Below are 49,265 nucleotides of genomic sequence, written 5' to 3'. Positions count from 1 at the left end.
TGAAAAAGGGCCGGGCGCGCAAACGCCCGGCCCTTGTCGCGTCAAGCGTAGGTCAGTGCGTGCCGCCGGCCCAGTTGTTCGCGCCGTTATTGTTGTTGCGGTCGTTCTCGAGCGCCTGCTTGTCGGCGACGGTCACGTTGTCCGCTGCGCCCTTCGACGCCTTGCGCGGGATGAGGGTCCCGGTCGGGGTGTAGCTCGCGTCGAGGTATTTGTCGGCCGGCTGCTGTTGCTGCGATTGCGTGGCGTCGGCCGCGCAGCCGGACAGCAGGGCGATGGCGGCCGCGGCCAGCGCGGACGGGACGATGCGATTCATTGTGCTTCTCTCCTTGATTTGGAATGGTTGGTGGTTATTTGATGCAGACGGCACGCACCATCTTGATGTCGGTGATGCCGTCCAGGATCTTCTCGATGCCGTCCATTTTCAGGGTCAGCATCCCGTCCTCGAGCGCGGCCGCCAGCAGCTCGGCCACGCGCGCGTGCTCGGTCAGCAGGCGCTTGACGCGCTCGCTGCCCAGCATCAATTCATGCAGGCCGACGCGCCCGCGATAGCCCTTCGTGCACTCGGTGCAGCCCACTGCGCGGTACAACGTCAGGCGGCCGTCGGCACCGCCGTGGCGTGCGCGCCAGCCGGCCAGCACGGCGGCGCGCGCGGCGGCCGGGTCCGCGACGTAGGCCGCCTGGCCCCGCAATTCCTCGCAATACTCGTCGAGCAGCGCCTCCACCTCGGCGTCGTCCGGGTGGTACGGTTGGCGGCACGCCGTGCACAGTCGGCGCGCCAGGCGCTGCGCGAGGATGCCCAGCAGCGCGTCGGCAAAATTGAACGGGTCCATGCCCATGTCGAGCAGGCGCACGACGGATTCCGGCGCGCTGTTCGTGTGCAGGGTGGAAAACACGAGGTGGCCCGTCAGCGACGCCTCGATGCCCGTGCTGACGGTCTCGCGGTCGCGCATTTCGCCCACCATGATCACGTCCGGATCGGCACGCAGGAACGCGCGCATGACGGATGCGAAGTCGAGGCCCGCCTTGCGATTCACCTGCACCTGGCGCAGGCCTTTCTGCGTGATCTCGACGGGGTCTTCCGCCGTCCAGATCTTCGTCTCCGGCGTGTTCAGGTGCGCGAGGATCGAGTGCAAGGTGGTCGTCTTGCCGGAGCCCGTCGGGCCGCACACGAAGAACAGGCCGTAGGGCTTGGCGACCGTCGCCTTCAGCCGGTCGAGGTTGTGCGGCAGGACGCCCAGCTTGTCGAGCGGGATCGGCTCGCCGGCCTGCAGGATGCGCATGACGATGTCCTCGACGCCGCCGCTCGACGGTATCGTCGCCACGCGCAGCTCGATGTCGAGGGGCCCGTACTTGCGGAAGCGGATCTTGCCGTCCTGCGGCTTGCGCCGCTCGGAGATGTCGAGGTCGCACATGATCTTCACGCGCGCGACGAGGGCGTTGCGGTAGCTGGACGGGATCTCGATGTACGGCACCAGCACGCCGTCCTTGCGGAAGCGGACGCCCGTCTTGCCGCGGCCCGGCTGCGGCTCGATGTGGATGTCGGACGCGCCCTGGCGGTAGGCGTCGACGATGATCCGGTTCAGGAGCTTGACCAGTTCGTTCTCGACGGCGGCCGAGACTTCGGCACCGGCGTTGTCGCCTTCCGCATCGGGGTCGACGTCCTCGTCGAGGTGCGACAGCAGCTCGCCCACGCTCGTGTCCTCGGCGACGGTACCACCGAAGAACTGGGCGACCGTCAGGCGCAGGTCGTGGCGCGTCGTCACGCGCCAGGCGATGCGCGGCCGGCCGAACACCTCGGCGGCGATGCGGCTGGCGGCCACGCGTTCCGGGTCCAGCGCCATCAGCACGAGGCCGTCGGGGCCGTCCTCCAGCGGCAGCCAGCCCTGTTCCAGGGCGTACTGCGGCTTCAGGTTGCGCAGCAGCTCGATGGGTTTCACGCGCTCGGCGCGGAACGGTTCGTACGGTACGCCGGCATGGTCGGACAGCGCCTGCCCGAGCTGGGCCGGCTTCAGGTGGAAGTCGCCCAGCAGCACGTCCTCGATGTCGGCGTCGCGCTCGCGCGCGAGGCGCGTGGCCTGTTCCAGCTCCTGCTGCGTGAGGAGGTTGCGCGTGACGAGGGCGTCGTAGCGGCCGCGCGGCAGCGGCGCGCGCAGGCGCTGGCCCAGCGCGACGGCCAGGGTCTCGCACAGCTGCTTCAGGCCTTCCATGTACGCGGCCGGGAACGGGCCGCCGGCGCGGTGGTTGATGAACTGGATGACGCCCAGCAGCGCGCCCTCCGCGTCGATCAGCGGCGCGACGAGCATCTCGCGCGTGCGGTAGCCCGTGCGCTGGTCGACGCCGCGCTGGAAGCGCACGTTGGAGCCCAGGCGGCGCAGCTCGGCCTCGTCGTACACGTCGGCGATGTTGACGGTCTGGCGCGACAGCGCGACGAAGCCGGCGATCGAGCCGGGTCCGATCGGCAGCTGCAGATGGCGGATCGAGGTGAGGCCCGTCTTGACCTTGGCGACGAGGGCGTCCTGCTCGGGCGTCACGGCGTACAAGGTGAAGCGGTCGCTGTCGAACAGCTCGCAGAAGTCGCGGCCCAGGTCGAGCATGATCTGGTCCAGGTTGCGGGTGGCGTGGATCCGCGTCGTGATGGCCTGCACGCGGCGCTGGACGTCCAGGCGCCGCCCCGTCTCGTCATGCTGGCGCCGGTCGCCCTGGCGCCGTTCCACGAAATCGGCGCTCATCGGAGTTCGACTTCCAGGCCTTCGTAGGCCAGCGCCACGGCGAGGCCGCCCAGCCGGCCCTGCCAGCGCGCCAGCGCCTGGCCGAACACGGCTTCCAGGTCGGCGTCGGAACGGGTGGGCTCGTGGTGGGTGCAGTACAGGCTGCGCACACCCGTCTTCAGCGCCAGCGCGATCGCGGCGTCGAACGTGCCGTGGCCCCAGCCCTGCTTGGACGGGTATTCCTCCACCGTGTACGAGCAATCGGCGACGAGCGCGTCGACGCCTTCCACCGCCTGCTCGATCTCGCGCTCGCGCCGCGCGATCTCGCGCTGCGCGGCCGCGTGCTCCGCGCTGCCGGGCGCGTGCGGATTGAAGAACGGTTCGTGGTCGCCCGTGAAGAACAGCGCGTGGCCGCCGCATTCGACGCGGTAGCCGAAGTTGGCCACCGGGTGGTTCATCGTGACGTTGTGCACGACGATGTCGCCGACGGCATGCGGCACGCCGGCTTCCAGCGTGCGGTATTCGATCGTGGCGTTCATGCGTTCCTCGCTGACGGGGAAGTAGCTGTCCTGCAGCTGCACACCCATCACGTGCTCGATGCCGCGGCCCGTCGCGTCGTCGCGCGCGCCGTGCAGGCACACGCGCGTACCGCTCACGAACAGCGGCGTGAACAGGGGCAGGCCGTGGATGTGGTCCCAGTGGCTGTGCGTGATGAAGATGTTGGCGTCCACCTCCGCGCCGTCTTGCGCGCGCCGGCGCATCAAGTCCTGGGCGAGCGCGTAGATGCCGGTGCCGGCGTCGAGCACGACGAGTGTGCCGTCGTCGCCGCGCACTTCGATGCACGTGGTGTTGCCGCCGTAGCGCACGGTCTGCGGCCCGGGGGACGGGATCGATCCGCGTACGCCCCAGAATCTGAATTTCATGACATCGCTCCTTGCTGCGCAGCCTCGTCGTCTGCTCGTGTTGTACGCTACGGTTGCGCCCGCACCGTTGCAATATATGTCAGATCATAGCGGCAATCTGTAACCGATTATCTGAATTTTGCATTTTCGCCTCAGCGTGTGTACAGCGCGGCGTAACACGGCTACACTGTTAAAAATTTCGATCCGGCAATCCTTGTTTCTTTACAAACATACCCGGACCCGCGGACAATGATCATGCAAGAGCTCACCCAGACCGACATCGTGGAGCGCCTCGACCTGCTCACGGAGGTCAGCGTCGCCCTGGGCGACGGCCACGACGACATCGACATCTTCCTCGACCGCATCCTGAGGGTCGCGAAGAGCATGACGAACGCCGACGGCGGCACGCTGTACCGGCCCAGCGCGGACGGGCGCAGCCTGTGCTTCCACATCTGGTTGAACGACACGCTGGGTATCTGCCAGGGCGGCACGAGCGGCAATCCCATCGACCTGCCGCCCATTCCCCTGGTCGACGACGCCGGCGAGAAGAACCTCGCGTCCGTGGCGGCGTATGCGGCCAACTTCCACCGGTCGGTGAACATCGCGGACGTGTACCGCGCAGACGTCTTCAATTTTTCCGGCATGCTGACGTTCGACGAGACGTTCGGCTACCGCTCGCAATCGAACCTGACGGTGCCGATGACGGACCACGAGGGAGAGCTCGTCGGCGTGCTCCAGTTGATCAACGCGCGCGACCGCGAGACGGGCGCCATCCGCCCGTTCTCCGACACGGACCAGCGCTTCATCGAAGCGCTGGCGGCGCAGGCGGCCGTCGCACTCACGAACCAGCAGCTCGTCGTGCAGATGGAGCGGCTGCTGGAAGCCCTCGTCAACCTGATCAACATCGGCATCGACGAGAAATCGCCGTACACGGGCCGCCACTGCCAGTTCGTGCCCGAGCTGACGATGCTGCTGGCCGAGGCCGTGCACGAGACGGAGCGCGGCCCGATGGCGGACTTCCGCATGACGGACGCCGACCGCCGCGAACTGTGGCTGGCCGGGCTGCTGCACGACTGCGGCAAGATCACGACGCCCGTGCACGTCGTCGACAAGGCGACCAAGCTGCAGACGATCTTCGACCGCATCCACATGATCGACACGCGCTTCGAGGTGCTGCTGCGCGACGCCGAGATCCGCGCGCTGCGGGCGCAGTGCGCTGAGGGCGCGGACCGCGCCGCGATCGCCGCCGCGCTTGCCGCCGAGCAGGCGCGCCTGCGCGCGGACCGCGATTTTCTGCGCAGCGCGAACGTCGGCAGCGAAGGCATGTCGGAGGCCGACCAGGACCGCGTGCGCCGCATCGCCGCGTACCGCTGGACGGGGCCGGACGGCGTGGAATGCGACTTCCTCGACGAGGACGAGGTGCGCAACCTCACGGTGCGCTTCGGTACGCTCAACGACGACGAACGCAAGATCATCAACAACCACATCGTCGTGACGATCCGCATGCTCGAATCGCTGCCGTGGCCGAAGCACCTGAAGAACATCCCCGAATATGCGGGCGGCCACCACGAGCGTATGGACGGCAAGGGCTATCCGCGCGGCCTCGTGCGCGAGCAGATGTCCGTGCAGGCGCGCGTGATGGCCATCGCCGACATCTTCGAAGCGCTGACGGCGCGCGACCGCCCGTACAAGAAAGGCAAGACGTTGTCGGAGTCGCTGCACATCCTCGGCAAGTTCGCTCTCAACGGCCACATCGACCCGGACCTGTTCGACATCTTCGTGCGCCAGAAGGTCTACCTGAAGTTCGCTTGCAAGAACCTCGATCCGGCGCAGATCGACGCCGTCGACGAGGCGGCGATTCCAGGCTACCGGCCGTAGCATGGGCCGGCTGCGCAAGATGGCAGGCCGTTACGGCGCGCGCTGGGCACTGGGCGTCGTGCTCACGCTTGCCGCGGCGCTGTACACGAACGGCACGTGGCACAGCCACGCCATCGAGCGCCAGGACACGCTCGTCGCCGACCTGCGCATGCGCCTGGAAGGGCCGGCGCCCGACCCGCGCATCGTCATCGTCGACATCGACCCGAAGAGCCTCGCCGCCGTCGGGCGCTTCCCGTGGAGCCGCGACGTGATGGCGCATCTCGTCGACCAGCTGGCCGGGCACTACGGTGCGCGCGCGATCGGCTTCGACGTCTCGTTCCCCGAGCCGGACACGAGTTCCGGCTACGCCGTGCTGGAACGGCTCGCGCGGCGCGAGTTGAATAGTGTCCCGGGTATCGAAGCGAAGGTGGCGGCGCTGCGCCCGCAGCTCGATTACGACGGCCGCTTCGCGCAGGCGCTGGCCGGGCGGCCCGTGGTGCTGGGCTATAACGTGTCGCCGATCCTCGCCAAGGGCGTGCTGCCGCCGCCCGCGTTCACCGTCGCGGACCTGGGCGGGCGCCAGCTCGACGCCTACCGCGCGCCCGGCTACGAAGCGAACATCGCGCGGCTGCAGGCGGCGGCGCGCGGCGCCGGCAGCTTCACCGTCGAGCCGGACGCGGACGGCGTCGTGCGCACCGTGCCGCTGCTGCAGCGGATCGGCGCCGGCTACTATCCGTCGCTGGGCTTGGCCACGGCCGCCGTCTACCTGGGCGCAACGACGATCCGCCCGGACTTCGGCGCTGGACAGGATGACGCGGCCGGTGCCGACGCCATCGTCCTCACGTTGCCGCACGAACGCCGCGCCATTCCAGTGGGCGACGGCCTGACGACGGTCGTGCAATTCCGCGGCCCGGGCGGCCCGCAGGGCGGCACGTTCCGCTACGTGTCCGCCGTCGACGTGCTCGAGGGCAGGGTGCCCGCGCCCGTGCTGAAGGATGCCATCGTCCTCGTCGGCACGACGGCGCCGGGCCTGCAGGACCTGCGCTCGACGCCCGTCAATGGCGACTATCCCGGCGTGGAAGTGCATGCCAACGTCATCAAGTCGATCCTGGACGGGCGCTTCAAGTCGCGGCCCGACTATGCGACGGCGCTCGAATTCTTCCAGGTGCTCGTGGCCGGCACGCTGCTCGCGCTGCTGCTGCCGGCGCTGGCGCCGCTGCCCGCCGTGCTGGTTTCCGGTGCCGTGTTCGCAGCCGTCGTCGGCTTCAACGGCTTCCTGTACCGCGAGATGGACTGGGCGGTCGACATGGTGATCTGCCTGATGCTCGTCGCGCTGCTGTTCGTCGTGAACGTCGCGTGGGGCTATCTGTTCGAGTACCGCAAGGGGCGCGCGCTCGTCTCGCGCTTCGGCGAATACGTGGCGCCGGAACTGGTCGCGCAGATGGCCGAGAATCCACAGGCCTACACGATGGAAGGCGAGAGCCGCGAGCTGTCCGTCATGTTCGTCGACGTGCGCGGCTTCACGACGATCTCGGAAGGCCTCGCGCCGAAGGCGCTGCGCGAGTACATCAACCGCTATCTGACGGCGATGTCGGAAGACATCCGCGCCAGCCACCAGGGCACGCTCGACAAATACATCGGCGACGCCGTGATGGCGTTCTGGGGCGCGCCCGTCGCGTTTGCCGACCACGCCAGCCGCGCCGTCGCGACGGCCTTGCTGATGCAGGCCAGCGCGGCCCGGCTGGACGCCGAGTTCCGCCAGCGCGGCTGGCCGCCGCTCGCCATCGGCATCGGCATCAATTCCGGGCTGATGCACGTGGGCGACATGGGGTCCGCGATCCGCCGCGCGTACACGGTGATGGGCGATGCCGTGAACCTCGCGTCGCGCCTGGAAGGCATCACGAAGGTCTACGGCGTGGGCATCGTCGTGGGCGAGGCGACGCGGCTGGCGGCGCCGGAATTCGCCTACCGCGAGCTGGACCTCGTGCGCGTGAAGGGCAAGCATGCGCCGGTCGCCATCTACGAACCGCTGGGCCGCCCGGCCGACCTGTCCTCCGCCATGCTCGAGGAGCTGGCCGCATGGGACGCGGCACTCGCCCGCGTGCGCGCGCAGGACTGGGACGGCGCGGAACACGCCGTCGCCGCGCTGCGGGCGGCGCACCCAGGGCGGGCCCTGTACCTGCTCTACCTCGAGCGCATCGCACGCTGGCGCGACGCCCCGCCCGGCGCCGGGTGGGACGGGGTGACGACGTTCGACACGAAGTGACGCTGTGTCGGGCACGCAACGTCCCTTGTCGGGGTGTTAACGATCCCGTCGCGCAGGCGGCGAATTCGTAACAATTTTTCTGTGGGGCAATGAAAAATGAGTACACTCGCGAAAGACGAGTCATGGCGCACGCCCTGGCTTCCCTGGGCAGAACAATAACGAGTTGTCATGCAAAACATGAGATTGACCTTAACGCGCCTGGCACGCCTGGTCGCGGCCGCCACGCTGGCCGCCGCTGCGGGCGCCGCCTGGGCGGACGATCCGATCCGGTTCGAGATCAGCCGCTTCGACGTGAACGGCAACACGGTGCTGCCGGCCGCCGACGTGCAGGCCGCCGTCGCGCCGTACACGGGCGCCGGACGCGATTTCGGCGACGTCCAGCGCGCGCTGGAAGCGCTCGAGGCGCTGTACCGTGCGCGCGGCTACGAGATGGTCACCGTGCAGCTGCCGGAACAGGAGCTGAACGGCGGCGCCGTGCGCCTGAACGTCGTGCAGACGACCGTGCGCCAGGTCGAGGTGACGGGCAACCGCTGGTTCTCGGAAGCGAACGTGCGCGCCAGCCTGCCGACGGTGGTGCCCGGCGCGACGCCGAACCTGGCGGCCGTGTCGCGCAACCTCAAGCTCGTCAACGAGAACCCCGCGAAGAAGGTCAAGCTCACGTTGGCCGGCGCGGACGCCGAGGGCGGCCAGGAGGCCGTCGATGCGCGGGTCGAGGTCACGGACGAACGGCCGTGGAAGGTCATGCTCAACGTCGACAACACGGGCACCGAGTCCACGGGCAAGACCCACGCGGGCGTGCTGCTGCAGCATGCCGACCTGTGGGGCCGCGACCACGTGGGCACCTTGCAATACACGACGACGGCCGAGCGCCCGGACCGCGTGGCCGTGTGGGCCGCCGGCTACCACGTGCCGCTATACGCCTTGGGCGATTCGCTGGACCTGTTCGCGAGCTATTCGGACGTCGATTCGGGCGCCATCAACGCGGGCCTGTTCAACCTCGCCGTGAGCGGCAAGGGCACGATCTACGGCGCCCGCTACAACCAGGTGCTGGCCAAGCGGGGCGACCTGGAGGGCCGGGTCGTGTACGGCATCGACGTCAAGGCCTACCGCAACAGCGTCATGTTCGGCACCGAGGACTTCGGCAACGACATCACCGTGCGCCCCGTAAGTATCGGCTACACGGGCAGCCGCGCGACGGCGGACGGCCAGACCGATTTCACTGTCGCGCTGCTGCAGAACGTGGCGGGCGGTTCGCGTGGCGGCTCCGACGACTTCGCGCGCACGCGCGCTGGCGCGAAGGCCGGCTATCGCATGGTGCGCTTCGCGGCGTCGTTCGCCAACGTGGTGCAGGGCGACTGGCAGACGCGCGTCCTCCTGAACGGCCAGTGGACGCACGACGCGCTCGTGCCGGGCGAGCAGTTCGGCGCGGGCGGCGCGACGACCGTGCGCGGCTTCGGTGAACGTGACCTCGCGACGGACACGGGCGTCGTGGCGAACGTGGAACTGTACACGCCCGACCTGTGCGGCCGCGCAGGCTGGCAATGCCGGCTGCTCGGCTTCTACGACACCGCATGGGGCGAGCGCAACCACGCGCTGCCGGGCGAGCTGCACCACGCCGCGATCTCCAGCACGGGCCTCGGCCTGCGCGTCGCCGTGGGCAGCTCGGCCAGCGTGCAGCTCGACTACGGCCACGGCATGCACGCGGGCGACGTGAACGCGACCAGCAGGAACAAGCTCCACGTGCGCGTGGCGCTGGCGTATTGAGGACCACTCCATGACTTCATCGACACTCGTTTCGACCCGGCGCCGCCTCGGCGCGCTGCTGGTGGCCGCATGCTATTGCGGCGCGGCCGGCGCCGTGCCCACCTCGCCCAAGGTGGCGGCGGGCCAGGCGACCTTTTCGCAGCAGGGCACCGTGTTCACCATCACGAACACGCCAGGCACCATCATCAACTGGCAGACCTTTTCGATCGACGCCGGCGAGACCACCCAGTTCATCCAGCAGAGCGCCGACAGCGCGGTGCTGAACCGCGTGCTGGGCCAGGACCCGACGAAGATCCTCGGCGCGCTGCAAAGCAACGGCAAGGTCTTCCTGATCAATCCGAACGGCATCCTGTTCGGCCAAGGATCGCGCGTGGACGTGAACGGCCTCGTGGCCTCGTCGCTGAACATCACCGATGCCGATTTCCTCGCCGGGAACAAGACCTTCCAGGCCGGTGCGGTCGCCGGTACCGTGCGCAACGAAGGCTCGATCACGACACCGAAGGGCGGCCAGGTCTTCCTGATCGCGCCGGACGTGGAAAACGCGGGTGTCATCACGACGCCGAAGGGCGACGTGGTCCTCGCGGCCGGCAACAGCGTCCAGCTGGTGGACTCTTCCGATCCCGACCTGCGCGTCGAGATCTCGGCCCCCGCGGAGCAGGCGCTGAACCTGGGCCAGGTGATCGCCAAGGGCGGCCGCATCGGGATCTATGGCGCGCTCGTCAGCCAGCGCGGCACCGCGAACGCGGATAGCGCCGCGGTGGGCGAAAACGGCCGCATCGTCCTCAAGGCCAGCGGCGCCGTCACCCTCGATGCCGCCAGCGTGACCAGCGCGGGCGGCGGCGATACGGCGGACGGCGGCACGGTCAAGGTGCTGGGCGAACAGGTGGCCGTCGTCAAGGGAGCGGGCATCGACGCCAGCGGCCGCAATGGCGGCACGGTGCTCGTCGGCGACGATGGACAGCCCAACGGCAAGCATGCGCAGACCACGAGCGTCGAATCCGGCTCGTCCATCCATGCCGACGGCAAGGCCGGCAACGGCGGCAAGGTGGCACTCGCGGCCGACAGCGAAACGAAGGCCCACGGCACCGTGTCCGCGAAGGGTACCGCCCAGGGCGGCTCGGTGGGCACGTCGGGCTACGCCGTCGACGTCGACGGCATCGCGGTCGACGCGTCCGGCGACAAGGGCAAGAATGGCACGTGGCAGCTCGCGCCTTACGACATCGAAGTCGTCGCGGGCGGCACGGCCGGCGCGGGCGACGTCGTCGCGGGCGCGCAGGCCGCAGCGGGGAGTGTCACCCGCGTCGCGCCGGGCACGCTGACGGCGGCCGGCACGGACGTCCTGTTGCAGGCGCAGCACGACCTCACCGTCACGGACGCGCTGGACGCGGCCGGCAGCGTGCGCGCGCAGGCGGGCAACAGCATCTACATCAATGCGCAGGTGAGCGCCGGCGGCGACCTCGATTTCCGCGCCGGGAACGTGTTCCTGCTCGGCGCCGGCGGTACGCTCAAGACCGGGAACAACATCGGTATCGGCGCGAACCAGATCACCCTCGCGGGCAATATCGTGGGCAACGGCCAGCTGCCGACCTTGTCGCTGCTGTCGGCCGACCCGTACCGCGCGATCAGCATCGGCGCGGCCAACGAGAGCGCGAATACCCTCGTGCTCGACGCGGCCGCGCTGCAGCGCCTGAGCCCGAACCTCGCCGCCATCAAGGTGGGCGATGGCGGCCACCAGGCTGCCGTGACGGTCGACGGCGCGCTGAGCGCCGCGTCGGACGTCGTGCTGGCGAACGCCGGCGACATCCGCGTGCGCGCCCCTGTGGACCTGTCGGCGAATGCGGCCAGCCAGCTCACCGTCAACCAATATGCCGTCGGCGGGATCGTCGACATCGAAGCGCCGGTGACGGCATCGAAGTCCGTGCTGCTGCAGGGCGACCGCCTGACCGTGGCCGCGGCCGTGACGGCGCCCGCCGTGAGCCTGATGCCGAACAGCCTGGCCGCGCACGTCAGTCTCGGTGGCGGCGACGGCTTCGTGCTCGACCAGGCCGCGCTGGACTACGTCAAGGCGACGGACATCACCGTCGGCGGCCTGGCCGGCAACACGGCCGGCATCGACGTCGTCGGCCCCATCGCGCTCGCGGGCGTGGGCACGCCCATGACGCTGCGGCTCGACGCGGGCGCCGGCGCATTGAACGTGAAGGCGCCGCTGACCACGTCGGGCACGCTGGCACTGGGCTCCACGGCCGGCATCTACGAGACGGGCGACGGCATGGTCGGCGCGAACGCCGTCGTCGTGCGCGGCGGCCAGGTCGTCCTCACGGGCGCCAACAAGATCGGCACGCTCGCGGGCACCACGGACGCGGACCTGTTCCACGTGACGACGGCGGGCGACCTGCGCATCGGCATGGTCGACGGCCTGTCCGGTGTCATGGCACCGAACGCCGGCATGCAATTCATCAGCGGCGGCGCCGTGACGTTCGACGCGGGCCTCGGCGGCGCCATCGCCACGGTGGACGCGGCCGGCATCTACGGCAACGGCCTGCTGCGTGTCGGTACCTTGTCGCTGACGTCCAGCGCCGGCATCGGCACGGGCGACAATCCACTGAAGACGCAAGCCGGCACGCTTCTGGCGTACAACCACGGTGCGGGCGGGCAGCCGATCAACGTCGCCAACATGGGGCCCCTGACGGTTGTGCGCGCCGTGCAGGATGGCGTCGGCAACACGGGCGCGATCGCGATCGACAGCGTCGGCGGCATGACGGTGCCGGTGTACGAGAGCGGCGACGCCGTGAAGCCCGCCAGCGGCGAAGTGCGCACGGTTAGCGGCGACATCAGCCTGACGACGCACAGCCCCCTCACCATCAACGGACAGGTGACGACGACGAGCGGCAATGTACGCCTGCTCGCGGACAATGGCGGCGCATTGACGATCACGCCCGGTGCGCGCGTGGCGACGGCCAGCGGCAGCGTCAGCATGACGGCCGGCTCGACGCAGATCGCGCCCGACAGCGTGGCCGTGTCCAGCCCGGACAAGGCGCTGGTGAACGGCGCGCCGTTGACGCCGCCGACGCTGGACGTCTGCCTCGCCAACCGCGCGGCGCCTGGCTGCGCGCCTGTGCTGGCGGCCGCCGTCCAGGCGTGCGTGACGGATCCGGCCGGTCCGCGCTGCGGCGAGATCCTGCCGACTTACGATGTGTGCGCGGCGAATCCTGCGACGGCGGGCTGCGCACCCGTGGTCCAGGCACACGACGCCATCACCGCGTGCATGGCCGATCCGTCGGCACCCGGCTGCGCATTGATCTTGCCGCCGCTCGACAAATGCCGCGCGGACGCCGGCGTCTATGGCTGCAAGGCCGTGCTGGCGGTCGCCGCGCTCGACGCGTGCGTCGCGAATCCGAACGGGGCGGGCTGCGGCGCCATCCTGCCGACGTACGACGTGTGCGCGGCGAAGCCCGCGACGGCCGGTTGCGCACCCGTGGTCCAGACACACGACGCCATCACGGCATGCATGGCCAATCCGGCAGCGCCGGGCTGCGCAACGATCTTGCCGCCGCTCGACAAATGCCGCGCGGACGCCGGCGTCTATGGCTGCAAGGCCGTGCTGGCGGCCGCCGCGTTCGACGCGTGCGTCGCGAATCCGAGCGGCGCGGGCTGCGCGGGCATCCTGCCGTCGCTGGACGTGTGCAAGGCCACGCCGACGGTCGCAGGCTGCGCGCAGGTGCTGGCGCTGGGCTTCACGGCCTGCCTCGCGAATCCGCACGACCCGTCGTGCACCGGCATCCTGCCCACGCTGACGCAATGCCAAGGGAATACGAAGCTGCCCGGCTGCGACGTCGTGCTGCCCACGCTGACGCAGTGCATCGGCAGTCCGAGCCTGCAAGGCTGCGACGTGCGCCTGCCCAGCCTCGCGGCGTGCGCGGCCGCGCCCGGCACGGCGGGCTGCGAGGCCGTGCTGCCGACGGCGGCGTTCTGCACGACGCATCCGGGCGACGCCACGTGCGTGACGTTCAGCGGCAGCACTGCCGGCAAGGACACGGGCGCGCCGGTGGCGCAGGCCGTGCAGACGACGGTCCAACTCATCAACACGGCCGCCCCCGCCGTCGCGGCGTCCGGCGCGGGCGAAGGCGGCGCGGCGGACGGCAAGGCCGTGGAACGCGTCGCGACCACGGCGAAAGAGGAACATACGGGAGTCAAGAATGAAAAACCTGCGGCGAAACTGTACTGCAATTGACGCGCTGGCCCGCGTGCTCGTCTGCGGCGCGCTGCTGCTGGCAACGGGTGCCGTGTGGGCGGGGCAGGCCGTGGGCGTCGTCGCGCACCTGAGCGGGCCGCTGATGGACCGCAAGGCCGACGGCACCGTCAAGGTGCTCGCGGCGCAGTCGGAGGTCGAGAACGGCGACACGCTCGTGACGGAGAAAAACACGTACGCGCAGATCCGCTTCATCGACCACGGCGAGATCACGCTGCGTCCCGGCACCACCTTCAAGATCGAGAACTACGCCTACGACGCCGACAAGCCGGACGGCGACAGCGCCGCGTTCAGCCTCCTGAAGGGCGGGCTGCGCTCGATCACGGGCCTGCTGGGCAAGCGCAACAAGGAGAAGTTCTCGCTGAAGACGCCGACCGCCACCATCGGCATCCGCGGCACGACGTTCATCGCGCAGTGGGTCGGCGACGCGTCCGGGCTGCCGTCCGTGCCATCGTCCGCGCCGTCGCCTGCCGTGCCCGCGCTGGCGCCCGGCCTGCACGTGGCCGTGCAGGAGGGGATGATCGTCGTGACGAACGCCGGCGGCGCGCAAAACTTCCCGGCCGGGCAGTTCGGCTTCGTGGCAAGCATGCACCAGCCGCCCATCGTCGTGCCGCAGAATCCGGGCTTGAAATTCGCGCCGCCGCCGTCGTTCGCGGCCGGCACCGGCGGACCGGTCGCGTCGCAGGGCCCGGCGGCGCAGCAGGGCGGCACGGACTGCATCGTGCGCTGAGCGGCAGCAAGCGATAATAAAAAAGCCTGTGCACCTCGCGGTGCACAGGCTTTTTTATTATCTTCGTTCCGGTTGTCTTCGTTCCAGCGGCGTTACAGCACGTCGCTCGCGTGGTCCGCCAGGCGCGAACGCTCGCCGCGCGCCAGGGTCACGTGGCCGCCGTGGCCCCACCCCTTGAAGCGATCGACGACGTACGTCAGGCCGCTCGAGCCTTCCGTCAGGTACGGCGTGTCGATCTGCGCGATGTTGCCGAGGCAGAGTATCTTCGTGCCGGGACCCGCGCGCGTGACGAGCGTCTTCATCTGCTTCGGCGTGAGGTTCTGCGCCTCGTCGATGATGAGGAATTTGTTCACGAACGTGCGGCCGCGCATGAAGTTCAGCGACTTGATCTTGATGCGCGAGCGGATCAGGTCCTGCGTCGCCGCACGGCCCCAGTCGCCGGCGTCGCCGTCGCCCTTCATGAGCACTTCCAGGTTGTCGTCGAAGGCGCCCATCCACGGCGACATCTTTTCTTCTTCCGTACCGGGCAGGAAGCCGATGTCTTCGCCGACGGGCACCGTCACGCGCGTGACGATGATCTCGTTGTAGACCTTCGTCTCCAGCACCTGGGCGAGGCCAGCGGCCAGCGCCAGCAGCGTCTTGCCCGTGCCGGCCTGGCCGAGCAGGGTGATGAAGTCGATGTCCGGGTTCATCAAGAGGTTCAGCGCGAAGTTCTGCTCGCGGTTGCGCGCCGTGATGCCCCATACGTTGTTCTTGTTGCTGGAGTAGTCGCGCAAGGTCTGCAGCACCGCGGTCTTGCCGTTGATCTGCTTGACCTGGGCGTACAGCGGCGCCTCGCCGTTCTTCGGTTCCAGGAACACGAACTGGTTCACGAGCAGCGTGGGGATCAGCGGACCGGTCACGCGGTAGAACGTGGACGAGTAGCCGCCCTTGATCTCCTGCCACGATTCGACGCCCTTGCCGTGCTTCGTCCAGAAGTCGTCCGGCAGCTGGACGATGCCCGAGTACAGCAGGTCGGTGTCTTCCAGCACGTGGTCGTTGAAGTAGTCTTCGGCGGCGAGGCCCAGCGCGCGCGCCTTGATGCGCATGTTGATGTCCTTCGACACCAGCACGATGGCGCGGCCCGGCTGCTCCGCTTCCAGCGCGCGCACGACGCCGAGGATCTGGTTGTCGGCCTTGCCGGACGGGAGGCCCTCGGGCAGCGCGGCGCCGTTCAGCCGGGTCTGGAAGTGCAGGCGGCCCTTCGCATCCTTGTTGCCCAGCTTGGCGAGCGGGATGCCCGTCTCGATGGCCTCGTCGTCGACATTCGCGATCAAGGCGTCGAGGGTGCGCGAGACCTGGCGCGCGTTGCGCGCGACTTCCGACATGCCCTTCTTGTGGTTGTCGAGTTCTTCCAGGGTCATCATCGGCAGGTAGACGTCGTGTTCCTCGAAGCGGAACAGCGACGTCGGATCGTGCATCAGCACGTTCGTGTCGAGCACGAACACCTTCGTGGCGCCCGCCGTGTCGGCCTTGCGGCTCGCCGGCGACTTGACGTTGACTTCCACCGGCTTGTGCTTGGCCGGATGCGGTTCATTCATGTCCGACTCGCGCAGCTTGGCGGCGGTGCCCGGCTTCGCGGCCTTGCCTGCGGTTTTGTCCGACCTTGCGGGTTGTTCGGCGCGCGCGGGGACGGGCGCTGCGACCGGCGCCGCGGCGACGGCGGGAGCGCCTGCCGGCTTCTCTTCGCGCGCGGGCGCTTCGGCCAGCAGCGCGGCCTTCGACTTGCGTGCCTTCGTCGTCTTGGGGGCCGGCACGGCGGGGCCGCTGATCAGGTCTTCGACCGGGTCGTTCTCCGCCTTCGCGGCTGCGCGGACAGGCGATTTGCCCGGTTCGGCCCTCGGATAATCTTTGGCCAGCAGGATGGTTGCCGGCTTGGTGGGGAGTTTAGGCAGTGGCATCAGGTTCTCAATCCAGAAAAAAAGTCGGAAAAACGCACCGCGCGGCGCAGGCGCGCCGCCGGGCGGACAGATGCAACTGGGGGAAGCTGCGAGGCGCCGCCGGGCCCGGACGGGAGCCCTGGCCGGCAGCCAGATTGGAATGATGCGGTGAGGTAAAACTGTGACTCAAAATAGGCGAACGCTCGGCTAAAGGTTTGTCGAAACCATCGCCAGCCCGCTCTTCAAGGCTGGCTATTCAAAAAATCCAGCACTTCTTGGACGTGATCATTGACCTTCACGCCACGCCATTCTTTCACCAACCTGCCATCAGCGTCAATGACAAACGTGCTGCGCTCGACCCCCCGCACTTTTTTACCGTACATATTCTTCATCTTCATGACGTCGAACCGGTTGCACACGGCTTCGTCGGCGTCGGAGATGAGGTCGAACGGCAGTCCCAGCTTCGTCTTGAAGCCTTCGTGCGAGCGCAGCGAATCGCGGCTGATGCCGTAGATCGCCGTGTCCAGCGCCTTGAATTCGTCGTAGCGGTCGCGGAAGTTCATCGCTTCCGTCGTGCAGCCGGGCGTATTGTCCTTGGGATAGAAGTACAGCACCGTGTAGCGGGCGGGGCGGCCGTTCAGCTCGAAGGTCTGCTCGCCCGTCATCGGCGCGCTGAAGTTGGCGATCACGTCGTTGACCGCGGGCGCGGCGGCGGCAGGTAGGGATGCGGGTGCTGCGGTTGGGCTTTCGGCCACGGTTTTCTCCTGTCTCGCGGCCTGGCGCCGCGTCTTACTTCAGCGTATCGAGGATGACCAGCTCGCCTGATCGCCCCGGCAATTCGCCCCACTGGACCGGGTGCTCGGGCAGCGGCTGCGCTTCCTGTTTTATCTTCTCATAATAGTCCGCCATCGAGGCAAGTTGGTAACCTTGGGCTTTCCAACCTGACAACAGCTGCTCGAATATGGGGGCAAGTTTCTGTCCTTCAAGCTCCGCGTGCAATGTGTACACGTGGTCGCGTTGCGGGTTCGCCGTCAGCTTCAGGATATGCGCGGCGATATTCTGTTCGTCGATGACGATGCCGTCGATCTCGCGGCCCAGCAGCTCGTCCAGCGTGGGCAACGTGGTCGGCATCTGGATGTGCGCCAGGCCCCGGTAGCGGTACGGCCCCGCGTGCGGATCGGCCAGCGAGCCGTCGTCGCGCAGCTGCGCGCGGCTGTCCGATGCGTAGCGGTAGCCCGCGGCATCATGGCGCGCGAACGCGTGCGGATTCATCTGCCAGCCGGCCGCGCCGAACGTGTGCGGCGCTTCGCCGAACACCTGCGCGTAGCGCTGCTCGCTCTTTTTCATGATGGCGTCGGTCCACGCGGCGTCGCGGCCGCGCACGTTGTCCTGCCACCAGACGTGGTCCCACGTGTGGATGCCGCATTCGAAGCCGGCGTCGCGCGCGGCGCGCATCTCGGCCGCCGCTTTCGCGCCGATGTCCGGGCCGGGCAGCAGCACGCCGTACATCAGCGTCTTGAAGCCGTAGTGCTCCACGACGGACGTGCGCGACACCTTCTGGAAGAAGCCGGGACGCAGCGCGCGCCGCATCGCCCATCCCGTGTGGTCGGGGCCCAGCGAAAACAGGAACGTCGCGCCGGCCCCGTGTGCTTTGAGCATGCGCACGAGGTTCGGCACGCCTTCGCGCGTGCCGCGATAGGTGTCGACGTCGATCTTGAGGACGAGCAGCGGTGCCAACGTGCGTCCTTAATCGACGAGGGCCTGGGCCGCCGCGACCTGGCCGCGGTACGCGTCGAAGATGTGGCGCAGCGCGTCGGCCATCGTGACGGTCGGCGCCCAACCGAGGTCGTTCTTCGTGTTCTCGATCTTCGGCACGCGGTTCTGCACGTCCTGGTAGCCGGTGCCGTAGTAGGCGCCCGAGCTGGTCTCGACGATCTTCACTTTCTGCGCGCCGGCCGCGTACTCGGGGTATTCCGCCGCCAGCTTCATCATCATGTCCGCGAGTTCGCGGATCGAGTAGTTGTTGACCGGGTTACCGATGTTGTAGATCTGGCCCGTGGCACGGCCGTCCTTGTTCTCGATGATCTTCATCAGCGCCGAGATGCCGTCGTCCACGTACGTGAAGGCGCGCTTCTGGTTTCCGCCATCGACCAGTTGGATCGTTTCGCCGCGCACGATGTGGCCGAAGAACTGCGTCAGCACGCGCGAGCTGCCTTCCTTCGGCGTGTGGATCGAATCCAGGCCGGCGCCGATCCAGTTGAACGGACGGAACAAGGTGAAGTTCAAGCCTTCCATGCCGTAGCCCCAGATCACGCGGTCCATCAGCTGCTTGGCGCAGGCGTAGATCCAGCGCGGCTTGTTGATCGGGCCGTACACGAGTTCCGAGTTCTCCGGATCGAATTCCGCGTCGCGGCTCATGCCGTAGACTTCCGACGTCGACGGGAAGATCAGGTGTTTTTTATATTTCGCGGCCGAGCGGACGATCGGCAGGTTCGCCTCGAAGTCCAGTTCGAAGACCTTCAGCGGCTCTTTCACGTACGTCGACGGCGTCGCGATGGCGACGAGCGGCAGGATCACGTCGCACTTCTTGACGTGGTACTCGACCCATTCCGTGTTGATGGTGATGTCGCCTTCGAAGAAGTGCATGCGCGGGTTGTCGAGCAGGTGCGCGATGCGGTCGGACGACATGTCCATGCCGTAGACTTCCCAGTCGGTCGTCTCGAGGATGCGCTTGGACAGGTGGTGGCCGATGAAACCGTTGACGCCGAGGATGAGGACTTTTTTCATGTTGGGTTTTCCTGGAGTTGTGCCCGCAGTTCGGCAGGGGAGATGCGCAGGCCGTCGGCCAGCAGGCTGTGGATGACGAGCGCGCGGCCGTCGCCGCAGACGCCGAGGATGGCATTATCCACGACAGTCAGGCCTTGCGCGAGGCCTTGCACATTACCGTTGAAGAGGCGCGCGCGCTCGATCACGTAGCGGCGCGGGCCCACGTCCGTGAAGGCGCCAGGGTAGGGCGGGGCGACGGCGCGGTGCAGGTTGTAGACCTCTTGCGCAGGCTTGCTCCAGTCGATGCGGCCGTCTTCCGGCTTGCGGCCGCCGAAGTAGCCGCCCTGCGTCAGGTCGTTCGGGATGCGCGGCGCCGTGCCCGCGAGCAGGCTTGGCAGCACGTCGTACAGCGCCAGCTCCGCCGCCACCGTCACCTTGCCGAACACTTCGAACGCCGTGTCGTCCGGCAGGATGGGGACAGCTTGCTGCGCCACGATGGCGCCGGCATCCGGCTTCACCGTCATCTCGTGCAGGGTGGCGCCCGTTTCCTTCGCGCCGTGCAGCACGGCCCAGTTGGTCGGTGCGCGGCCGCGGTAGGCGGGCAGCAGCGAGCCGTGCATGTTGTACGCGGGGGCGACGTCGAGGATCGCCTGCGGCAGCATGTGGCGGAAATAAAAGCTGAACATCAGGTCCGGTTGCGCGGCCTGGATGGCGGCCAGCAGGTCGGCGCCTTTCGCGTCCTCGGGCGTGAGGTAAGGGATGCCTTCCGTCTCGCACAGCGAGAGGACGGATTCGAACCAGATGTTTTCCGTGGCGCTGTCCTGATGCGTGATGACGAGGGCGACGTCGACACCGCCGGCCAGCAGCACCTTCAGGCAGCGCACGCCCACGTTGTGGTAGGCGAAGACGACTGCGCGTTTGCGGGGTTGGGTCATGTTCTTTGTGCCGTGACGGCGGTGATGGTGTTGCGCCGCCCGGGCCGGCAAGGCCGGGCGGCATGGGAAATCAGCGCCCGACCTGGCGCTTCTCGAGCGCGTTCACTTCCGCCATGTCGGGCGGCACGCCTTGCAGGATCGTGGCGACGACGTAGCGCGGCCGCGCGCGCACCTGCTGGTAGATGCGGCCCACATACTCGCCCACGAGGCCGATGCCGAACAGGATCACGCCCATGAAGAAGAACGCGATCGCGAACAAGGTGAACACGCCCTCGGCCTCGGCGCCGAGCAGGAATCTGCGCACGACGAGCACCAGCACCAGCAGCGCGGACAGGAGCGACAAGGTCATGCCCAGCAGCGAGAACATCTGCAGCGGCACGAGCGAGAACCCGGTCATCAGGTCGAAGTTCAGGCGAATGAGGCTGTACAGCGAATACTTCGATTCGCCGGCCGCGCGTTCCTCGTGCTCGACGACGATCTCCGTCGGCTTGCGCGCGAACTTGTATGCGAGCGCCGGCACGAAGGTGTTCACTTCGCCGCACTGGTTGACGAGGTCGATCACGTTGCGGCCGTAGGCGCGCAGCATATTGCCCTGGTCCGTGATGTGGATGTTCGTGATGCGCTCGCGCACCCGGTTCATCGCCTTGCTCGCCACGGTGCGCCACGCGGAATCCTGGCGCTTGCGGCGGATCGAGCCCACGTAGTCGTAGCCCTCGCGCATCTTGGCGATCAGCTTGTGGATCTCTTCCGGCGGGTTCTGCAGGTCGGCGTCGAGGGTGATGACGATCTGGCCGTGCGTCTGCTCGAAGCCCGCGAGGATCGCCATGTGCTGGCCGTAGTTGCCGTTGAAGAGCACGACGCGCGTCACGTCCGGGCGCTTGCGGTATTGTTCCGCGAGGATCGCGACGGAGTTGTCGCGGCTGCCGTCGTTGACGAAGATGACTTCGTACGGCAGGCCCAGCCCGTCCATCGCCGGGTACAGGCGCGCGAACAGGTTCGCGAGGCCCGCTTCCTCGTTATAGACCGGAATGACGACGGAGATTTCCGGCTTCATCATCGTCACCCCCGTCATTTGGCCAGTACCGATTTGACAGCGGCGACGGCGCGCTCGACATCCGCGATGGTCATCGCATTGAACATCGGCAGCGTCACGGTCAGGCGGCCGATCTTCTCGGCGACGGGGAACATCCCTTCCTTGAAGCCGCGCTCGCGGTACAGGGTGAACAGGTGGATCGGCGCGTAGTGGTAGCCGGTGCCGACGTTGTGCTCCTTCTGCATGCGGGTCATGAAGTCGGCGCGGGTGCCCGGGCCGTTGTCTGGCAGGATGATCTGGAACAGGTGCCAGTTGCTCGTGCCGAAGGCCTGGATCGGCAGCTGTGCGCCATATTGTTCTTCGAAGTCTGGACCGAAGCAGTCGAAGTAGTGGCGCGCCAGCGCGGCGCGGTGCGCCGTCAGCTTCTCCACGTTCTTCATCTGGCCCAGGCCGATGGTGGCCATGATGTCGCTCATATTGTATTTGCCGCCCAGGACGTCGACGTCGATGCCGTCCACGCCGCTGCGCGTCACGCCTTGCAGCCGGTATTTCTCGGCCAGGCGCGCCTCTTCGAGGTTGTTCAGCACGAGGCAGCCGCCTTCGCCCGTCGTGATGTTCTTGTTGGCCTGGAAGCTGAACGACGCGAAGTCGCCGAACGAGCCGATGCGCTTGCCGTTCCACTGCGAGCCGATCGCCTGCGCGGCATCCTCGACGACGCGCAGCTTGTGCTTGTTCGCGATGGCGTACAGGCGATCCATGTCCATCGGCAGGCCGGACAGGTAGACAGGGATGATCGCTTTCGTACGCGGCGTGATCGCGGCCTCCAGCTTGTCGAGATCCATGTTGCGCGTGACGGGATCGATGTCGGCGAAGACCGGGGTCGCGCCCACTTCGATGATCACGTTGGCGGTGGCGGGCCACGAGATCGGTGTCGTGATCACCTCGTCGCCGGCGCCCACGCCCGCGATGCGCAGCGCGATCTCCATCGTGCACGTGCCCGAGTTGAAGGTGCGCACGGGACGGCCGCCGAAATACTCGGACAGCAGCGCCTCGAATGCCTGGTTCTTCGGTCCGGTCGTGATCCAGCCGGAGCGCAGCACCTCACCGACCGCGGTGATGGTGTCTTCGTCGATGGTGGGCCGGGAAAAGGGCAGGAAGGGCAGCTCTGCAGTCATGGGAGGCTCGTTATTCTCTCGGTAAGGACGTCGTTCGCGGCAAGCCGTCGTGCGGCCCGCCAGCGTGTTCAAATGTTAATGCGGACAAAGCTCGCATTGTAGCAGCGCATTGCGCGCCGCCGTATTACGTTCTCGCCAGCAACACCACGCCGACGATGATGACGCCGATGGCGGCCAGGCGCTGCGGCGACACGGCCTCGCCCAGGAACATCCACGCGCCGAACGCCGACACGACATAGCCCAGCGACAACATCGGGTAGGCGATCGTCACGTCCGTGCGCGACAGGCCGATGATCCACACGATGAGCGAGACGCCGTAGCACGCGAGGCCGCCCAGCACGGGCAACGTGGTGAAGACCTTGACGAGGGTCGAGAACCACGTGGACATGGTGAGGTGGATGGCGCCGCCGAGGGCGTTCGTGCCCGCTTTCAACAGGATCTGGGCGCAGGCGTTCAGCAGCACGCCGGAAATGATGAAGGCAAACGTGGTCAGGTTCATGGGGTGTGATCAAAAAGTCGCGATGACGGTGCGGCGCGCATCCGCCGCGACGATGCGCAGGGGAACGCCCTGGCGTTTCAGCTCGGCGGCGATCTCGGGGCGGGTGATCGCCACGGCGCGCCGGCCGGCCGCCGCGGCGGCGCGCCAGGTCGCGACGAACGCGGGAATGTCCGGGATCGCGAGTTCAGGCTGCTGCTGCAGGCCGAAGTCGAATTCGTCGCGGTAGTCGACGAGGACGACGGGGCGGCGCAGGTAGAACGTCAGCGACTGTTCATAGATGCCGACCGAATAGACGTTCACGGCCGGATCGGCGGCGCCGGCAGCCTTGAGTGCCGGCAGCAGGTTGACGCCGGCGCGCACCTGGCCGATCGGCTCGAAGCCGACGAGCATCAGCTCCGTGCCCGCGAAACCGGCGACGGCCAGCACGACGACGAACAGGTCGCGCAGCATCTGGCGCGCGTACAGCATGGCGAGGCAGCCGCCGATCAGCAGCACGAGGCCCGCGGCAAGCACCCACGGTTGATACGCCGCGTACAGCACGTCCTCGCCTGCATGCTTGGCCAGCTTCTGCATGAACGGGACGGTGACGAGCAGCGCGATGCCCATCAGTGCCGTGAGGCCCGCGGTGACCATGCGGCCGCGGCGCGTGCCGCCGTCCAGGTAGTGCGCCACGAGCAGCGCGACGCCGGGGAACACCGGGAGGATGTAGCCGGGCAGCTTGGAATTCGACTTCGTGAAGAACAGGACGATGAACGCGACCCACACGAGCAGCATCAGGCGCGGACGGAAGGTGCCCGCTTCGCCGTTGCGGCGCGCGCCCGCGACGAGGCTTTGCACGAGCACGCCGAGCCACGGCACGCTGCCGGCGGCCAGCAGGGCGAAGAAGACCCACCATGCGGCCTCGCGGTGGTGTTCTTTTTTGAGGAAGCGGTCGAAGTGCTCGTGGATGAAGAAGAAGTGCGGCTGTTCCGGATTCTTCATCCCGACCAGCACGAACCACGGCGTCGCGATCGCGAAGAACAGGATCAGCCCTTTGACGAGGTGCAGGCGCTTCCAGATCGCCCAGTCGCGCGAGACGAGCGTGTACACGACGAGCACGCCGCCCGGCAGCATCAGGCCGATGAGGCCCTTGGCCAGCACGGACAGCGCCATCCCGGCCCAGCATGCGAGCATCCAGTTACGGCGTTCGGTCTCCGACGCGCCGTCGCGCTGCGCGACGAGCAGGGCGCACAGCGCCAGGGTCATCATGCCCGAGAGGCCCATGTCGAGCGAATCGATCTGGCTGCACGCGACCCAGTAGAACGAGGAACCCAGCACCAGAGCGGCGTAGAAGCCGATGCGCGCGCCGAACACGCGCGTGCCCGCGTACCCGGTCAGCACGACGCCGAACAGGCCGCACAGGCCCGTCCACAGGCGCGCCTGCCAGTCGCCGAGGCCGAACAGGGTGAACGACAGGGCGTTCATCCACGTCTGCAGCGGGGGCTTTTCGAAATACTTGATGCCGTTCAGCCGGGTCGTGACCCAGTCGCCGCTGGCGAACATCTCGCGCGCCATCTCGGCGTAGCGGCCTTCGTCGGGCGGCACGAGCGTGCGCGCGCCCAGTACGTACAGGAGGACGATGGCAAAGGCGATCAGCAGGGTCCAGGTGAAGGTCTTGTTGCGGTGCAGGTCGTTCATTCGGCCTTCGCGCCCTCGTCGTGGCTGTCGATGATCAGGGCGAGCGTGACCTTGCGGCCTTCGCCCATCAGGATGTTGTAGGTGCGGCAGGCGGCGTGGCTGTCCATGCTCTCGACGCCGATGCGCAAGGCCGACAGGCTCGCCACGAGGCGCGGATGGACGAAGCGCTGGCGCTCGCCCGTGCCGAGGATGACGACGTCGGGCTTGTCCGCGGCGATCGCCTCGAAATGTTCCGCTTTCAGATCCTCGAAGTGCGCGACGGGCCACGCGCGCGGCGCCACTTCGGGCATCACGAGCACGCTGTAGTCGAAGCGCTGCGCGTTGATCTCGACGCCGGACCGGTCGTAGCCGGTGACGGTCTGGTATTTTTCGGTGCTGCTGGAATGGAGCTTCATGATGGAGAGCCGGGAATGACAGGCACAGGGCGCGTATTGTAACTGTTTTCGATGACGGGCCAGCAATGGCGGGTTGCTTAATCCTTGCGCTTTCGGCAGAATGAAGTTTTTCGCATTGCAACAACGCGCTACCGCTCAGGCTGCATAACAGGCATTTTTCCGCAGCCACTATTTCCAAGGTGATATTTTGCGACCGATTCTGAAATCCAACAAGCTCGACGACGTCTGCTACGAGATCCGTGGTCCGGCGCTGCAGATCGCGCGCCAGATGGAAGAAGATGGCCACAAGATCATCAAGCTGAACATCGGCAACCTGGCCGTGTTCGGCTTCGATCCGCCGGACGAGATCGTCCAGGACATGATCCGCAATATGCACGGCTCGGCCGGCTACACGGATTCCAAGGGCATGTTTGCACCGCGCAAAGCGATCATGCACTACACCCAGGAAAAGAACATCCGCGGCGTCACCATCGACGACATCTACCTGGGCAATGGCGCCTCCGAACTGATCGTGATGGGCATGCAGGGCCTCTTGAACAGCGGCGACGAAGTGCTCGTGCCCGCACCCGACTATCCGCTGTGGACGGCGGCCGTCAGCCTGGCCGGCGGCAATCCGGTGCACTATGTCTGCGACGAACAGGCCGGCTGGCTGCCCGACATCGACGACATGCGCAAGAAGATCACGCCGAACACGCGCGCGATCGTCGTCATCAACCCGAACAACCCGACCGGCGCGCTGTATTCGCGCGACGTGCTGCTGGAAATCGTCGAACTGGCACGCCAGCACCAGCTGATCGTCTACGCCGACGAAATCTACGACAAGACCCTCTACGACGGCGAAGAGCACACGTCGATCGCGTCGCTGGCCGACGACGTCCTGTTCGTCACCTTGAACGGCCTGTCGAAGAACTATCGCTCGTGCGGCTACCGTGCCGGCTGGATGGTCCTGTCCGGCGAGAAGCGCCATGCGAAAGACTATATCGAAGGCCTGAACATGCTCGCGTCGATGCGCCTGTGCGCGAATGCGCCGGGCCAGTTCGCGATTCAGACCGCGCTCGGCGGCCACCAGAGCATCGCGCATCTCGTGGCCCCAGGCGGCCGCCTCGCACGCCAGCGCGACCTGGCTCACCAACTCCTGACCGATATCCCGGGCGTTACCTGCGTCAAGCCAAAAGCTGCGCTGTACATGTTCCCGCGCCTCGACCCGAAGATCTACCCGATCGCCGATGACCAGCAATTTATCTGTGAGCTGCTGTCCGAGGAAAAAGTCCTGCTGGTGCAAGGCACTGGCTTCAACTGGAAGACGCCGGACCATTTCCGCCTGGTCTTCCTCCCCAATTCCGACGACCTGACGGACGCGTGCACCCGTATCGCCCGCTTCCTCGACGGCTACCGGCGCCGCCACGCGCGCTGAGAACGACAGACAGCAGACAGTAAATCATATGAAACCCATCAAAGCAGGCTTGCTCGGCCTCGGCACCGTCGGTGCAGGCACCTACAAAGTTCTTCAACGTAACCAGGAAGAGATCCGCCGCCGCGCGGGCCGCGGCATCGAAGTCGCGATGATCGCCGTCCGCAACCTCGACCGCGCCAAGCGTATCGTCGGCAGCGACGTGGAGGTCGTGGTCGACCCGTTCGCCGTCGTGAACAACCCGGACATCGACATCGTCGTCGAACTGATCGGCGGTTACGACCTGTCGCGCGAACTGGTGCTGCAGGCAATCGCCAACGGCAAGCACGTCGTCACCGCGAACAAGGCGCTGCTGGCGCTGCACGGCAACGAGATCTTCGAAGCGGCGCAGGCCAAGGGCGTGATGGTCGCGTTCGAGGCCGCCGTCGCGGGCGGCATCCCGATCATCAAGGCGCTGCGCGAAGGCCTGTCCGCGAACCGCATCGAATCCGTCGCGGGCATCATCAACGGCACGACGAACTTCATCCTGTCCGAGATGCGCGACAAGGGCCTCGATTTCGCCACCGTGCTGAAGCAGGCGCAGGAACTGGGCTACGCGGAAGCGGACCCCACGTTCGACATCGAAGGCGTGGACGCGGCGCACAAGCTCACGATCATGTCCGCCATCGCGTTCGGCATCCCGATGCAGTTCGGCAGCGCCCACATCGAGGGCATCAGCCAGCTGCAGGCCGTCGACCTGCGCTACGCCGAGCAGCTGGGCTACCGCATCAAGCTCCTGGGTATCACGCGCCGCACGACGGTCGACGGCAAGGACGGCATCGAGCTGCGCGTGCACCCGACCCTCGTGCCGGGCGCGCGCCTGATCGCGAACGTCGAAGGCGCGATGAACGCCGTCCTGGTGCAGGCCGACGCGGTCGGTGCGACGCTCTACTACGGCAAGGGCGCCGGCGCCGAGCCGACCGCGTCCGCCGTCATCGCCGACCTCGTCGACGTCACGCGCCTGGCGACCGCCGACCCGTACTCGCGCGTGCCGCACCTGGCGTTCCAGCCGACGGAACTGGCCGACGTGCCGATCCTGCCGATGGAAGAGATCCGCACCAGCTACTACCTGCGCGTGACCGTGCAGGACCAGCTGGGCGTCATGGCCGACCTGACCCGCATCCTCGCGGACGCCGGCATCTCGATCGACGCCGTGCTGCAGAAGGAGCCGGGCGAGAAGGCGCGCACGGACATCGTCATCATCACGCACCAGACCCGCGAAAAATACGTCAACGCGGCGATCGCCAAGATCGAGAGCCTCGCGACGACCGTGGGCAAGGTCGTGCGCATCCGCCTGGAGAGCCTGGGCTGATTGTCATGCCGGGCCCGCGCGCCCGGCAGTTTGCGACGAAGCCGCCCATCGTGCGAACGGTGGGCGGCTTCGTCGCTTCGTCGCTTCGTCGTTTACCGTTATTTTGCGCTGCTCAGGATTTGCAGCTTGCGCTGCCCGGATTGCAGCAGCAGGTCGAACGTCATGGTCGTCGTGCCATGACCGACTTGCATGTTCTCGCGCCACCACAGCAATCTGGTCTGCGATAACGCGTCATTGGCGAAGCGCCGGTCACCGGCCACGAGTGCGAAGACGTACGATGCGTTTGCGTGCTGCGGCCCGAGGATCAGGGAGATGTTCGCATCCGTCCTGGCCTGCGCTTGCCCGAATGCGCACCAATCGACAAGCTGGCCAAACCCGCCCAAAAAGCGCGTACCGAGATACGGGGCCTTGCGTTTTTTCTTTTCGAACAGCGTGTGGGGCTCGCAGTTTTCCAGCTCGATCAACCCGACGGTGGCATCGACTGCCGGATCGACCTCGGTCCAGCCGAAGTCCGCGCGGAAGTCGCCGATGGTGAGCTCACGCGCGACGTGGGTGGGAACGATGCCGTGGATGACATATGCCAGCAGCGCAATCCGTTCCACCGACGCCCCGAACCATTTGAGTAACGCGGTTTCGCCCACGCCATCGGGTGCGGCCGCTGCCGAGATCAGCGTGCTGAATGCCGCCAGATCCGCCTTCCATTGCGGAAGTGTTGTGGCGTCAAAATTGAACTTGTGGAAGGTGTTGGCCGCGACAGTGTTCGTCTTCGTCGATCCGCCGGTCGCCAAGATCAGCCTTTCAGCAGACCCACTTCGCGAGGCGTCAGTACGGACACGATCGTATTGCTGTCGATACCTGGCTCGTACAACACCCTGAAGCCGGAGGACATCTTTTTCACCATCAAGGTTTGCTCGCCCACTTTTACGGTCTTCAGACTGGCGTCGCGTACGGTGCACGGCTGCTCGACAGCCTTGAGGATTTCAACTTTCGTATCGGACGGAATCCGGCTCCATGCTTGCATGGCCTGATCCGCGATGGATGTGTTTTTGATACAGGTTTCCCATGGCTCTTGAAGTTCAGCATGTTGCCTGGTCAATTTTGTGGCCATGGTTCACTCCGGTGTCTGCTGGTGCTGCGTCAGTCACGACGATTATATGCTCATTTGTGGTCTCATTGCATACCATTGCTCGAAACCAACGCTGGCTACAGGCGTAGCGCAAACACTCGGTTCCGGTGTGGGCGAACAATACAGTTCGCCACATTCCCTGCCAATGCATGTTGAAATTTGGATTTGTCAGCGAGGTACTCAGCTGAATTATAGAAAAAGACCCAGCCATACGGCAGCGCAAGGGTATTTGTACGATCAAGTATCACTTGGTCATCCGTCACTGTAGATACCCAGCATTCAGCAATTTTTCATGCTTGGCTAAAGTTCATTACAACCCGTCATTGTGTAATCACCGTATACATTGGACTATCGACCATGCGTCCGCTTGTGGGCGAACCCGGCCGTTCGTCCGGACTCGACCCCAAAGCCCTTGCATGATTAATATCCTGATGGCAACATGGTTGAACTGGCATGCGGTCTCCATCCGGCCCCGTCAGCAAGTCACCCCCTTGATGGTACTGGATCGCATTTGGACAAGAACTCGAACACGATGCCTGCGCTGACCACCTTTGAACTTGGCCTGATCACGAAATTCCTATCGATCGCCGAAGACGAATTCTCGAACGAATCCTGCGACGAATTCGTGATTCCCGCTTCCCCCGCCAACTTGGCGGTGCTGGCGCCAATGGTCGCCGGGAAAATCGCCGAGTACGGCGATGAGTGGGAACACGAACGCAACCCGACCGACTATCTTGCTCACTCCTCGACGCTGCCAGAGTTTTACGTCGTTCCAAACGAATGGCTTGCGGCCTACCTGCACACCCGGTACGCCGCGGCGCTGCCGGAGCGGCTGGACGCGGCCGAATGCCGCATCCTGGCCGGTCTGCTCGAGAATCTGACCGAACTGTTTGAGATACGGGCCAAGCATTGCGACGACGAGGACGCCGATCCGTTCATGTTGCCGCCTACCGGCCCAAACAAGGCGTTCATGGCCGCCGTGTTCGAGAAGCGCAAGAAACGCGCGCTGGCGAAAAAGGCGCTGGAGGCGACGAAGCCGATCACCGCGCCCGATTTCTGGGTGATCGGGTTCCTGGCGCACGCCTGCGCGCGCGCGGCGGAAGGCGTGGAATCAGTATCCATCGTCCGCGTCGATGCGAGCGACGAACCGGATGTGCCACGCGCCGGCCCCGATCCGCGTTTCCCTGCCGTGCAGCAGTTCCTCAAAAAATACTCCCAACCATTCGCTGAATGGCGTACCAAGGAAATGGCCGACCTGAAACGCTTTGCCGACGAAGGGCCGGGCTTCACGACCGAGCGACGGAGTTGGGGCTATGGCGACAAGGCGGCCTTCGAAGACTTGTGGCACTGCGCGCGCGCCGTCAAGCGGTTGGCGATCCACGCCGCGCTCGGGACCGGCAAACCGTCCGGGAAAAAGAAAAGGCCACGCCTGGATGCCGCGGCCGCGAACCAGACGTTCGCCAAACTGCTCGCCAACGGGAAACACATTTATGTTGACGGGGGGGCGCTGTTCTCGGCCAGTCATTATTTCGGCAAGGAGACGGTACCAGAGGACGAGCGCGTGCTGGCCGACGAGTGCGATAAAGCTGTCTCCATGTCCGAATACAAGATCGTCCGTCACATGCTGTACGAAGGCCATGCACCGGAACACATCGGCGCCGCCATGCAGCAGCTCGCGCCCTACCTCGATAAGCGCAAGGGCAAGGAATGCGACGTGTACATCGCCCAGACGGTGCAGGCGGCACAGGCCGACGAGGATTTGCTCGACTGGATCCGGCGGCGTGACCGGTCGGAGCGCGACAACGCCGGCGCCGCTGCTGAACTCGCCGACGACTGGCGCCCCGGCTGGCGGCAGGCGGTTGCCTACGATTACTGGTCGTGCCGCTTGGCGGGCGAAAACAAATACGAACTGGGGCTCGACGACGCCTGCTGCACCATCGCGAATTGCCTGGCGCTGGGCTGGGACGCTTGGGCACTGCAACTTGTCCGACAGGTGATGAAGCGCTTGGAACAAGGGCGATTCTGGGATTTCGACGCCGGCAAGCGCCCCTTCCACCAGCGCCGCACCCAATATTTCGTGCTGCGCCTGATCGCGCAATGGCAGGGCTGGGCGTGCCGCAACCTGCCCGTGCAGGCGTTCGACGAACCGCTGTTCGAACAGTTGCTGGAACGCTGGCGCGATCCGGATCCGGACAAGGTGGCGCCGCTGTTGCTGGCCGCCTGCGACCGCCGCATGTATCAGTCACGCTGTTTCACCGGCGCGAAGGTCCTTGACCTGGACAACTACCGCTTCTGGTACGACCCGTTCGAGATCCTGCTAATGCTGGACCTGCGCCGGCGCCTAGGTCTGGCCAATCCGGTCCTCGACCACCCGTTGATGGCGACGCCGCTGGGCCGGCTGCCGACTGCGGCGCCGCCCTATACGGACGAGGTGCTGGACGGCGTCGTCGCACGCGCGCGGCTGGAAGATGCCTCGCTATAGGACAGCCGTGCGGCCGCACACCTGCATGTTCATGATGTCGTGGTAGGCCGACACCTGCTTGTTGCGCACCTGGACGGTGGCCTGGAAGGAGAGCCAATGACCAGCGGCCACGTGCCCAGATAGGTTACCGCCGACTGAACGGCCGCTGTCAACCCCACCCAAAGGAGACGTTCGCGAGGCTTAGTCGTCGTCTTCCTCAACTGCTCCCATGAACATTTTGCGCAAGGATTTTATCAAAGGATCGTATGAAGGCCACGGTCGACCTGCACCTTTCGCTGGCTGCCAGAATTCTTCTGGACTTACACCAGACGGCGAGCTTTCAGGCGAGTCAATCATCAGGTAAAAGATAGGTCCAAAAACCGGCAGCAGCGTGAAACTGAGGGCCGCCGCACCAACACGACGGGTGCGTCCAACTACACGTTCACGTTCGGCCAGGCCGACGACTTCGTCGCGTTCGTCCACGCCAATGGCATCAACGTGCACGGGCACACGCTCATCTGGCACGCCGATTACCAGGTGCCCAGCTTCATGACGAACTACACGGGCGACTTCGCCGCCATGCTGAAGACGCACGTGCAGACCATCGTCTCGCACTTCAAGGGCCAGGTGGTGAGCTGGGACGTCGTCAACGAGGCGCTGGCCGACGATGGCCAGCCGACGGTCGACAACATCCTGCGCAGCAGCCTGTTCAGCCAGAAGATGGGCCAGGCGTTCATCGACCAGGCGTTCGTCAACGCCCGCGCCGTCGATCCGCAGGTCGACCTGTTCTACAACGACTACAACATCGAAGCGGGCGGGCAGAAGACGACGAACCTGCTCGCGATGATCGACGGCATGCGCTCGCGCAGCGTCCCGATCACGGGCGTCGGCTTCCAGATGCACGTGACGATCGACTGGCCGAGCATCTCCGCCATCGAATCGTCGCTGAAGGCCGTGGCGGACCGCGGGCTGAAAGTCGAGATTTCGGAAATGGACGTGAGCATGAAGAGCGCCTACACGACCTTCACGGCCGATGCGGCGCTGCGCCAGCAGCAGCGCTACCACGACATCATCGCCGCCTACCTGCGCGCTGTGCCGGCGGCGCAGCGGGCCGGCATCACGGTGTGGGGCGTGTGGGATGCGGACAGCTGGATCAACCAGCCCGGATCGCCCGACTGGCCGCTGCTGTTCGATGGGAACTTCCAGGCTAAGCCTGCGCTGCAGGGCTTCAAGGACGCCCTGATGGGGAACTGAGCGTCAACCAATGCGGCAGTGCGCGGGAGCGCACGAGGCGGAGGGTTGGAGGCACCCATGGTTGTTTGGTAAACTCCGCGAGTAAATACACACTCCCGATCCTCATCCATGAAATTTCAATTCCTCGCCCTGGCCGCGATGCTGGCCTGGGTACACCCGGCCAGCGCGCTCGATAATTCCGCTTCCGTCAAAGTGACGCCATTACTGAAAACCTCGACGAGCTGGGACGGCAAGCCGCTCGTCTACCCGAAGGGGCAGGCCGAGGTCACGGCGCTGATCGTCGAGATCGCGGCAGGCGGGCAGACAGGGTGGCATGAGCATTCCGTGCCTTCGTTTGCGTACGTGCTGGAGGGGACCCTGGAAGTCACCCAGGGCAACGGCGCGACTTGCCAGCTGCATGCTGGCGACACGCTGCCGGAAGTCGTGCAGACCCTGCACAACGGCCGCGCCCTGGGCGACAAACCGGTCAAGTTGTTCGTGCTCTATACGGGCACCGTGAACCAGTCGCTCACGCTTGCCCATCCGGAATTCGTGCCCCCTTCACCGATCCAGTCGAAGTAGCGCGCGACTGGCGTGCCGCGCTCATTCCAGCGGCTCGGCGGGCCGCCCGGACAGCATCCCGAGCACGCCCGCTGCGACCGCACCGACGGCGAAGCATGACGGCCATCCGAACAGGACGACGGCAATGACGGTCATCGGTGCGCCTCCGCCAGCGGGGAAGGCTTCCATGCGGAGCGCCCAGACGAACACGCAGGCGGATGCCCAGGCCCCCGCATGGCCCGCGATCCTGCTGAGCGACGAAAGAACCAGCGCCGGTATCAGCGTCACGATGCCGAGGAGGGCCGTGGCTGCGATCGTCATCGACGAGTTCAGCGCGACATACAGCGCAGCGCCGATGTAGACGGCAACGATGGCAAGCAACGAGCGCCGCGAGGTGAAGAATGGAAGTGTCATGGAGTGCCGGCGGCACGAAGTGCGATAACGACGCGAGTCTAGCACCGTATATCGGCTGGAAAACACGCGCATTCCCACACTTCGGAAGCCCGCTGCCGGCGGGCACCGCAACAACAGATCTTACGGATACAGGCCGCGCACCTCGCGCGCCTGCAGGATGCGCGTGCACGCGACGATGAACGTGGCCGTGCGCAGCGACACCTTCTTCTCCTGCGCGACCGTCCATACGGCGCCGAACGCGTTCTGCATGATGCGCGTGAGGCGCGCATTGATTTCGTCTTCGGTCCAGAAGAAGCTCGAGAAATCCTGCACCCATTCGAAGTACGACACCGTCACGCCGCCCGCGTTGGCCAGCACGTCCGGCACCACCAGCACGTCCTTGTCGCCGAGGATGTCGTCCGCTTCCGGCGTCGTCGGGCCGTTCGCGCCTTCCAGGATGATCTTCGTGCGCAGGCGCTGCGCGACGTCGGCCGTGATCTGGCGCTCCAGCGCGGCCGGGATCAGGATGTCCGATTCGACGTCCCAGAAGGCGTCGCGCTCCAGCGTCGCGTCGGCGCCGGGGAAGCCTTTCACGCCGCCCGCTTCGGCGACGTACGCATGCAGCTGTGCGACATCGAGCCCGCCTTCGCGCAGGACGGTACCCGTATGGTCCTGCACGGCGACGATCTTGGCGCCCGCGTCGGCGAAGATCGTGGCCGCGATGCCGCCCACGTTGCCGAAGCCCTGGATCGCGATTTTCGCGCCGGCGATCGCGACGCCGCGCCGCTGCGCCGCTTCCTGGCCGACGACGAACACGCCGCGGCCCGTCGCTTCACGGCGACCGAGCGAGCCGCCGAGCGAGATCGGCTTGCCCGTCACGACGCCCGTCGACAGATTCCCTTCGATCATGGCGTAGGAATCCATCATCCAGGCCATGACCTGCTCGTTGGTATTGACGTCCGGCGCCGGGATGTCCTTCGTCGGGCCGATCAGCATGCTGATCTCGCTCGTGTAGCGGCGCGTGAGGCGCTGCAGCTCGCCCTTCGACAGCTTGGACGGATCGACGCGAATGCCGCCCTTGGCGCCGCCGTACGGCACGTTGACGGCGGCGTTCTTCACGGACATCCACGCGGACAGCGCCATCACTTCCGACAGCGTGACGTCCTGGTGGAAGCGCACGCCGCCCTTGCCCGGGCCGCGCGACAGGTTGTGCTGGACGCGATAACCCTCGAAGTGGGCGACCGTGCCGTCGTCGCGCTCGATGGGCACGTCGACGGTGAGGATGCGCTTCGGACGCTTCAGCGTCTCGACCCAGCGGGCCAGGTTGCCCAGGTGCGGGGTGACGCGGTCGACCTGCTGCAGGTACTGGCCCCATGGGCCGAGGTCGTCGGGGTTCAGGTAGGAGGGGAGGGCGTGGCTGGTCATGCGATGTCTCCGATAGTCGGTGATGGGTTCGGGGCGCAGGCTGATGCGCGGCGAACGAATCATAGGATGGGCTAGCGGATCATTGCCAATGCTGCTTGCGCATGCAGGTATGCGCAAAAAGCATCACGACACAGCGTCACGACACGGCTTCGTGTGAGACGAGGTAATCCCACAGGTCCGCCACCAGCGGCTTGCCGGGACGGGCGTCGGACGGGCGCTCGCGATACAGGCGGATCTCCATCTCGATTTCCCACGTGCCCGCGTCGCTGGCGCGCGCGAGCTGCCCCTGCTCGACCTCGCGCACCACCGCCGACTCGGGCAGGAACGCGATGCCGTGGCCGTCCAGCGCCATCATCTTGAGCCCTTCCGCCATGTCGGTCTCGTAGCGTTTTTCCAGGTGCGGCCCCGGTTGCGCGTCGGCGAGGATCAGGTCGACCATCCGTCCCAGGTAGGCGTTCGTCGTGTACGACAGGAACGGCAGCGGCGCGTCCTTGCGGCCGGGCAGGCGGTAGGCCGGTTGCCCGTCGGCGTCGCAGCGGGCATAGGCGCACAGCGCTTCGCGGCCCATCAGCAGCATGTCGTAGCGGCCCGGGTCGAGCTGCACCGGCTGGCGCGGGTGGTGGTAGCACAGCAGCAGGTCGCAGCCGCCTTCGACCAGTTGCAGCACGGCGTCATGGACGTTGAGGGCGATGAGGCGGCTGTTGATCGCCGCGAAATCGCGTTCCAGCGCGGCCAGCCACTTCGGCACGAACGTCAGCGACAACGTATGCGGCACGGCCAGGTCGAGCGTCTGTTCGGCGGCCGCGCGGTTGTTGCGCAGCAGGTCGCGCACGCCGTTGATCTGCGCGAGCATTTCCAGCGCCTGCTCGTAGAACACCATGCCGGCTGGCGTGACGCGCGTGGGGAACGTGGTGCGGTCGATCAGGTCGGTGCCGAGCCAGTTTTCCAGCGAGCGGATGCGGCGCGAGAACGCCGGCTGCGTCACGTGCCGCAGCTGCGCCGAGCGGCTGAAGTTCTTGGTCTCGACCAGTGAAATGAAGTCTTCCAGCCATTTGGTTTCCATGCCGAGTCCCGTGCGGTTGAATCATCGCGGCATTGTAACGCCACCGGCGCGCCGTTCGGAAAGCGCGATACAAGTTCGGTTTGCGGCGCGGGCCGCGCGTCCCCGGCCGATACAGTACGACTCATGGACCGACGCACTTTGCTTCGGCACCGAGCCAGGAGTGGAACCATGAACAAGCACATTCGTATTCTGAGCGGACGCCATCGCGGCGCCTCGCTGCAGCTGGCGCCCGGCATCTGGCGCATCGGCTGCGACGACGCGGCCGCCGTCCACATCAGCGACTGGGCGCACGCCTCGGTCGACGTGGCCATCGACGCCGACGGCCGCATCCGCCTGCACGACGGCGACGCCACGATCGACGTCGTCGAGCACGAGACGCTCCACTTCGACGGCATCGACTTGTGCATCGGCGACCCTGCCGGCGAGCCGGTGGCCGCACCGGCGGCGCCGGTGCCCGTGCGCCGGTGGCCCCCGCGCCGCTGGCTGGCGCTGGGCGCCGTCGCGGTACCGGCCACGCTGCTCAGCACCGCGCTGCTGGCGATGCAGCCGGCGTCCGCGCCGGCGGCACGTGGTGGCATGCGCCTCGACATTCCGGCGCTGCTGGCCGGTATCGGACAAGGCGGATTGCGCGTCAGCCAGCGTGACGGCATGACGGTCGTGCAGGGCGTCGTTGCCACCGGCGCCGACGCCGATGCCGTGCGCGACCTGCTGCGCCGCACCGTGCCCGACCACGCGGTCGCCCACCTGGCCGTCGTCAACGACGTGCTGGCCAGCATAGCCGATTCGCTGCACGAGCCCACGCTCAAGGCAGGCTACGCGGGCAACGGCCGCTTCATCGTCACGGGCACCACCCGCGACGGCGCCACCGTCCAGCGCAGGCTGGCGCAGCTCGCCGCGGACCTCGGCCCGGCCGTCGCCCGGCTCGATGCCGACGTCACCGAGGTGCGTCCCGGCTGGAGCGTGGCCGACAGCGATTCCGCGCTCGATGCCGGCGGCCTGCGCTACGTGCAGTCGCTCGACGGCAGCAAGCATTTTCCGGGCGCCGCGATGGCCGCCCACGACTGATACGAGGAGATCCGATGTTCGATGCACTGACACCCCCGATCGTGGCCGATATGGATCGCTTCCAGGCCCTGGTCGAGTCGAACCCGAACGATCCGCGCTGCCGCGCCGTCGTCGTCGCGCTGGAGCACGGCGCCGCCGCCTTCGACGGCTGGGCGGCCGAAGCCGACCCCGCGCTGCGCAAGGAAAAACAGACGCTGCACGCGGGCCTGCTGGCCGCCGCGCAGATCTGCCAGGCGATCCGGCAGCAAAACGTTTAACCCCCAGCAGTACGTCGTAGTTCGCAGTACCCGTAGTCCAACCATTCGTAGTCGATCATCACTTTTTGAAGGAGTCACACCATGTCGAAGACCAGCAAAGCATCGAGCGGCGCTTCCACCGCAGGCGCCTACGGCGCCGCCGGCGCGGACATCGCGGCATCCGAAGCGGCAGCCCGCATCACGATGGCCGCACAGGACAAGATCGCGCAGATCCAGAACGAAATCGCGCTGAACCAGGCGAAGAACGCCGTCATCGAAGAACTGGGCAAGGGCGTGAAAGCGCTGTCGCAGTAATCGAATACCGCCCGCGCCGGGGCCGGCATCGCGCCGGCGCCGTTCGCGGGGCATGCCGATCCGGCACCCCTGTTCGTAGTCCCTCAACCTCAAGGAGTCATACCATGTCGAAGACCAGCAAAGCATCGAGCGGCGCTTCCACCACAGGCGCATACGGCGCCGCCGGCGCGGACATCGCAGCATCCGAAGCGGCAGCCCGCATCACGATGGCCGCTCAGGACAAGATCGCGCAGATCCAGAACGAAATCGCGCTGAACCAGGCGAAGAACGCCGTCATCGAAGAACTGGGCAAGGGCGTCAAAGCGCTGTCGCAGTAATGCCGGCAACGCCGCCGCGCCCCTTCGCGGCGGCGTTCCCGCAGTATCGGACAACCGGCGCAAGCCGGTTTTTTTTATGTCTTTCACCGGATCGGATTGATCGTGAGCGCAGAACGCTATACCGCCGTCGTCGAGCAACTGTGCGCCGTGATGGGCATCCCGGACGTCGACGCCGTGCTGGACGAGCGCATCCTCGACGTCGAAGGCTTCGAGGTGCTGGTCGACCACGTCGAGACCGACTCCGGCGCGCTCTATCTGAACGTCAACTACGGCATCGTCACGAGCGGCCGCACGCTCAAGGTGTTCCGCCTGCTGCTCGAGGCGAACCTGCTGATCTACGCGCAGGACCAGGCCCAGCTGGGCATGGACGCGGACACGGGCTGCATCGTGATGGTCGTGCGGGTCGAATTCCACGACGGGCTCGATGGGGAGGGGCTCGCCGGGCTGCTCGCGCACTACGCGGAACATGGCCGCTACTGGCGCGACAATATCTTCCAGACGGACGACGAGATGTTCGAGCAGATCGCCGACGGCTCGTATTTGTGGATGAAGGTCTAGCGGCGGGCGCCGCGCAGCAGCACGTCGATTTTCGCGAGCGCCAGCGCGCGCTGGCGCGACGTGCGTGGGCGCTGGGCATTGAGCAGCAGGATGGGCAGCAGCAGATGCAGCTGGCGCAACGCGGGCGCGGCATGGGACGTCGGCGGGGGCAGCAGCGCGAGCAGGCGGGTCTTGACGTCCGCCAGCCTGGCGGCGCCGGTCGCGGCGGGCTGGGCGAGGAATTCGCGCGTGATGCGCAACACGGCCGTCGCCAGCGGCACCGCGTGTGCGGGATCGCGTTGCAGCGTGTGCAGCGCGCGCATGGCGCCGTCGATCGTGCCGCTCGCGCTCACGTGCTCGCGCACCAGGCGGTCCACGGCCTGTTGCTGCCGCTCGCGCAGCGTGGGTTGGGGGCGGTCGTCGGCGGCGCGCTGCCACGGCGATTGCGGATGCGGGTCCGCCTGCTCGTCCGGCTGCTGGCCGCGCCGGCGGGCGCCCACGCGGATCTGGGGCAGCGACGTCGTCTGCGTCTGCGCCTGCGCTTCGAGCAGCAGCAGCAATTCCTCGAATTCGCCGGCGCTGTCGTTGGCTTCCGAACCGGCGGCGCCGCGCTTTTTCTTCGAACGCAGCTTGTTCTGCAGGGCGGCGAGGCGCGCGTGGTGCAGCGGCACGACCACGAGGTCCGGCGGCCCGGCGTCGGGCGCCGTCGCTGAATGGCCAAGGCCGGTGCGGCGGCCGGACAGGTTGCGCTGCGCCGCCGCCAGGCCCGGCACGGGCCGGTTGGCGGCTTCGATGTCGGCCTGCGCCTGCAGCAGCTGCAGCGCGCCGGGCCCGGCGCCGTCGACCTTCATGAGAAGATCGCCTGCATCACGCTGCGCGCGAACTGCAGGATCGCGGAAGCGCCCCAGGGCGCCGCGAGCATGATGGCGACGGATACCGCCACCAGCTTGACGCTGTGCGAAATGCTGGAATCCTGCAGCGACGTCACGGCCTGCACGAACGAGACGAGCAGGCCGACGAGGGCCGCCACCAGCACGGCCGGCAGCGAGATGAGCAGGCACAGCATCATTGCGGAGGACGTCAAGCGTCCGATGTTGTCGAAGTCCATCGTGTCACCTGTAAGTCAGAACGAGGCCGTGGATCAGCGTCGACCAGCCGTCCATCACGACGAACAGCAGCAGCTTGAACGGAATGGCGACGTTGCTGGGCGTGACCTGCGACAGTCCCAGTGCCATCAGGACGTTGGCGATGACCAGGTCGATGACGACGAACACGAGGTACAGCAGGAAGCCGATCTTGAAGGCGGCCGTCAGTTCCGTCAGCACGAACGCGGGCGCCAGCACGACGAGGTCGTTCGGCTTGAGCTGGGCCACCTTGTCGGCGGGCCAGACTTTCGCCGCCGAGCGCAGGAAGAACGCTTTCTCGCGCTCGTTCGTATGCTTGACGAGGAATTGGCGGAACGGGTCGCGCGCGCCGTCGAGCAGCTGCACGACGGCGTTGCCGCCGCCTTCCGCGCCATGCGTCTGCGCCTGCTTCATCGCCTCCATGCCCACCGGTGCCATCACATAGCACGACACGATGATGGCGATGCCGTTGAGGACCGTCGTGGGCGGCACCTGCTGGACGCCGATCGCGTTGCGCAGCAGGCCCAGGACGACGACGATCTTCGTGTACGACGTCACCACCATCGCGGCGAACGGCAGCAGCGCGAGCGCGAAGATCCCGAGGATCAGCGAGGCGAAATCAGGCGTCTGGCTCATCTTGGTGCACCATGGTCGCGACCTGGAATCCGAGTTGTTCGCCGACGACGACCAGCTTGCCGTGGCCCAGCGTCTGGCCGCAGGCGACGAGGCGCACGCGCGTGTCGGCCAGCGCCAGGGGCAGTTCCAGCACCTGGCCAGGCAGCAGGGCGCCGATCTGCTGCAGCGGCATGGCGAGCGTGACGATTTCCAGCGTGACGGGCAGCTCCAGCGCGGCGACGTCGGTGACGGGGTGTTCTGTGTGATCCATGGGATGGGACTCCAGGCAAAGTGTGGGAGAGGTGGTCAGCGTGGCGGCGCGGCCGGCGATGGCGGCGACGGCGCTGACGTGCCGGCCCCGCGCCGCGCCCCAGCGCAAGGTGACGCGGTCGAGCTGCGCGCTGCCGGGCATGCCGCCGCGCCAGCCCAGCAGCACGTCGCCGGCGCGCAGCGACGCGAGCAGCGCCGTCGTGGCGCGGCGCGCGGCCAGCACGGCGGTGCCGGGTAGCGGCAGCGCGTCCAGCCAGCTGGGCAATCCGGCCGGCGGCGGCAGCGCCGCTTCCAGCGCGTCCAGCAGGCCGGCGTCGATGTCGGTGATGAACAGGGTGGGTGCCGCCGCGTCGCCGTCCGCACGCAGTTGCAGTGCGACGCCCGCGTGGTGCGCGGTCGCGTCGGCGTCCGTCAGCAGTGCCGCCACCGACAGCGCCGGCAGGCCCCTTTGCGTCAGAACGGCCCAGCATGGCCGCAGCAGCGCGTCGGCCAGCGCCGCGCGCCAGTGGCCGGCGGCCGCCAGCGCGGCGCTTTCGAGGGCGGGGTGCGCGGCCAGGTCGATCACGCAGCGCAGGCCGCCGTGCGCGCTGTGCAGGTGCAGGCATGCCGGCTGCGCGGGCGCGCTGCCGTGCGCGGGCGGCACGATGCGCCATCCCGACTGCGCGGCGAGGGCGGCGGCCGTCGGCGTGAACAGCACGCGCGTGAGACGCGCGAGCGAAGGCGCAAGCAGGGGCAGGCGCGGATGCAGCGGGGCGATGGTTTTGCTGTCTCGGGGCATGATGTGGTCTCGGTGCGGCGCCGGCGTCACCAGCAGGCGATGTCGACGTCGATGTGCGGCGGCAGCAGCGCCTGCAGGCGGCGCTGCAATTCCCTGCTGTTCTCCAAGATTACGCAACGGGCGTCGCGGTCGGCGCTCTCGAAACGAAGGGACAAGCGACAGGACGAAAGATGCAGGCGCAACCGGGTGGCGGGCAGCAAGGCCGGGTCCAGCGCGATCTGCAATTCCCAGCAGCCGCTGTCGAGGATCGCGGGTGCGTTGACGAATTCGCCGATGACGGCGGCCAGCCGCGCGATGCGCAGGCCGTCGTGTTCGTCGCGCATGCACGCGTGGACGACGCGCCGCGACAGGGCCGGTTCGGCGGCGATGGGCGGCGCGACGGCGGGCGTCGTCTCCGTGCCCGGTCGCGGCGCGTGCGCGTCGACGTCCGGCGCTGCGCCGTCGTCGTCCGGCAGTGCGGGGCCGGGCCGATCGTCGACGGGCGCGAGCCGGTCCTGGAAGCGGCCGCGCAGCGCGCGCGCCCGGCCGGCGGGCACCGCGTCGGAACGGGGCAGCAGGCGGACGGCCTGCACGAGCGTAGTCTTGATCGTCATGGCGGCTACAGCGCGAGCTTGCCGAGCGGCTGCAGGTCGACGTTACCGCCCAGCTCCTGGAACGAATACACGTCCAGCCAGCCGAGCGGCTGCTCGATCATGCGCCGCACGTAGCGCCGGATGTCCATCGACGTCACCACCGCCAGCAGCGGCACGGGCGCGGGGCCGGCGATCTGCTGGATGCGCGCGATGATGGCCTGCACCTGGTCCGGCGGCAGCGTGAGGTAATTCCCGGCCGGCGTCGTCTTGATCGCCTGGCGGATCAGCTGTTCGACGCCGCTGTCCAGCAGGATCGCGGGCAGCTTGCGCCGGCCGCCCGTGGCGCGGTGGGCGATGAAGCGGCCCAGGTCGCCGCGCACGTATTCGCACAGCGTCAGCATGTCTTTTTCGCGCGGTCCCCACGCGACGAGGCTTTCCAGGATCGCGCGCATGTTGCGGATCGGGATGCGCTCTTCCAGCAGGCGCCGCAAGACGTCGGCGATGCGCGGCACGGGCAGCGCCTTCTTGACTTCGTCCACGAGCCCCGGATAGTCGGCGGCCACGCGGTCCAGCAGCCACTGGGTCTCCTGCAGGCCGACGAACAGCTGGGCGTGCGCGCGCAGCGCCGTCACCGTCGCGTCGACGAGGGCCGCTTCCAGCGCGCCGGCGCCGGTACCTGCTTCGAGCCGCTGCTCGCCCATCGGCACGTCCTGCAGCGCCAGCTCGTAGGCCAGGCCGTCCAGCGCGGCGCTCGTCCAGACGGCGGCGCCGGGGAACGGCAGGCCCAGTTCCTCGACGAGGCCCTGGCGCGCCCGCTCGAACGCGGCGTCCAGCGCGGCCGGGTCCAGCAACGCGGCCAGCGGCGCGGACAGACGCAGCGCGATGGGCGGCGAGAACGGCGGCGCGCAGGCGGCGATCGTGGGAGCGGCCTGCTTGTCGTCGACGCCGCCGAGGCGCTTCAATGCCGGCAGTTGCGCGTCCGGCGGCGCGGCCGCGCGCTCCTTCTTGCGCAGCACGGCGCCGGCCGCGCCCACGAGGGCCGCCAGCAGCAGGAACATGGTGGACGGGAAGCCGGGCACGAAGGCGAAGGCGGCCAGCAGCGCGGCGGCGCTGAACAGCGCGCGCGCGTTGCCGCTGAGCTGGCGGGCGATCTCGGCGCCGAGCGACTGCTCGCCCTCGCGGTGTTCGTCGGCCACGCGCGTGATCATGATGCCGGCCGCCACCGAGATCAACAGCGACGGGATCTGCGACACCATCGCGTCGCCGATCGACAACACGGCGAAGCGGCCGGCCGCCTCGCCCGCGCTCATGTTGTGGTAGGTGATGCCGACGACGATGCCGGCCAGGATGTTGACCATCGTGATGATCAGGCCCGCGATGGCGTCGCCCTTGACGAACTTCATCGCGCCGTCCATGCCGCCGTGCAGTTGGCTCTCCATCGCGAGCATGGCGCGCTTGCGGCGCGCGGCGTCGGCGGTGAGGTTGCCGGCGCGGAGGTCGGCGTCGATGCTCATCTGCTTGCCGGGCATCGCGTCGAGCGTGAAGCGGGCGCCGACTTCCGCCACGCGCTCGGACCCCTTCGCGATGACGATGAACTGCACGGTGGCGATGATGAGGAACACGACCAGCCCGACGACGAGGTTGCCGCCGACGACCAGTTCGCCGAAGCTCTCGATGATGTGGCCGGCGTCGGCGTGCAGCAGGATCGACTTCGTGGACGCGATGTTCAGCGACAGCCGGAACATCGTCGTGAACAGCAGCAGCGACGGGAACGACGAGAACGCGACGGCATTCGGGATGTACATCGTCATCATCAACAGGGTCACGGAGACGGCGATGTTGAGGGCCAGCAGGCTGTCGATGGCGAAGGTCGGCAGCGGCAGGATCATCAGCGCGATCACGGCCACGACGAGGGCGGCGATGGCGATCTCGCCGCCGAATTCCATTTTTCCGGGCAGTTTCATAGCGGGTCCACGAGGTCGGAAGAAGTCGGGGGCACGTCGGCGGCGTGCGGCGTGCCGATGTCGCGCACCCAGCGCAGGATGGCGGCGACGGTGTCGAACAGGGGTTCGGGAATGGCGCAGTCCAGCGGCACCGTGTACAGCGCGCGCGCCAGCGGCGGATTGCCGACGATCGGGATCGCCAGTTCCTGGGCCATGCGGCGGATTTCCAGCGCCTGCTCGTCGAGCCCCTTGGCCACCACCTGCGGCAGTCCGAGGCCGCCGGGCTCGTAGCACAGCGCCACCGCGTAGTGCGTGGGGTTGACGATCACGGCCTGGGCGCGGCGCAGCCGGTCGCGGTCCGGCGGCGGCGGGCCGAGGGCGATTTCCTTGGCGAGCATCTTGCGCTGACCCTTCAGGTGCGGGTCGCCGTCGGACTCCTTGTACTCGCGCTTGACCTCGTCCTTGCTCATGCGCTGGTCGCGCATGAACAGCCAGCGCTGGATGCCGTAGTCCGCGGCGCCCAGCAGCAGGAACAGCACGCCGCCGACGAGAAGGAAGCGGGCCAGGACGCGCCAGGCCAGCTGCGCGGCGTCGAGCGCCGGCTGGTACGCGGCGCCGACGAGCAGGGGTGCCAGCACCGTGAGCGTCTTCCACATCACGAGGAAGATCAGCACGGCCTTGACCGTCATCTTGCCCAGGTCGACCATCGACCGCACGGAAAAGATGCGGGTCAGTCCGGCGCCCGGATTGACGGCGTCGAATTTCGGCTCGACGGGCTTGAACGACAGGTTGATGCCCGTCTGCGCGAGCGTGCCCACGACGGCCGCGAGCATGCCCACCAGCAGGAACGGCGCCAGCAGTAGCAGGCCTTGCAGGCCGATGCGGCGCGCGTACAGCAGCAGGTCGGCGTCGGGCCGGCCGATGGCGACCGGGTCGAGTGCGGTCGTCAGCAGCGCGCGCAGGCCGTCGCCCAGCGCGGGGCCGGCCAGCAGCATCAGGCCGCCGGTGGCCAGCAGCACGGCGGCCGCCGTGAGGTCGGCGCTCTTGACGACCTTGCCGTCGCGCCGGGCGTCTTCCAGCTTCTTGTCACTGGGTTGTTCGGTTTTTTCGTCTGACATGGCATCGCCGGGTCCGTGAAAGGCACGCCCGGATTGTCGGCCCGCCGTGCGGCGCGGCCGTGGCGCCGAACGAAGCGCGGGTGCATGGTGCGAAGCGGGGAGGGCCCTTTCGTTTCGCGCGCGGACGCTTCGCTTCGGCGGCGGGCGGCGTCCAGGCGGGCCGCTACTGTGACGACCGGCGCAAGACATCTTGCGGACGCAACCAATGCGAGGAAAGCTCATGAACGATTACAGCAACTGCGACAGGGCCGTCGTCACCGGCCTGATCGAGGTATTGATGGCGGGGATCAAGCACGGCAAGCTGGCCGAATCCGATGCGCTGCTGGCGGCGCTGCGGGTACTGCGCCCGCGCTTCCGCGAACTCGATACCTTCGACGTGTGGCTGCTCATGAAGCGCAAGCGCTACATCGAAGCCACGCAAGTGCTGCGCAACCTGCACGGCAGCAGCGCCGACATGCAGAACCTGCCGATCTGCACCGCGCTGCAGGCCATGTGCCTGTACGCGTCCGGCGACGACGCCTGGCGCATCAGCGCGAACGAAGTGCTGACCCGGAACGACGATCCGGAAGCCGTGGCGATGGTCAACCTGTTGTTCGGCAAGGCGCCGGACGCCGAGCCCGAGGCCGCGCCCGCGCCGCCGCCCGTCGCGGCCGACCTGGCCCCCGCCTATTACCTGCGTGCCTGAGGAGCCGACATGATCGCACCCCTTCCCCCCGTCTCGCCCGTCGCCCCGGCGGCCCCCGTCGCGCCGGCCGAAGCCGCACCGTCCGCGCCGCCCGCGCTCGTCGACCGCTTCGCCGCCTTGATGCAGCAGATCGGCCAGGGTCCCGCCGGCCACACGCACGCGCACGGCCCGTCGCAGCTGAGCCGCATCGTCGGTGCCGAAGACCAGGCCGCCAAGGCCACGCTGGAGACCATCCAGTCGTTCTCGATCGGCGACACGACGAGCATGCCGGAAGCCGCCGCCGCCGTCATGCACATGCAGTCCGACATGGCGGTGCTGTCGTTCAAGCTGAACGTCGTGAACACGCTGGCCGAATCCGGCAAGACGGCGATCCAGACACTGATGAAGAACCAATGACCCACCGGGAGCCGACGTGACCACCTTCCGATCCCTCCTTGTGCTGCTGTGCCTCGCCGCCGCGCTGGCCGGCTGCAGCAAGCAGCTGTATGCGCAGCTGTCCGAAGGCGACGCCAACGACATGGTGACCGTGCTGCTGGAAGCCGGCATCGACGCGAGCAAGAGTTCGCCCGACGACGGCAAGAGCTGGCTCGTCAGCGTCGCCGACGACGACTTCGCGCGCGCCATGGAAGCGCTGCACGCGCACGGCCTGCCGCATGCGAAGTACACGAACCTGGGCGAGATGTTCAAGAAAGACGGCCTGATCTCGACGCCCACGGAGGAGCGCGTGCGCTTCATCTTCGGCGTCTCGCAGCAGCTCGCGCGCACGCTGAACGACATCGACGGCGTGGCGCTGGCGCACGTCGAGATCGCGCTGCCGAACAACGATCCGCTGGCTAGCGTCGTGAAGCCGCCCAGCGCGTCCGTGTTCATCAAGTACCGTCCGAATACGGACGTCGCGTCGCTCGTCCCCGGCATCAAGAACCTCGTCGTGCACAGCGTCGAGGGGCTCAGCTACGACAACGTCAGCGTCGTGCTGGTGCAGGGCGCCGCCGCTGCGCCGCTGCCGCCGCGCGTGGGGCGGTTGCCGCACGGCCTGCTGTGGGGCGGCCTGGCCGCGCTCGCGGCGTTGGCGCTCGCGCTGGCCGCATGGCGGCTGCACCGCCGCGCCTGGGCGGCCGCCGCGCTGGCGCGGTTGCGCTCGCGCGTGACGCGGCGCGAGGGCGTGGCGTAATGGACGCGACACCACTGCTGCCCGTGCTCGAACTGTCGCTGCTGCTGCAGGCCTACCAGTCGCGCCTGCGGCGGCTGGCCGACGACATCGACCCGAGCTGGCTCGACGCACTCGCGCGCGACGAGGGCTTCGTGCCGCCGTCGCCGGACCTCGCGCCGCTGTGGCGCAGCGCGCTGCTGCGCAGCCGGTTGCGGCTCGGGCCTGTGGCGCCGGCCGCGTTCACGCCGCCGACGCATCGTCTGGCCACGCTGGACAAGCCCGCGCTGCTCGTCGTGCTGGCGGCGCGTGCGCTGTACACGCACCGGGCCGCGCTGGCGCGCTGCGTCGACGGTGCGCTGCTGGCCGGGCTGCGCGGGTTCGTCGGTGCCCCGGCGCTGGCGGGCCTGCGCGCGGCCGGCGCCGACGCCGCGAGCGATCGCCCTGCGGCCTGGCCGGACCACGCGACCTTGCTGGACTGGGCCGTCGACGGCTACGCCCGCTTCGAGCGCGACGGCGCGTGGGGCGACCCCACGCTGCGCCGGCTCGTGCAGGTGGTGCTGCCGGCGGGCGCCGTCGCGCATGCCGGCGGCCTGGCCGAGGGGCCGACCGGCGACAGCGCCGCGCTGACGGCGCTCCTTCCCACCCTGTATCCGGAGTTGGCATGGTTATTTGGCTGAGAGGCGACACGGGCCTGCTTGGCGTCGGCGGCGACGTCGTGCGGCGCGACGACCTGGCGCGGGTGCTGGCGCTGGATGCCGCGGCGCAGGCGCTCGACGACCGCGGCGCCGCGCTGCTGGCCGAGGCCGAACAGCGGGCTGCCGCCATCGTGGCCGCAGCGGAGGCGCGCGCGACGGCGATCGAGGCCGACGCCGAGCGGCGTACGGCCGGCAGCACGCGGCTCGGCTACGCGGCCGGCCACCGCCAGGGCCTCGCGGATGCGCACGCGCGCATGCAGGCGGGCGCGCGCGACGGCCGGGCGGCACTCATGGCGATGCGCGAACGGCTGGCGGCCATCGTGTTCGCGGCCGCGCGCAAGCTGTTGACGGACGCCCCGCGCGAGAGCCTGTTCCGGCGCGCCGCGGACCTCGTCGGCGCCGAGCTGGAACAGGCCTCGTTCCTGACGGTGACCATCCACCCGGACGACGCGGCACACGTGCACCAGGTCTTCGCCGGCACCGCCTGGGCCGTGCGCCCGGCCATCGTCGAGGATGCGGCGCTGGCGCCCGGCAGCTGCGTATGCGAATGGGACGACGGCGTGCTCGACGCCGGCCTGCCGGCCCAACTGGCTGCGCTGCGCCAATCGCTCGACCGCGCGCTGGAGACGGCACCATGAACGACCGCGCGCACGCATTGCACGCGCTGGCCGACGCCATGGAAGCGGCGGTCGCCGCGCAGCCTGTCGCGGCGCGCGTCGGCAAGGTCGTCGAAGTGACGGGGACGTTGCTGCGCGTGGGCGGCCTCGCCGTCCAGTTGGGCGAATTGTGCGACCTGCGCCAGGCCGACGGCAGCCTGCTGCAGCAGGCCGAGGTGGTCGGCTTCACGCGCCACCTCGCGGTACTGGCGCCGTTCGGCAGCGTCGAAGGACTGTGCCGCGCGACCAGGGTGACGGGCCATGGGCGGCCGCTCGCGGTGGGTGTCGGGCACGAGTTGCGCGGCCGCGTGCTGGACGGTTTCGGCCGCCCGATCGACGGCGCCGGTCCGCTGCATTGCGCGGAGCACGTCAGCATCCATGCGCCGGCGCCGAATCCGATGACGCGTCGGCTGATCGACACGGCGCTGCCGACGGGTGTGCGCCTGATCGACGGCCTGACCACGCTGGGCGAGGGCCAGCGCATGGGCGTGTTCGCGCCCGCCGGCGTGGGCAAGAGCACGTTGCTGGGCATGCTGGCGCGCGGCACCGCGAGCGACGTCAATGTGATCGTCCTGATCGGCGAACGGGGCCGCGAGGTGCGCGAATTCATGGAGATGGTGCTGGGGCCGGCCGGCATGGCGCGCAGCGTCGTCGTGTGCGCCACGTCCGACCGCTCGTCGATCGAGCGCGCCAAGGCCGCCTTCGTCGGCACCGCCATCGCCGAATGGTTCCGCGACCGCGGCCAGCGTGTGCTGTTGATGATGGATTCGCTGACCCGCTTCGCGCGCGCGCAGCGCGAGATCGGCCTCGCGGCGGGCGAGCCGCCGGCCCGGCGCGGTTTTCCGCCCTCCGTGTTCGCGGAACTTCCGCGCCTGCTGGAGCGGGCGGGCATGGGCGAGCACGGCTCGATCACGGCGCTGTACACGGTGCTGGCCGAGGACGACAGCGGCAGCGACCCGATCAGCGAGGAGGTGCGCGGCATCCTCGACGGCCACCTCATCCTGTCGCGCCGCATCGCCGCCCGCAACCAGTACCCGGCGATCGACGTGCTCGGAAGCCTGAGCCGCGTGATGAGCCAGGTCGTCGACGCCGACCACCGCGCCCACGCGGGCCGCGTGCGCGCGCTGATGGCCAAGTACGACGCCGTCGAGACGCTGCTGCAGATCGGCGAATACCAGGCCGGCGCCGACCCCGAGGCCGACGACGCCATCGCCCGCCAGGGCGCCATCGCCGCCTTCCTCAACCAGGCGACGGACGAATGCGCGGACCCCGGCGACACGTTGCGGCAGC

46 protein-coding genes and 1 pseudogene (1 of these 47 cut by a window edge) are annotated in these 49,265 nt (G+C 67.7%); 21 read left to right on the top strand and 26 right to left on the bottom strand.

The features are described from left to right. Positions 1-52: 52 nt before the first annotated feature. Genes NX784_RS09975 through NX784_RS09965 form a run of 3 tightly spaced genes read right to left on the bottom strand, consistent with a single transcriptional unit; the run spans position 53 to position 3,631 of the window. Positions 53-313 carry a hypothetical protein gene (locus NX784_RS09975; protein ID WP_258816487.1) on the bottom strand — a complete coding sequence of 87 codons (261 nt, stop codon included), beginning with the start codon at positions 311-313 and terminating at the stop codon, positions 53-55. Positions 314-347: 34 nt separating this feature from the next. After that, positions 348-2,729 carry a GspE/PulE family protein gene (locus NX784_RS09970; protein ID WP_258816486.1) on the bottom strand — a complete coding sequence of 794 codons (2,382 nt, stop codon included), beginning with the start codon at positions 2,727-2,729 and terminating at the stop codon, positions 348-350. After that, positions 2,726-3,631 carry an MBL fold metallo-hydrolase gene (locus NX784_RS09965; RefSeq protein ID WP_258816485.1) on the bottom strand — a complete coding sequence of 302 codons (906 nt, stop codon included), beginning with the start codon at positions 3,629-3,631 and terminating at the stop codon, positions 2,726-2,728. Before NX784_RS09965 ends, NX784_RS09970 begins: the two co-directional genes overlap by 4 nt. A 234-nt stretch (positions 3,632-3,865) precedes the next feature. On the opposite strand from NX784_RS09965, the gene NX784_RS09960 reads away from it, so the two are divergent. The 5 genes from NX784_RS09960 to NX784_RS09940 all read left to right on the top strand — a co-directional run bounded on the left by NX784_RS09960 (position 3,866) and on the right by NX784_RS09940 (position 14,476). Next, complete coding sequence (locus NX784_RS09960) at positions 3,866-5,488, top strand: GAF and HD-GYP domain-containing protein (RefSeq protein ID WP_258816484.1); 1,623 nt, start codon at positions 3,866-3,868, stop codon at positions 5,486-5,488. 1 nt (position 5,489) lies between these two features. Beyond that, positions 5,490-7,733: a CHASE2 domain-containing protein gene (locus NX784_RS09955; protein ID WP_258816483.1), complete on the top strand. Its 2,244-nt coding sequence runs from the start codon at positions 5,490-5,492 to the stop codon at positions 7,731-7,733. Positions 7,734-7,910: 177 nt separating this feature from the next. Continuing rightward, on the top strand, positions 7,911-9,497 hold the full coding sequence (locus NX784_RS09950; RefSeq protein WP_258816482.1) for a ShlB/FhaC/HecB family hemolysin secretion/activation protein: 1,587 nt from the start codon (positions 7,911-7,913) through the stop codon (positions 9,495-9,497). Between the two features lie 10 nt (positions 9,498-9,507). Beyond that, a complete protein-coding gene (locus NX784_RS09945; protein ID WP_258816481.1) occupies positions 9,508-13,728 on the top strand; it encodes a two-partner secretion domain-containing protein in 4,221 nt (1,406 codons plus the stop codon). Beyond that, positions 13,694-14,476 (top strand): FecR family protein, encoded by a 783-nt coding sequence (locus NX784_RS09940; protein ID WP_258816480.1) that lies wholly within the window; start codon positions 13,694-13,696, stop codon positions 14,474-14,476. Before NX784_RS09945 ends, NX784_RS09940 begins: the two co-directional genes overlap by 35 nt. 92 nt (positions 14,477-14,568) lie before the next feature. Here NX784_RS09940 and NX784_RS09935 read toward each other — a convergent pair whose 3' ends face one another. The 10 genes from NX784_RS09935 to NX784_RS09890 all read right to left on the bottom strand — a co-directional run bounded on the left by NX784_RS09935 (position 14,569) and on the right by NX784_RS09890 (position 24,875). Continuing rightward, positions 14,569-16,416, bottom strand: coding sequence for a PhoH family protein (locus NX784_RS09935; RefSeq protein ID WP_258816479.1), 1,848 nt, complete (start codon positions 16,414-16,416; stop codon positions 14,569-14,571). 221 nt (positions 16,417-16,637) lie between these two features. After that, entirely contained in the window at positions 16,638-17,081 is a 444-nt protein-coding gene (locus NX784_RS09930; RefSeq protein ID WP_258816501.1) for a peroxiredoxin, read from the bottom strand. Between the two features lie 103 nt (positions 17,082-17,184). Further along, the gene (locus NX784_RS09925) at positions 17,185-18,132 is read right to left on the bottom strand and encodes a polysaccharide deacetylase family protein (protein WP_258816478.1); all 948 of its coding nucleotides are present in this window, start codon (positions 18,130-18,132) and stop codon (positions 17,185-17,187) included. A 9-nt stretch (positions 18,133-18,141) separates the two neighbouring features. Further along, positions 18,142-19,182 (bottom strand): bifunctional UDP-4-keto-pentose/UDP-xylose synthase, encoded by a 1,041-nt coding sequence (locus tag NX784_RS09920; RefSeq protein ID WP_258816477.1) that lies wholly within the window; start codon positions 19,180-19,182, stop codon positions 18,142-18,144. Then, entirely contained in the window at positions 19,179-20,096 is a 918-nt protein-coding gene (locus NX784_RS09915) for a formyltransferase (RefSeq protein ID WP_258816476.1), read from the bottom strand. The genes NX784_RS09920 and NX784_RS09915 overlap by 4 nt, the downstream gene beginning before the upstream one ends. Before the next feature lie 70 nt (positions 20,097-20,166). Next, positions 20,167-21,150 (bottom strand): glycosyltransferase, encoded by a 984-nt coding sequence (locus NX784_RS09910; protein WP_258816500.1) that lies wholly within the window; start codon positions 21,148-21,150, stop codon positions 20,167-20,169. 14 nt (positions 21,151-21,164) lie between these two features. Beyond that, on the bottom strand, positions 21,165-22,304 hold the full coding sequence (locus tag NX784_RS09905; protein WP_258816474.1) for a DegT/DnrJ/EryC1/StrS family aminotransferase: 1,140 nt from the start codon (positions 22,302-22,304) through the stop codon (positions 21,165-21,167). A gap of 124 nt (positions 22,305-22,428) precedes the next feature. Beyond that, positions 22,429-22,803, bottom strand: coding sequence for a DMT family transporter (locus NX784_RS09900; RefSeq protein WP_258816473.1), 375 nt, complete (start codon positions 22,801-22,803; stop codon positions 22,429-22,431). A 9-nt stretch (positions 22,804-22,812) separates the two neighbouring features. After that, on the bottom strand, positions 22,813-24,480 hold the full coding sequence (locus NX784_RS09895) for a glycosyltransferase family 39 protein (protein ID WP_258816472.1): 1,668 nt from the start codon (positions 24,478-24,480) through the stop codon (positions 22,813-22,815). Then, entirely contained in the window at positions 24,477-24,875 is a 399-nt protein-coding gene (locus tag NX784_RS09890; protein WP_258816471.1) for an Mth938-like domain-containing protein, read from the bottom strand. Before NX784_RS09890 ends, NX784_RS09895 begins: the two co-directional genes overlap by 4 nt. Before the next feature lie 187 nt (positions 24,876-25,062). Here NX784_RS09890 and NX784_RS09885 point away from each other — a divergent pair, with 187 nt between their 5' ends. Beyond that, positions 25,063-26,289, top strand: a complete 1,227-nt coding sequence (locus tag NX784_RS09885; RefSeq protein WP_258816470.1) for a pyridoxal phosphate-dependent aminotransferase — start codon at positions 25,063-25,065, stop codon at positions 26,287-26,289. 28 nt (positions 26,290-26,317) lie between these two features. Then, entirely contained in the window at positions 26,318-27,637 is a 1,320-nt protein-coding gene (locus tag NX784_RS09880; protein ID WP_258816469.1) for a homoserine dehydrogenase, read from the top strand. 98 nt (positions 27,638-27,735) lie between these two features. Here NX784_RS09880 and NX784_RS09875 read toward each other — a convergent pair whose 3' ends face one another. After that, positions 27,736-28,425 carry a Shedu immune nuclease family protein gene (locus NX784_RS09875; RefSeq protein WP_258816467.1) on the bottom strand — a complete coding sequence of 230 codons (690 nt, stop codon included), beginning with the start codon at positions 28,423-28,425 and terminating at the stop codon, positions 27,736-27,738. Between the two features lie 2 nt (positions 28,426-28,427). Then, positions 28,428-28,745: a hypothetical protein gene (locus NX784_RS09870; protein ID WP_258816466.1), complete on the bottom strand. Its 318-nt coding sequence runs from the start codon at positions 28,743-28,745 to the stop codon at positions 28,428-28,430. A gap of 529 nt (positions 28,746-29,274) precedes the next feature. Here NX784_RS09870 and NX784_RS09865 point away from each other — a divergent pair. Further along, positions 29,275-31,245: a hypothetical protein gene (locus tag NX784_RS09865; protein ID WP_258816464.1), complete on the top strand. Its 1,971-nt coding sequence runs from the start codon at positions 29,275-29,277 to the stop codon at positions 31,243-31,245. Here the strand turns inward: NX784_RS09865 and fliE are convergent. After that, a pseudogene (gene fliE / locus NX784_RS09860) lies at positions 31,240-31,338 on the bottom strand (flagellar hook-basal body complex protein FliE); the annotation flags it as partial. The gene NX784_RS09865 and the pseudogene fliE overlap by 6 nt on opposite strands. 186 nt (positions 31,339-31,524) lie before the next feature. Here fliE and NX784_RS09855 point away from each other — a divergent pair. Beyond that, positions 31,525-32,478, top strand: coding sequence for an endo-1,4-beta-xylanase (locus tag NX784_RS09855; RefSeq protein WP_258816499.1), 954 nt, complete (start codon positions 31,525-31,527; stop codon positions 32,476-32,478). A gap of 108 nt (positions 32,479-32,586) precedes the next feature. Next, positions 32,587-33,039 (top strand): cupin domain-containing protein, encoded by a 453-nt coding sequence (locus tag NX784_RS09850; RefSeq protein ID WP_258816463.1) that lies wholly within the window; start codon positions 32,587-32,589, stop codon positions 33,037-33,039. Positions 33,040-33,060: 21 nt separating this feature from the next. Here the strand turns inward: NX784_RS09850 and NX784_RS09845 are convergent, their stop codons facing one another. The 3 genes from NX784_RS09845 to NX784_RS09835 all read right to left on the bottom strand — a co-directional run bounded on the left by NX784_RS09845 (position 33,061) and on the right by NX784_RS09835 (position 35,899). Further along, entirely contained in the window at positions 33,061-33,432 is a 372-nt protein-coding gene (locus tag NX784_RS09845; RefSeq protein WP_258816462.1) for a hypothetical protein, read from the bottom strand. A gap of 120 nt (positions 33,433-33,552) precedes the next feature. Continuing rightward, positions 33,553-34,836, bottom strand: coding sequence for a Glu/Leu/Phe/Val family dehydrogenase (locus tag NX784_RS09840; protein ID WP_258816461.1), 1,284 nt, complete (start codon positions 34,834-34,836; stop codon positions 33,553-33,555). A gap of 136 nt (positions 34,837-34,972) precedes the next feature. Further along, on the bottom strand, positions 34,973-35,899 hold the full coding sequence (locus NX784_RS09835) for a LysR substrate-binding domain-containing protein (RefSeq protein ID WP_258816460.1): 927 nt from the start codon (positions 35,897-35,899) through the stop codon (positions 34,973-34,975). Between the two features lie 168 nt (positions 35,900-36,067). Here NX784_RS09835 and NX784_RS09830 point away from each other — a divergent pair, with 168 nt between their 5' ends. The 5 genes from NX784_RS09830 (at position 36,068) to NX784_RS09810 (ending at position 38,390) form a co-directional block, all read left to right on the top strand. After that, positions 36,068-36,964 carry a hypothetical protein gene (locus NX784_RS09830; protein ID WP_258816459.1) on the top strand — a complete coding sequence of 299 codons (897 nt, stop codon included), beginning with the start codon at positions 36,068-36,070 and terminating at the stop codon, positions 36,962-36,964. Between the two features lie 14 nt (positions 36,965-36,978). Further along, entirely contained in the window at positions 36,979-37,221 is a 243-nt protein-coding gene (locus tag NX784_RS09825; RefSeq protein ID WP_258816458.1) for a thioredoxin domain-containing protein, read from the top strand. Between the two features lie 81 nt (positions 37,222-37,302). Next, positions 37,303-37,515 (top strand): hypothetical protein, encoded by a 213-nt coding sequence (locus tag NX784_RS09820; protein ID WP_166861507.1) that lies wholly within the window; start codon positions 37,303-37,305, stop codon positions 37,513-37,515. A gap of 104 nt (positions 37,516-37,619) precedes the next feature. Further along, positions 37,620-37,832, top strand: a complete 213-nt coding sequence (locus tag NX784_RS09815; protein ID WP_258816457.1) for a hypothetical protein — start codon at positions 37,620-37,622, stop codon at positions 37,830-37,832. A gap of 102 nt (positions 37,833-37,934) precedes the next feature. Beyond that, complete coding sequence (locus NX784_RS09810; protein WP_258816456.1) at positions 37,935-38,390, top strand: CesT family type III secretion system chaperone; 456 nt, start codon at positions 37,935-37,937, stop codon at positions 38,388-38,390. Here the strand turns inward: NX784_RS09810 and NX784_RS09805 are convergent. The 7 genes from NX784_RS09805 to sctU are packed head-to-tail and all read right to left on the bottom strand — an operon-like array spanning position 38,387 to position 44,789. Further along, a complete protein-coding gene (locus tag NX784_RS09805; RefSeq protein ID WP_258816455.1) occupies positions 38,387-39,220 on the bottom strand; it encodes a hypothetical protein in 834 nt (277 codons plus the stop codon). The two genes, NX784_RS09810 and NX784_RS09805, sit on opposite strands and share 4 nt — an antisense overlap. Beyond that, on the bottom strand, positions 39,217-39,477 hold the full coding sequence (gene sctS, locus NX784_RS09800) for a type III secretion system export apparatus subunit SctS (RefSeq protein WP_166861511.1): 261 nt from the start codon (positions 39,475-39,477) through the stop codon (positions 39,217-39,219). The genes NX784_RS09805 and sctS overlap by 4 nt, the downstream gene beginning before the upstream one ends. Positions 39,478-39,481: 4 nt before the next feature. After that, complete coding sequence (gene sctR, locus NX784_RS09795) at positions 39,482-40,129, bottom strand: type III secretion system export apparatus subunit SctR (RefSeq protein WP_258816454.1); 648 nt, start codon at positions 40,127-40,129, stop codon at positions 39,482-39,484. Then, positions 40,113-41,156: a type III secretion system cytoplasmic ring protein SctQ gene (gene sctQ / locus NX784_RS09790; protein WP_258816453.1), complete on the bottom strand. Its 1,044-nt coding sequence runs from the start codon at positions 41,154-41,156 to the stop codon at positions 40,113-40,115. The genes sctR and sctQ overlap by 17 nt, the downstream gene beginning before the upstream one ends. Positions 41,157-41,182: 26 nt before the next feature. Then, positions 41,183-41,749, bottom strand: a complete 567-nt coding sequence (gene sctP / locus NX784_RS09785; RefSeq protein ID WP_258816452.1) for a type III secretion system protein SctP — start codon at positions 41,747-41,749, stop codon at positions 41,183-41,185. Positions 41,750-41,754: 5 nt separating this feature from the next. Beyond that, the gene (locus NX784_RS09780) at positions 41,755-43,692 is read right to left on the bottom strand and encodes an FHIPEP family type III secretion protein (protein ID WP_258816451.1); all 1,938 of its coding nucleotides are present in this window, start codon (positions 43,690-43,692) and stop codon (positions 41,755-41,757) included. Next, positions 43,689-44,789 carry a type III secretion system export apparatus subunit SctU gene (sctU, locus tag NX784_RS09775; RefSeq protein ID WP_258816450.1) on the bottom strand — a complete coding sequence of 367 codons (1,101 nt, stop codon included), beginning with the start codon at positions 44,787-44,789 and terminating at the stop codon, positions 43,689-43,691. The genes NX784_RS09780 and sctU overlap by 4 nt, the downstream gene beginning before the upstream one ends. Before the next feature lie 220 nt (positions 44,790-45,009). Here sctU and NX784_RS09770 point away from each other — a divergent pair, with 220 nt between their 5' ends. The 6 genes in view from NX784_RS09770 to sctN are tightly spaced (at most 16 nt apart) and all read left to right on the top strand, a layout consistent with a single transcriptional unit that may run on beyond the window. Beyond that, the gene (locus NX784_RS09770) at positions 45,010-45,474 is read left to right on the top strand and encodes an HrpB1 family type III secretion system apparatus protein (protein ID WP_258816449.1); all 465 of its coding nucleotides are present in this window, start codon (positions 45,010-45,012) and stop codon (positions 45,472-45,474) included. Between the two features lie 9 nt (positions 45,475-45,483). Then, positions 45,484-45,870, top strand: coding sequence for a hypothetical protein (locus NX784_RS09765; protein WP_258816448.1), 387 nt, complete (start codon positions 45,484-45,486; stop codon positions 45,868-45,870). A 16-nt stretch (positions 45,871-45,886) separates the two neighbouring features. After that, complete coding sequence (gene sctJ / locus NX784_RS09760; RefSeq protein WP_258816447.1) at positions 45,887-46,645, top strand: type III secretion system inner membrane ring lipoprotein SctJ; 759 nt, start codon at positions 45,887-45,889, stop codon at positions 46,643-46,645. Beyond that, positions 46,645-47,301 carry a type III secretion protein HrpB4 gene (locus NX784_RS09755; protein WP_258816446.1) on the top strand — a complete coding sequence of 219 codons (657 nt, stop codon included), beginning with the start codon at positions 46,645-46,647 and terminating at the stop codon, positions 47,299-47,301. The genes sctJ and NX784_RS09755 overlap by 1 nt, the downstream gene beginning before the upstream one ends. Further along, positions 47,286-47,957 (top strand): type III secretion system stator protein SctL, encoded by a 672-nt coding sequence (sctL, locus tag NX784_RS09750; RefSeq protein ID WP_258816445.1) that lies wholly within the window; start codon positions 47,286-47,288, stop codon positions 47,955-47,957. The genes NX784_RS09755 and sctL overlap by 16 nt, the downstream gene beginning before the upstream one ends. Beyond that, positions 47,954-49,265, top strand: the 5' portion of a protein-coding gene (sctN, locus tag NX784_RS09745) for a type III secretion system ATPase SctN (RefSeq protein ID WP_258816444.1). It continues 20 nt past the right edge of the window; only the first 1,312 of its 1,332 coding nucleotides appear in the window; it begins with the start codon at positions 47,954-47,956; its stop codon lies beyond the right edge, outside the window. The genes sctL and sctN overlap by 4 nt, the downstream gene beginning before the upstream one ends.

It is taken from the genome of Massilia pinisoli (assembly GCF_024753285.1).
GTDB classification, from domain to species: Bacteria; Pseudomonadota; Gammaproteobacteria; order Burkholderiales; family Burkholderiaceae_D; genus Telluria; species Telluria pinisoli.
This window is presented reverse-complemented; position numbering and strand designations above follow the sequence as displayed.

Coding starts and splice junctions, on each gene's coding strand:
- NX784_RS09820 (WP_166861507.1), top strand. CDS start 37,303: ATGTCGAAGACCAGCAAAGCATCGAGCGGCGCTTCCACCGCAGGCGCC.
- NX784_RS09955 (WP_258816483.1), top strand. CDS start 5,490: ATGGGCCGGCTGCGCAAGATGGCAGGCCGTTACGGCGCGCGCTGGGCA.
- NX784_RS09970 (WP_258816486.1), bottom strand. CDS start 2,729: ATGAGCGCCGATTTCGTGGAACGGCGCCAGGGCGACCGGCGCCAGCAT.
- NX784_RS09835 (WP_258816460.1), bottom strand. CDS start 35,899: ATGGAAACCAAATGGCTGGAAGACTTCATTTCACTGGTCGAGACCAAG.
- NX784_RS09975 (WP_258816487.1), bottom strand. CDS start 313: ATGAATCGCATCGTCCCGTCCGCGCTGGCCGCGGCCGCCATCGCCCTG.
- NX784_RS09845 (WP_258816462.1), bottom strand. CDS start 33,432: ATGACACTTCCATTCTTCACCTCGCGGCGCTCGTTGCTTGCCATCGTT.
- NX784_RS09945 (WP_258816481.1), top strand. CDS start 9,508: ATGACTTCATCGACACTCGTTTCGACCCGGCGCCGCCTCGGCGCGCTG.
- NX784_RS09815 (WP_258816457.1), top strand. CDS start 37,620: ATGTCGAAGACCAGCAAAGCATCGAGCGGCGCTTCCACCACAGGCGCA.
- NX784_RS09890 (WP_258816471.1), bottom strand. CDS start 24,875: ATGAAGCTCCATTCCAGCAGCACCGAAAAATACCAGACCGTCACCGGC.
- NX784_RS09755 (WP_258816446.1), top strand. CDS start 46,645: ATGGACGCGACACCACTGCTGCCCGTGCTCGAACTGTCGCTGCTGCTG.
- NX784_RS09780 (WP_258816451.1), bottom strand. CDS start 43,692: ATGAAACTGCCCGGAAAAATGGAATTCGGCGGCGAGATCGCCATCGCC.
- sctS (WP_166861511.1), bottom strand. CDS start 39,477: ATGGACTTCGACAACATCGGACGCTTGACGTCCTCCGCAATGATGCTG.
- NX784_RS09900 (WP_258816473.1), bottom strand. CDS start 22,803: ATGAACCTGACCACGTTTGCCTTCATCATTTCCGGCGTGCTGCTGAAC.
- sctU (WP_258816450.1), bottom strand. CDS start 44,789: ATGTCAGACGAAAAAACCGAACAACCCAGTGACAAGAAGCTGGAAGAC.
- NX784_RS09960 (WP_258816484.1), top strand. CDS start 3,866: ATGCAAGAGCTCACCCAGACCGACATCGTGGAGCGCCTCGACCTGCTC.
- NX784_RS09850 (WP_258816463.1), top strand. CDS start 32,587: ATGAAATTTCAATTCCTCGCCCTGGCCGCGATGCTGGCCTGGGTACAC.
- NX784_RS09910 (WP_258816500.1), bottom strand. CDS start 21,150: ATGAAGCCGGAAATCTCCGTCGTCATTCCGGTCTATAACGAGGAAGCG.
- NX784_RS09770 (WP_258816449.1), top strand. CDS start 45,010: ATGAACGATTACAGCAACTGCGACAGGGCCGTCGTCACCGGCCTGATC.
- NX784_RS09840 (WP_258816461.1), bottom strand. CDS start 34,836: ATGACCAGCCACGCCCTCCCCTCCTACCTGAACCCCGACGACCTCGGC.
- sctP (WP_258816452.1), bottom strand. CDS start 41,749: ATGACGATCAAGACTACGCTCGTGCAGGCCGTCCGCCTGCTGCCCCGT.
- NX784_RS09965 (WP_258816485.1), bottom strand. CDS start 3,631: ATGAAATTCAGATTCTGGGGCGTACGCGGATCGATCCCGTCCCCCGGG.
- NX784_RS09920 (WP_258816477.1), bottom strand. CDS start 19,182: ATGAAAAAAGTCCTCATCCTCGGCGTCAACGGTTTCATCGGCCACCAC.
- NX784_RS09880 (WP_258816469.1), top strand. CDS start 26,318: ATGAAACCCATCAAAGCAGGCTTGCTCGGCCTCGGCACCGTCGGTGCA.
- NX784_RS09825 (WP_258816458.1), top strand. CDS start 36,979: ATGTTCGATGCACTGACACCCCCGATCGTGGCCGATATGGATCGCTTC.
- NX784_RS09765 (WP_258816448.1), top strand. CDS start 45,484: ATGATCGCACCCCTTCCCCCCGTCTCGCCCGTCGCCCCGGCGGCCCCC.
- NX784_RS09905 (WP_258816474.1), bottom strand. CDS start 22,304: ATGACTGCAGAGCTGCCCTTCCTGCCCTTTTCCCGGCCCACCATCGAC.
- sctR (WP_258816454.1), bottom strand. CDS start 40,129: ATGAGCCAGACGCCTGATTTCGCCTCGCTGATCCTCGGGATCTTCGCG.
- sctL (WP_258816445.1), top strand. CDS start 47,286: ATGGTTATTTGGCTGAGAGGCGACACGGGCCTGCTTGGCGTCGGCGGC.
- NX784_RS09915 (WP_258816476.1), bottom strand. CDS start 20,096: ATGACCCAACCCCGCAAACGCGCAGTCGTCTTCGCCTACCACAACGTG.
- sctQ (WP_258816453.1), bottom strand. CDS start 41,156: ATGCCCCGAGACAGCAAAACCATCGCCCCGCTGCATCCGCGCCTGCCC.
- NX784_RS09935 (WP_258816479.1), bottom strand. CDS start 16,416: ATGCCACTGCCTAAACTCCCCACCAAGCCGGCAACCATCCTGCTGGCC.
- NX784_RS09805 (WP_258816455.1), bottom strand. CDS start 39,220: ATGAAGGTCGACGGCGCCGGGCCCGGCGCGCTGCAGCTGCTGCAGGCG.
- NX784_RS09950 (WP_258816482.1), top strand. CDS start 7,911: ATGAGATTGACCTTAACGCGCCTGGCACGCCTGGTCGCGGCCGCCACG.
- NX784_RS09940 (WP_258816480.1), top strand. CDS start 13,694: ATGAAAAACCTGCGGCGAAACTGTACTGCAATTGACGCGCTGGCCCGC.
- NX784_RS09895 (WP_258816472.1), bottom strand. CDS start 24,480: ATGAACGACCTGCACCGCAACAAGACCTTCACCTGGACCCTGCTGATC.
- NX784_RS09870 (WP_258816466.1), bottom strand. CDS start 28,745: ATGGCCACAAAATTGACCAGGCAACATGCTGAACTTCAAGAGCCATGG.
- NX784_RS09830 (WP_258816459.1), top strand. CDS start 36,068: ATGAACAAGCACATTCGTATTCTGAGCGGACGCCATCGCGGCGCCTCG.